This is a genomic window from Pseudomonas sp. BIGb0558, from assembly GCF_024807515.1.
Classification (GTDB): domain Bacteria; phylum Pseudomonadota; class Gammaproteobacteria; order Pseudomonadales; family Pseudomonadaceae; genus Aquipseudomonas; species Aquipseudomonas yamanorum_A.
On record NZ_JANUEW010000038.1, the window covers coordinates 1 to 51,965 of the forward strand.

49 protein-coding genes and 1 pseudogene are annotated in these 51,965 nt (G+C 60.5%); 18 read left to right on the forward strand and 32 right to left on the reverse strand.

Going from position 1 to position 51,965, the window contains the following annotated elements; all coding sequences use genetic code 11:
- Window positions 1-180: pseudogene (locus M2400_RS27895) on the forward strand (phage antirepressor protein); the annotation flags it as partial.
- Window positions 181-286: 106 nt separating this feature from the next.
- Here M2400_RS27895 and M2400_RS27900 read toward each other — a convergent pair.
- The 3 genes from M2400_RS27900 to M2400_RS27910 are packed head-to-tail and all read right to left on the reverse strand — an operon-like array spanning window position 287 to window position 2,793.
- Window positions 287-1,060: a MetQ/NlpA family ABC transporter substrate-binding protein gene (locus tag M2400_RS27900; protein ID WP_177043559.1), complete on the reverse strand. Its 774-nt coding sequence runs from the start codon at window positions 1,058-1,060 to the stop codon at window positions 287-289.
- Window positions 1,061-1,111: 51 nt separating this feature from the next.
- Complete coding sequence (locus M2400_RS27905; RefSeq protein ID WP_010168623.1) at window positions 1,112-1,786, reverse strand: methionine ABC transporter permease; 675 nt, start codon at window positions 1,784-1,786, stop codon at window positions 1,112-1,114.
- A complete protein-coding gene (locus tag M2400_RS27910; protein WP_177112290.1) occupies window positions 1,786-2,793 on the reverse strand; it encodes a methionine ABC transporter ATP-binding protein in 1,008 nt (335 codons plus the stop codon). Before M2400_RS27910 ends, M2400_RS27905 begins: the two co-directional genes overlap by 1 nt.
- A gap of 268 nt (window positions 2,794-3,061) precedes the next feature.
- Here M2400_RS27910 and katE point away from each other — a divergent pair, with 268 nt between their 5' ends.
- Window positions 3,062-5,203: a catalase HPII gene (gene katE, locus M2400_RS27915; RefSeq protein WP_177130041.1), complete on the forward strand. Its 2,142-nt coding sequence runs from the start codon at window positions 3,062-3,064 to the stop codon at window positions 5,201-5,203.
- A gap of 100 nt (window positions 5,204-5,303) precedes the next feature.
- On the opposite strand, the gene M2400_RS27920 is transcribed toward katE, so the two are convergent.
- The 4 genes from M2400_RS27920 to M2400_RS27935 are packed head-to-tail and all read right to left on the reverse strand — an operon-like array spanning window position 5,304 to window position 8,109.
- Window positions 5,304-6,023: a PA5502 family lipoprotein gene (locus M2400_RS27920; RefSeq protein WP_259199991.1), complete on the reverse strand. Its 720-nt coding sequence runs from the start codon at window positions 6,021-6,023 to the stop codon at window positions 5,304-5,306.
- Window positions 6,024-6,060: 37 nt separating this feature from the next.
- Complete coding sequence (gene znuB / locus M2400_RS27925) at window positions 6,061-6,849, reverse strand: zinc ABC transporter permease subunit ZnuB (protein ID WP_010168631.1); 789 nt, start codon at window positions 6,847-6,849, stop codon at window positions 6,061-6,063.
- A complete protein-coding gene (znuC, locus tag M2400_RS27930; protein WP_177043556.1) occupies window positions 6,842-7,627 on the reverse strand; it encodes a zinc ABC transporter ATP-binding protein ZnuC in 786 nt (261 codons plus the stop codon). Before znuC ends, znuB begins: the two co-directional genes overlap by 8 nt.
- Entirely contained in the window at window positions 7,627-8,109 is a 483-nt protein-coding gene (locus M2400_RS27935) for a Fur family transcriptional regulator (RefSeq protein ID WP_003214819.1), read from the reverse strand. The genes znuC and M2400_RS27935 overlap by 1 nt, the downstream gene beginning before the upstream one ends.
- A 58-nt stretch (window positions 8,110-8,167) precedes the next feature.
- Between M2400_RS27935 and M2400_RS27940 the strand changes: the two genes are divergently transcribed.
- On the forward strand, window positions 8,168-9,097 hold the full coding sequence (locus M2400_RS27940) for a zinc ABC transporter substrate-binding protein (protein WP_259199984.1): 930 nt from the start codon (window positions 8,168-8,170) through the stop codon (window positions 9,095-9,097).
- Between the two features lie 118 nt (window positions 9,098-9,215).
- Here M2400_RS27940 and M2400_RS27945 read toward each other — a convergent pair whose 3' ends face one another.
- The gene (locus M2400_RS27945) at window positions 9,216-10,169 is read right to left on the reverse strand and encodes a homoserine kinase (RefSeq protein WP_177079069.1); all 954 of its coding nucleotides are present in this window, start codon (window positions 10,167-10,169) and stop codon (window positions 9,216-9,218) included.
- A 56-nt stretch (window positions 10,170-10,225) separates the two neighbouring features.
- On the reverse strand, window positions 10,226-10,516 hold the full coding sequence (locus M2400_RS27950; protein ID WP_259199978.1) for a DUF2782 domain-containing protein: 291 nt from the start codon (window positions 10,514-10,516) through the stop codon (window positions 10,226-10,228).
- A gap of 74 nt (window positions 10,517-10,590) precedes the next feature.
- On the opposite strand from M2400_RS27950, the gene polA reads away from it, so the two are divergent.
- Window positions 10,591-13,383, forward strand: coding sequence for a DNA polymerase I (gene polA / locus M2400_RS27955; protein ID WP_259199977.1), 2,793 nt, complete (start codon window positions 10,591-10,593; stop codon window positions 13,381-13,383).
- Between the two features lie 266 nt (window positions 13,384-13,649).
- Here the strand turns inward: polA and yihA are convergent, their stop codons facing one another.
- Window positions 13,650-14,291 carry a ribosome biogenesis GTP-binding protein YihA/YsxC gene (gene yihA / locus M2400_RS27960; protein ID WP_259199959.1) on the reverse strand — a complete coding sequence of 214 codons (642 nt, stop codon included), beginning with the start codon at window positions 14,289-14,291 and terminating at the stop codon, window positions 13,650-13,652.
- A gap of 192 nt (window positions 14,292-14,483) precedes the next feature.
- On the opposite strand from yihA, the gene M2400_RS27965 reads away from it, so the two are divergent.
- The 6 genes from M2400_RS27965 to M2400_RS27990 all read left to right on the forward strand — a co-directional run bounded on the left by M2400_RS27965 (window position 14,484) and on the right by M2400_RS27990 (window position 20,105).
- On the forward strand, window positions 14,484-14,786 hold the full coding sequence (locus M2400_RS27965; RefSeq protein ID WP_177112282.1) for a cytochrome c5 family protein: 303 nt from the start codon (window positions 14,484-14,486) through the stop codon (window positions 14,784-14,786).
- A gap of 33 nt (window positions 14,787-14,819) precedes the next feature.
- A complete protein-coding gene (locus tag M2400_RS27970; protein ID WP_010168648.1) occupies window positions 14,820-15,425 on the forward strand; it encodes a cytochrome c4 in 606 nt (201 codons plus the stop codon).
- 169 nt (window positions 15,426-15,594) lie between these two features.
- Window positions 15,595-16,230, forward strand: a complete 636-nt coding sequence (locus tag M2400_RS27975; protein ID WP_177043549.1) for a thiol:disulfide interchange protein DsbA/DsbL — start codon at window positions 15,595-15,597, stop codon at window positions 16,228-16,230.
- Between the two features lie 10 nt (window positions 16,231-16,240).
- Window positions 16,241-17,119, forward strand: coding sequence for an endonuclease/exonuclease/phosphatase family protein (locus M2400_RS27980; RefSeq protein ID WP_177043548.1), 879 nt, complete (start codon window positions 16,241-16,243; stop codon window positions 17,117-17,119).
- A complete protein-coding gene (locus tag M2400_RS27985; protein ID WP_259199955.1) occupies window positions 17,116-19,230 on the forward strand; it encodes a GGDEF domain-containing protein in 2,115 nt (704 codons plus the stop codon). The genes M2400_RS27980 and M2400_RS27985 overlap by 4 nt, the downstream gene beginning before the upstream one ends.
- 98 nt (window positions 19,231-19,328) lie before the next feature.
- Complete coding sequence (locus M2400_RS27990; protein WP_177043546.1) at window positions 19,329-20,105, forward strand: N-acetylmuramoyl-L-alanine amidase; 777 nt, start codon at window positions 19,329-19,331, stop codon at window positions 20,103-20,105.
- Window positions 20,106-20,168: 63 nt separating this feature from the next.
- Here M2400_RS27990 and M2400_RS27995 read toward each other — a convergent pair whose 3' ends face one another.
- On the reverse strand, window positions 20,169-21,956 hold the full coding sequence (locus M2400_RS27995; protein WP_177043545.1) for a KinB sensor domain-containing domain: 1,788 nt from the start codon (window positions 21,954-21,956) through the stop codon (window positions 20,169-20,171).
- Between the two features lie 10 nt (window positions 21,957-21,966).
- On the reverse strand, window positions 21,967-23,313 hold the full coding sequence (gene algB, locus M2400_RS28000) for a sigma-54-dependent response regulator transcription factor AlgB (RefSeq protein WP_076013329.1): 1,347 nt from the start codon (window positions 23,311-23,313) through the stop codon (window positions 21,967-21,969).
- Window positions 23,314-23,703: 390 nt separating this feature from the next.
- Here algB and M2400_RS28005 point away from each other — a divergent pair, with 390 nt between their 5' ends.
- From M2400_RS28005 to M2400_RS28025, 5 genes are all read left to right on the forward strand, one after another.
- Window positions 23,704-23,988 carry a hypothetical protein gene (locus M2400_RS28005; RefSeq protein WP_259199896.1) on the forward strand — a complete coding sequence of 95 codons (285 nt, stop codon included), beginning with the start codon at window positions 23,704-23,706 and terminating at the stop codon, window positions 23,986-23,988.
- Window positions 23,989-24,065: 77 nt separating this feature from the next.
- Entirely contained in the window at window positions 24,066-24,230 is a 165-nt protein-coding gene (locus M2400_RS28010) for a DUF1328 domain-containing protein (protein WP_003170804.1), read from the forward strand.
- A gap of 2 nt (window positions 24,231-24,232) precedes the next feature.
- A complete protein-coding gene (locus tag M2400_RS28015; RefSeq protein WP_177043543.1) occupies window positions 24,233-24,700 on the forward strand; it encodes an inhibitor of vertebrate lysozyme family protein in 468 nt (155 codons plus the stop codon).
- A 729-nt stretch (window positions 24,701-25,429) separates the two neighbouring features.
- A complete protein-coding gene (gene gltP, locus M2400_RS28020) occupies window positions 25,430-26,761 on the forward strand; it encodes a glutamate/aspartate:proton symporter GltP (protein ID WP_259199891.1) in 1,332 nt (443 codons plus the stop codon).
- A 99-nt stretch (window positions 26,762-26,860) separates the two neighbouring features.
- On the forward strand, window positions 26,861-28,090 hold the full coding sequence (locus M2400_RS28025; protein WP_003214785.1) for a nucleoside recognition domain-containing protein: 1,230 nt from the start codon (window positions 26,861-26,863) through the stop codon (window positions 28,088-28,090).
- 87 nt (window positions 28,091-28,177) lie between these two features.
- On the opposite strand, the gene M2400_RS28030 is transcribed toward M2400_RS28025, so the two are convergent.
- From M2400_RS28030 to M2400_RS28075, 9 genes are all read right to left on the reverse strand, one after another.
- On the reverse strand, window positions 28,178-28,837 hold the full coding sequence (locus M2400_RS28030; RefSeq protein ID WP_177112274.1) for an ABC-type transport auxiliary lipoprotein family protein: 660 nt from the start codon (window positions 28,835-28,837) through the stop codon (window positions 28,178-28,180).
- The gene (locus tag M2400_RS28035; RefSeq protein WP_259199871.1) at window positions 28,834-29,772 is read right to left on the reverse strand and encodes an MlaD family protein; all 939 of its coding nucleotides are present in this window, start codon (window positions 29,770-29,772) and stop codon (window positions 28,834-28,836) included. The genes M2400_RS28030 and M2400_RS28035 overlap by 4 nt, the downstream gene beginning before the upstream one ends.
- A gap of 1 nt (window position 29,773) precedes the next feature.
- Entirely contained in the window at window positions 29,774-30,577 is an 804-nt protein-coding gene (locus tag M2400_RS28040; RefSeq protein ID WP_010168669.1) for an ABC transporter ATP-binding protein, read from the reverse strand.
- On the reverse strand, window positions 30,574-31,722 hold the full coding sequence (locus M2400_RS28045) for an ABC transporter permease (protein ID WP_259199858.1): 1,149 nt from the start codon (window positions 31,720-31,722) through the stop codon (window positions 30,574-30,576). Before M2400_RS28045 ends, M2400_RS28040 begins: the two co-directional genes overlap by 4 nt.
- A gap of 55 nt (window positions 31,723-31,777) precedes the next feature.
- Window positions 31,778-32,821 (reverse strand): DUF5924 family protein, encoded by a 1,044-nt coding sequence (locus M2400_RS28050; protein WP_177079062.1) that lies wholly within the window; start codon window positions 32,819-32,821, stop codon window positions 31,778-31,780.
- 72 nt (window positions 32,822-32,893) lie between these two features.
- Complete coding sequence (locus M2400_RS28055) at window positions 32,894-34,276, reverse strand: pitrilysin family protein (protein ID WP_259199847.1); 1,383 nt, start codon at window positions 34,274-34,276, stop codon at window positions 32,894-32,896.
- A gap of 57 nt (window positions 34,277-34,333) precedes the next feature.
- On the reverse strand, window positions 34,334-35,992 hold the full coding sequence (locus M2400_RS28060; RefSeq protein ID WP_003214770.1) for a Na/Pi cotransporter family protein: 1,659 nt from the start codon (window positions 35,990-35,992) through the stop codon (window positions 34,334-34,336).
- A 294-nt stretch (window positions 35,993-36,286) separates the two neighbouring features.
- Window positions 36,287-37,054 (reverse strand): TerC family protein, encoded by a 768-nt coding sequence (locus tag M2400_RS28070; protein WP_003214768.1) that lies wholly within the window; start codon window positions 37,052-37,054, stop codon window positions 36,287-36,289.
- 65 nt (window positions 37,055-37,119) lie between these two features.
- Complete coding sequence (locus tag M2400_RS28075) at window positions 37,120-38,427, reverse strand: CitMHS family transporter (protein ID WP_076013340.1); 1,308 nt, start codon at window positions 38,425-38,427, stop codon at window positions 37,120-37,122.
- A gap of 271 nt (window positions 38,428-38,698) precedes the next feature.
- Here M2400_RS28075 and M2400_RS28080 point away from each other — a divergent pair, with 271 nt between their 5' ends.
- Window positions 38,699-39,100: a GFA family protein gene (locus M2400_RS28080; protein WP_259199836.1), complete on the forward strand. Its 402-nt coding sequence runs from the start codon at window positions 38,699-38,701 to the stop codon at window positions 39,098-39,100.
- Here the strand turns inward: M2400_RS28080 and M2400_RS28085 are convergent.
- From M2400_RS28085 to M2400_RS28135, 11 genes are all read right to left on the reverse strand, one after another.
- Window positions 39,097-41,058: a DUF4105 domain-containing protein gene (locus tag M2400_RS28085; RefSeq protein ID WP_259199831.1), complete on the reverse strand. Its 1,962-nt coding sequence runs from the start codon at window positions 41,056-41,058 to the stop codon at window positions 39,097-39,099. The two genes, M2400_RS28080 and M2400_RS28085, sit on opposite strands and share 4 nt — an antisense overlap.
- Entirely contained in the window at window positions 41,055-41,375 is a 321-nt protein-coding gene (locus M2400_RS28090; protein ID WP_177043533.1) for a DUF2388 domain-containing protein, read from the reverse strand. The genes M2400_RS28085 and M2400_RS28090 overlap by 4 nt, the downstream gene beginning before the upstream one ends.
- Window positions 41,376-41,401: 26 nt before the next feature.
- A complete protein-coding gene (locus M2400_RS28095) occupies window positions 41,402-41,710 on the reverse strand; it encodes a DUF2388 domain-containing protein (protein WP_177043532.1) in 309 nt (102 codons plus the stop codon).
- Window positions 41,711-41,816: 106 nt separating this feature from the next.
- Window positions 41,817-42,137 carry a DUF2388 domain-containing protein gene (locus tag M2400_RS28100; protein ID WP_084042613.1) on the reverse strand — a complete coding sequence of 107 codons (321 nt, stop codon included), beginning with the start codon at window positions 42,135-42,137 and terminating at the stop codon, window positions 41,817-41,819.
- A 154-nt stretch (window positions 42,138-42,291) separates the two neighbouring features.
- Complete coding sequence (locus M2400_RS28105) at window positions 42,292-42,486, reverse strand: DUF1127 domain-containing protein (RefSeq protein ID WP_259199820.1); 195 nt, start codon at window positions 42,484-42,486, stop codon at window positions 42,292-42,294.
- Window positions 42,487-42,749: 263 nt separating this feature from the next.
- Complete coding sequence (locus M2400_RS28110) at window positions 42,750-42,965, reverse strand: DUF1127 domain-containing protein (RefSeq protein WP_003214752.1); 216 nt, start codon at window positions 42,963-42,965, stop codon at window positions 42,750-42,752.
- A 318-nt stretch (window positions 42,966-43,283) separates the two neighbouring features.
- Entirely contained in the window at window positions 43,284-44,777 is a 1,494-nt protein-coding gene (locus M2400_RS28115; protein ID WP_177043530.1) for an acetyl-CoA hydrolase/transferase family protein, read from the reverse strand.
- A gap of 179 nt (window positions 44,778-44,956) precedes the next feature.
- On the reverse strand, window positions 44,957-46,393 hold the full coding sequence (locus M2400_RS28120; protein WP_003214748.1) for an NAD(P)(+) transhydrogenase (Re/Si-specific) subunit beta: 1,437 nt from the start codon (window positions 46,391-46,393) through the stop codon (window positions 44,957-44,959).
- Window positions 46,393-46,713 (reverse strand): NAD(P) transhydrogenase subunit alpha, encoded by a 321-nt coding sequence (locus M2400_RS28125; RefSeq protein WP_003187417.1) that lies wholly within the window; start codon window positions 46,711-46,713, stop codon window positions 46,393-46,395. Before M2400_RS28125 ends, M2400_RS28120 begins: the two co-directional genes overlap by 1 nt.
- Window positions 46,714-46,728: 15 nt before the next feature.
- Entirely contained in the window at window positions 46,729-47,850 is a 1,122-nt protein-coding gene (locus M2400_RS28130) for a Re/Si-specific NAD(P)(+) transhydrogenase subunit alpha (RefSeq protein ID WP_177043529.1), read from the reverse strand.
- A 447-nt stretch (window positions 47,851-48,297) separates the two neighbouring features.
- Window positions 48,298-49,197 (reverse strand): LysR family transcriptional regulator, encoded by a 900-nt coding sequence (locus tag M2400_RS28135; RefSeq protein WP_177043528.1) that lies wholly within the window; start codon window positions 49,195-49,197, stop codon window positions 48,298-48,300.
- Window positions 49,198-49,354: 157 nt separating this feature from the next.
- Between M2400_RS28135 and M2400_RS28140 the strand changes: the two genes are divergently transcribed.
- Together M2400_RS28140 and M2400_RS28145 are read left to right on the forward strand one after the other, a co-directional pair.
- Window positions 49,355-50,536 (forward strand): acyl-CoA dehydrogenase, encoded by a 1,182-nt coding sequence (locus M2400_RS28140; RefSeq protein WP_177043527.1) that lies wholly within the window; start codon window positions 49,355-49,357, stop codon window positions 50,534-50,536.
- Window positions 50,537-50,549: 13 nt separating this feature from the next.
- Entirely contained in the window at window positions 50,550-51,770 is a 1,221-nt protein-coding gene (locus M2400_RS28145) for a CaiB/BaiF CoA-transferase family protein (protein WP_177043526.1), read from the forward strand.
- Window positions 51,771-51,965: the final 195 nt, after the last annotated feature.

Genomic DNA, 51,965 nt, shown 5'->3' on the forward strand with positions numbered 1-51,965 from the left:
GCCCTGCGCCAATGGTTGACCCACGAAGTAGTGCCCGCGCTGCGCGGTAAACAGCAGGCAAGCGAAGGCCCGGCCCTGAGTGGGTTGGCCTGGTCGACGGCAAGTTTGAGTGTGTTGCAGTGGCGCAATGAGCCGTGGATCCGGCTGCGGGATATGCCCAATGTGTTGCCGGGCGTGTAGCGCTTGAAACTGTGGGAGCTGGCTTGCCTGCGATACAGGCGGCGCGGTGTTACTGATACACCGCAGTGATGCCATCGCAGGCAAGCCAGCTCCCACATTCGATGGATCAGAACGCCGGCAGGATCGCGCCTTTGTACTTCTCGAGAATGAACGCTTTCACTTCCGGGGTGTGCAGGGCTGCTACCAGCTTCTTCACTGCGTCCGAATCCTTGTTGTCTTCGCGGGTCACCAGGATGTTCACGTAAGGCGAGTCATTGCCTTCGATCACCAGGGCGTCCTTGGATGGATCCAGCTTGGCTTCCAGCGCGTAGTTGGTGTTGATCAGCGCCAGGTCGACCTGGGTCAGCACGCGCGGGAGGGTGGCGGCTTCCAGTTCGCGGAATTTCAGGTTTTTCGGGTTGCCGGTGATGTCCTTGATGGTCGACAGGATGTTGGTCGGGTCCTTCAGGGTGATCAGGTTGTGCTTGGCCAGCAGCAACAGCGCACGGCCGCCGTTGGTGGCGTCGTTCGGGATCACGACGTTGGCGCCGCTTGGCAGCTCCTCCAGTTTTTTGTACTTGCTGGAGTAAGCGCCCAGAGGCTCAAGGTGCACAGCGCCGACGCTCACCAGGTGAGTGCCCTTGGCTTTGTTGAACTCGTCCAGGTACGGCTGGTGCTGGAAGAAGTTGGCGTCCAGGCGCTTTTCGGCCACCTGTACGTTGGGCTGGACGTAGTCGGTGAAGACTTTGACTTGCAGGTCCACGCCTTCTTTGGCCAGGGCCGGCTTCACGAATTCGAGGATTTCAGCGTGAGGCACCGGGGACGCGGCCACGGTCAGGGTTTCGGCGGCGTGGGCGGAAAACGCGGCAACGGCGGCGAAAGCAACCAGTAGTTTTTTCATTCAACAAGCTCCTTGTTCGGGTATTGGCCGGCTTCGCGCCGGCAATAGCCGTTATTTTCGAGAAAAGTGCACCACCAGCTTGTCGCCGACGGTTTGCAGAATTTGCACCAGGATCAACAGCAGCACCACGGTGACTACCATCACGTCGGTCTGGAAGCGTTGATAGCCAAACCGGATCGCCAAGTCACCCAGGCCACCGGCACCCACCACACCGGCCATGGCCGTGTAGGACACCAGTGTAATCGCCGTCACCGTAATCGCCGCGAAGATGCCGGGGCGAGCTTCGGGCAGCAAGGCGTTGGTGATGATCTGCCGGGTGGTTGCGCCCATGGCCTGGGTCGCTTCGATAATCCCGCGGTCCACTTCACGCAGCGCGGTTTCCACCAGGCGCGCAAAGAACGGCGTGGCCCCCACCACCAGTGGCGGAATCGCACCGGCAACCCCCAGGGACGTGCCGGTGATCAGCACCGTGAACGGAATCATCACGATCAGCAGAATAATGAACGGCAGCGAGCGCAGGATGTTCACGATCAGCGACAGCAGGGCGTACAGGTTTTTTTGTTCAAACAGCTGGCGCGGGCTGCACAGGAACAGCAGCACGCCCAACGGCAAGCCCAGCAGCACGGTGAACAGCAGCGAGCCGAACAGCATGGTCATGGTGTCGCCGGTGGCGAGCAGGATTTCCGACCAGTCGATATTCGAGAAAAAGCTCAACAGGATTTCCATTAGCGCAGCACCTCCATATGGACGTCTGCCGCGGTGAAGGCGGCGAACGCGGCCTCCATGTCACCACCGGTGACGGCCAGGGTCAGTTGCCCGTAGGGGATGTCTTTGATGCGGTCGATACGGCCGGCAAGGATGCTGTAGTCCACACCCGTGTCGCGGGCGACGGTACCCAGCAGTGGCGCGTAGGTCGCTTCACCCTGGAACGTCAGCCGCACGATGCGGCCCGGCACGTGGGCGAAGTCATCACGCTGCTCGCCTTCGTCGACTTGCTCGGACTCTTGCACGAAACGCTTGGTGGTCGGGTGCTTGGGGTGCAGGAACACGTCGGCGACGGTGCCTTGCTCCACGATCACACCGGCATCCATCACAGCCACGTGGTCGCAGACCCGGCGGATCACGTCCATTTCATGGGTGATCAGCACGATGGTCAGCTTCAGCTCGCGGTTGATCTCGGCCAGCAGTTGCAGGACCGAGGCCGTGGTCTGCGGGTCGAGGGCGCTGGTGGCTTCGTCGCACAGCAGGATCTTCGGCTTGGTGGCCAGGGCGCGGGCGATGCCGACGCGCTGCTTCTGGCCGCCCGACAGCTGCGCCGGGTACTTCTTGGCGTGGTCGGACAGGCCGACCCGGGCAAGCAGTTCGGCCACCCGCAGGTCGATTTCCTTGCGGGACAGTTCGCCCGCGAGGGTCAGCGGCAGCGCCACGTTGTCGGCAACGGTCTTGGACGCCAGCAGGTTAAAGTGCTGGAAGATCATCCCGACCTGTTGCCGGAAACGGCGCAGGCCGTTGGCGTCGAGGGCGGTGACTTCTTCGTCATCGACCATGATCTGACCGCCGCTGGGTTGCTCCAGGCGATTGATCAGACGCAGCAAAGTACTTTTTCCCGCACCGGAATGGCCGATCAGACCAAACACCTGGCCATTTTCGACGCGCAGGTTGGTGGGATGCAGCGCGGGGATATCCTTACCGGCGACCCGGTAGGTTTTATGGACGTTATGAAACTCGATCACGTAGCGAACCTTGTGGGGCGCATTAAAAAGGGATCAGCGGTTAGCCGGGCGCGCATTTTAGCCTGTCCGTATAGCGTTTCTTAGCATTTATTTCTCATCCGACCAGCGATTTGGCAATAACGCGATCAAAGGTCATAAAAAAGGAACGGTGCAAAACCGTGTCAGTCACTACTTAAGCAACTCGAAATTCCCGGGTGCCGTGCCTGGGGTTTTGCTCAAGAAGAGCCGGGGATCGCTCTGGCCTACGCAAACGAGGAGTTTTTGTCTGATGAGCACTAAAAAGCCAGTTACCCCGCCCAAGAGCGAACTTGCGGGTACCGACACTCTGGACCGTGGCAACACCAACGCCAAGCTGCAAAGCCTGGAAACTTTCCGCTCCGACGCGACCGGCCAGGCGCTGCGCACCAACCAGGGCGTGAAGGTTTCCGATAACCAGAACAGCTTGAAGGTCGGCTCCCGTGGCCCCTCGCTGCTGGAAGACTTCATCATGCGTGAGAAAATCACGCACTTTGACCATGAACGCATCCCGGAACGTATCGTCCATGCCCGCGGCACCGGCGCCCATGGTTATTTCCAGACCTATGCAAACCATTCGGCGCTGACCAAGGCCGGGTTCCTGCGTAACCCCGAACATAAAACCCCGGTATTTGCGCGTTTCTCCACGGTGCAGGGCCCGCGCGGCTCGGGCGATACCGTGCGTGACGTGCGTGGGTTTGCCGTGAAGTTCTTCACCGACGAAGGCAACTTCGACCTTGTGGGGAACAACATGCCGGTATTTTTCATTCAGGACGCGATCAAGTTTCCTGACTTCGTGCATGCGGTAAAACCTGAGCCTCACAACGAAATTCCTACCGGCGGCTCGGCCCACGATACGTTCTGGGATTTTGTCTCGCTGCAACCGGAGTCGGCGCACATGGTGATCTGGGCCATGTCCGACCGCGCAATTCCAAAGAGCCTGCGGACCATGCAGGGTTTTGGCGTGCATACCTTCCGCCTGGTGAATGCCGAGGGCAAATCCAACTTCGTCAAATTCCACTGGCGGCCTACCGTCGGCACCTGTTCCCTGGTGTGGGACGAGGCGCAGAAGCTGGCGGGCAAAGACACCGACTTCCACCGTCGCGACCTGTGGGAATCCATCGAAGGCGGCGATTACCCGGAATGGGAATTGGGCGTGCAGGTCATCGCCGAGGAAGACGAGCATAAGTTCGACTTCGACATTCTCGACCCGACCAAGCTGATCCCCGAAGAGCTGGTGCCGATCACGCCGCTGGGCAAGATGGTGCTCAACCGCAACCCGGACAACTACTTTGCCGAGACCGAGCAAGTGGCATTCTGCCCGGGGCATATCGTGCCGGGTATCGACTTCTCCAATGACCCGCTGCTGCAAGGTCGCCTTTTTTCCTACACCGACACGCAGATCAGCCGACTGGGCGGGCCGAACTTTCATGAGCTGCCGATCAACCGTCCGGTCGCGCCTTTTCATAATGGCCAGCGTGATGCCATGCACCGCACCACCATCGACAAGGGGCGTGCGTCCTACGAGCCGAACTCGATTGATGGTGGCTGGCCGAAAGAAACCCCGCCGGCTGCCGAAGACGGTGGCTTTGAGACGTATCCAGAGCGCATCGATGCCCACAAGATTCGTGAGCGCAGCGAGTCGTTCGGCGATCACTTCTCCCAGGCACGATTGTTTTTCCGCAGCATGAGCAAGCACGAGCAGGAGCACATCATCGCCGCCTACAGCTTTGAGCTGGGCAAGGTGGAGCGCGAGTTCATCCGGGCGCGTCAGGTGAACGAGATCCTCGCCAACATCGACCTGGAGCTGGCCAAGCGTGTGGCGCAGAACCTGGGGTTGCCAGCGCCGAAGAAAGGCACGGTGCCGGAGCGCAAGACGTCTCCGGAACGTTCGCCAGCATTGAGCCAGGCCAACTTGCTGTCGGGTGATATCAAGACCCGGAAAGTAGCGATTCTGGCGGCGAACGGTGTTGATGGTGCCGCGATTGCGGCGCTGAAGAAGGCGCTGGAAGCCGCCGGTGCACACGCCAAGCTGCTCGGGCCGACCTCGGCGCCGGTGACGACGGCCGATGGCAAGAGCCTGCCGGTGGATGCCTCCATGGAGGGCTTGCCGTCGGTGGCGTTCGATGCGGTGTTTGTGCCGGGCGGTGCCAAGTCAGTGCAGGCGTTGAGCGGCGATGGCGTGGCGTTGCATTACTTGCTGGAGGCGTACAAGCACTTGAAGGCGATTGCCTTGGCCGGTGAGGCGAAGCAGTTGCTGGATGTGCTCAAGCTTGAGGCGGATGCGGGGCTGATAGTGGGCGGTGATGCGAAGGCGTTGAAGGCGTTTTTTGCCGCGATTGCCCAGCATCGGGTCTGGGATCGGGAGCCGAAGGCTAAAGCTGTTCCGGCTTAAGTTATTGGTTGTTTGTAAGACCGCTGTCGCAGGCAAGCCAGCTCCCACATTTTGAATTGTGAATACATTCAAGTGTGGGCGCTGGCTTGCCTGCGATGCTTTATTCGGTCTTGCGCGGAATCAGCACAACCTGCGCCGGAACCTTCTTCAGGATCTGCCGGTGAATCTTCAGGTCATACCCCGAATCAATGCGTTTCACCCGTTTGGTCAGCAATGTGGCCAGCCATGGGTAATCTTCGGTGCGCGGCGCCTGGATGCTCACGTCACACTGGTAATTCACCACATCGGTGGCGATCTCATCCAGTTGATGGCGCAACGCCTCGATGTCGGTGAGGTTCAGCGCAACCGTGGTGCTTTCGGCCGCAGGGTCGATGACTCTGGCGGGTGGCTTGGCTTCGGCGGCTTTCAGCGCAGCTTCGGCTTTATCCAGCTCGACTTTGCGGGCGTGGGTGATCGCGCTGTTGACGCCACCGGTCAGCGCCGGTGCCTTGGGCATCAATGCCCGTGCGCGGCTCAGGGCTGTGGCGGCGGCGTTGACGTCACCTTTTTGCAGGACGATCTGGCTGCGCTGCAAGTAGGCTTCGGCCAGTTGGCGCTGATAAGACTCCAACGCCGGGTCGTTGGGCGATTGGGCCTGCAGCGCGGCCAGCTCGTCTTCGGCGGTGGCCAGTTCACTGCTGGCGAGGTTTTGCTCCAGCTGTGCGATGGCCGCAGCACGCGCGTCCGGCGCCTCTGGGGCGGCGGGCGAGGTGCTTTGGCAGGCGCCCAGCAGCAAGGAAAATGCGGCAAGGAGCAGATAACGGAAGTTGAACAGCTTCATTCCTGCGACTCTCTAATTGCGCAAAAAGCGAGCAAGTCTACACCCCGCGACGGGGCAGGACAAAACTCAGCAGAAACAGGGCGGCCGCCGTGACCACAATCGACGGCCCGGCCGGGGTGTCCTTGAACCAGGACAGCGCCAGGCCACCACACACCGCAAGCATCCCCAACAGGCTGGCGCCAACCGCCATTTGCTCCGGCGAGCGGGCGTGACGCTGGGCCGCAGCGGCCGGGATGATCAGCAGCGATGTGATCAACAATACGCCGACAATCTTCATCGCGACAGCAATCACCACGGCGATCAGCAGCATCAGGGTCATGCGCAGCGCCGCCACGGGCAAGCCTTCGACGGTGGCCAGTTCTTCGTGGACGGTAATTGCCAGCAGTGGGCGCCACAGGGTTACCAGCAACACCAGCACCGCCGCGCTGCCGCCGAGGATCCAGGCCAGGTCGGTGGGGCTGATCGCCAGCAAGTCGCCGAACAGATAGGCCATCAGGTCGATGCGCACTTCGTGCATGAAGCTCAGCACCACCAGGCCAAGGGACAAGGTGCTCGGCGCCAGGATGCCCAGCAACGTATCCGAGGCCAGCGGCTGGCGCTGTTGCAGGGTCACCAGCAGCACCGCCAGCAACAGGCAGCCGACGGTGACGGCGATGGTCGGGCTCACATCCAGCAGAAAACCCATGGCCACGCCCAGCAGCGCGGCGTGGGACAAGGTGTCGCCAAAATAGGCCATGCGCCGCCAGACCACGAACGAGCCCAGTGGGCCCGCTACAAGCGCCAGAGCCAAGCCTGCCAGCAGGGCGTAGAGCAGAAAATCAGCCATGCTTGCAGCTATCTCCATGAACGTGGGTGTGGGTGGCGGCGGGGTCATCGACGACGGCGCCATGCAGGTCATGGGCGTGGTCGTGATGGTGGTGATAAATAGCGAGGCTCTGGGCATTCTTGCCGAACAGCTCGACGAAGGCCGGGTCGCCGCTGACCTGTTCCGGGTGGCCGGAGCAGCACACATGGCGATTGAGGCACACCACCTGGTCGGTGGTGCTCATCACCAGGTGCAGGTCGTGGGAGACCATCAGCACGCCGCAACCGTGGCGGTCCCGCAGGCGGGTGATCAGGCTGTACAGCTCGGCCTGGCCGGCCACGTCGACGCCTTGCACGGGTTCATCCAGCACCAGCAGTTCCGGCTCGCGCAACAAGGCGCGGGCCAGCAGCACGCGCTGCATTTCGCCGCCGGAGATGCTTTGCACCGGGCTGTCGATCACCTGTTCGGCGCCGACTTCCTTGAGGGCCGACTGTGCGCGGGCACGGTCTACGCCGGGCACCAGGCGCAGGAAGCGCAGCACCGACAGGGGCAAGGTCGGGTCCACATGCAGCTTTTGCGGCATGTAGCCGACCCGCAGCTTCGGCTTGCGCCATACGCTGCCGCTGTCGGGCTTGAGCAGGCCGAGCACGGCGCGCACCAGGGTGGTCTTGCCGGCGCCGTTGGGGCCGATCAGCGTGACGATCTGCCCTGGTTCGACGCTGAGGGCGATGTTGTCCAGCACGTTTTGCCCGGCGAACGTGACCCCGACCTGCTCCAGGCGGATTAACGCAGTGCTCATCAAGCCCCCTGGCAGCCCGAGCACACACCGACGACTTCGACGGTTTGCCCTTCGACCTTGAAGCCGACGTCGCCGGCGCTCTTGATGATGCTGTCGCTGATGCTTTTTTGCTCAAGCTCGATGGCGGCGTGGCATTCGCGGCAAATCAGGAACTGGCCCTGGTGCGCGTGTTCCGGGTGGTTGCAGCCGACAAAGGCGTTGAGCGACGAGATGCGGTGCACCAGGCCGTTGTCCAGCAGGAAGTCCAGCGCGCGGTACACCGTGGGCGGCGCGGCGCGGCGGCCATCTTGCTCGCTGAGCACGCCGAGGATGTCGTAGGCACCCAGCGGCTTGTGGCTTTGCCACACCAGCTCCAGCACCCGGCGACGCAGGGCGGTCAGGCGCAGGCCTTGGCGCGCGCACAAGGCGTCGGCCTCTGACAGTGCGCTGTGCACGCAGTGAGAGTGGTCATGGGGACGGCTGGCAAGCGGTGTTTTAGGCATGAGCGGCGACAGATATTTGTGAGAGACGTTATTATGTTACCTGTTCCTGCCTCCTTGAGTGGTCATCGTGTCCAGACTTTTTCCCGTTTTTGTCGTATTTGTCACCAGTTTGTTGCTTGCAGGTGCCGCCCAGGCGGAGGTTCGGGTGCTGACCAGCATCAAACCGTTACAGCTGATTGCCGCCGCCGTGCAGGACGGCGTGGCGATTCCCGAGGTATTGCTGCCGCCGGGCGCTTCGCCCCATAACTATGCGCTGCGTCCTTCCGACGTACGGCGCGTGCAGTCGGTGGACCTGCTGTACTGGATTGGCCCGGACATGGAGAGCTTTCTGCCACGCGTCTTGAAAGGCCGCAGCTTGCCGACGGTAGCCGTGCAGGACCTTGCGGGGATGAAACTGCGCCGGTTCACCGAAGATAGCCACTCCCACGCTGAAGATGCCGACGAACACGATCACGATCATCGCCCGGGCAGCCTGGATGCGCATTTGTGGTTGTCGACGGTCAATGCCCGGGTGATCGCTAACCGCATGGCGGCAGACCTGAGCGCCGCCGATCCGGCGAATGCCGAGCGGTATCAGAGCAACGTGAAGGCGTTTGATGGCCGTATGGACGCGCTGGACGCGCGCTTGAAAGCACGTATGGCGGATGTCGCCGGCAAGCCGTACTTCGTGTTCCATGAGGCGTTCGATTACTTCGAGGATGCCTACGGCCTCAAGCACACCGGTGTATTCAGCGTGGCCGCGGAAGTGCAGCCGGGCGCCCAGCATGTGGCGGCGATGCGCACGCGGTTGCAGGAAGTGGGCAAGACCTGTGTGTTCAGCGAGCCGCCGCTGCGGCCGCGTCTGGCGGAAACGCTGGTGGCCGGTTTGCCGGTGAAGCTGGCGGAGCTGGATGCGTTGGGCGGCTACACGCCGGCCTCGGCCCAGGGGTATGAGCAGGTGCTGGAAAAGCTGGGGAATGACCTGGCTGGGTGCCTGGAGTCTTTATAAGCCACAACGAAGATCAAATGTGGGAGCTGGCTTGCCTGCGATAGCGGTGGGCCAGCTGACTCAAATGTAACTGACCCACCGCTATCGCAGGCAAGCCAGCTCCCACACTGACCGTGTGCTACAGCGCAAACGGCAGCGGGGTCTTGACCTGCTGGCGTTGCGCCAAACGCACTTGAAACTCTCGCGGGTCGTGAATCAGCACGTCCTGCCCGGCAAACGATTCCGCGGCAATCAGGCGTGACAGCCAGAACCGTACGCACGCCACACGCAACATGGTCGGCCACAGCTCCGCTTCCTTGGCGGTAAACGGCCGCAATCCCGCATACGCCCCCAACAGTGCCCGTGCCCGCTGGCCGTCGATCACGCCGTCGGCGTCCGAGCACCAGTCATTCAGGGCAATCGCCACGTCGTAGAGCATCGGCCCCGAGCAGGCGTTGTAGAAGTCGATCAGCCCGGTCAGGTGGGTGCCTTCGAACATCGCGTTATCGCGAAACAGGTCGGCGTGGATATTCGCCCGGGGCAGCGCGAGGATCTGCGCCTTGTGCGCCTCGATCTCATCCAGCGCAGCTTGCAGCAGGCCCTGTTGTTGCGCGTCGAGGTGCGAAATCAGTTGCGCGCCTTCACTGAGCATCCAGTCCAGCCCGCGATCAGTCTTGCGCTCCAGTACCTTCTCGCCTTGGGTGGCCAGGTGCAGGTGGCCGAGTAATTCACCCACTTGCACGCAATGCTGGGCGTTGGCGTCCTTGATGTGCTTGCCCGCCAGGCGCGGTTGCAGCAGCGCCGGTTTGCCGGCCAATTCGCGCAAGGCTACACCGTCGGTGGTGCGCAGTGCGTAAGGCACCGGCAGGTCGGCGTCGTGGAGCACGTCCAGCAGTTCGATGAAGAACGGCATTTCCTGCACGGGGCCGCGTTCAACCAGGGTCAGGACGAATTCGCCCTGTTCCAGGCTGATGAAGAAATTGGTGTTTTCACTACCAGCGGCAATCCCCTGGAAATCAAGCAGGCGGCCGAGCCCGTAAGGGGCAAGAAAGGTTTCCAGCTCGGGCCGAGCCAGGGGGGTGAACACAGACATGGTTAAAACTGCCGTTACGGGCGCTGCGGGGAGCAGCGCCGATTAAAGTTAAGAAATCATTTCCATTCGAAGATCTTCCATGACGGGATCAGCATATCCGGCTGGTCAGAGCGGATGAAGTTCGCATCGGTTCCGTCCGCGCGCACCAGGAAATACGGCGGAAAGCCTTTCTGGGTCACCTTGATCGCGTACAGGAAACCATTCTGGCGGTATTCCTGAATAGTCTTGTCGCCTTCCGTGCGAATGGTGACTTCCGGGTCGCCCGTGGGGGCAGTATCTGCCGCCACGGCCGCCATCGGAGTAAGTGCAATCAAGCCGGTCAACAACAGGCGATTTACTGTACGCATGATAACCTTGTCCCTTTGTCGTCATTGGTCCGGCTATTCTAGCGCCTGACCCGCCGAAAAGGTTGATCCTGCTCATGAGCCAAGCCCCCCTCGTCCTGGTGGACGGTTCTTCTTACCTGTACCGCGCCTTTCACGCGCTGCCACCGCTCACCACTTCCAAAGGCCTGCCCACCGGCGCGGTCAAGGGCGTGCTGAACATGCTCAAAAGTCTGCGCAAGCAGTACCCGAACAGCCCGTTCGCGGTGGTGTTCGACGCCAAGGGCGGGACATTTCGCGATGACCTGTACGCCGAATACAAGGCCAACCGCGCGAGCATGCCGGATGACATGCGCGTGCAGATCGAGCCGCTGCACCAGAGCGTGATCGCCCTGGGTTTCCCGCTGCTGTGCGTCGAAGGCGTTGAAGCGGACGACGTGATCGGCACCCTGGCCCGCAGCAGCGCGGCCGCTGACCGGCCGGTGGTGATTTCCACCGGTGACAAGGACATGGCGCAGCTGGTGGACGGGCACATTACCTTGGTCAACACCATGACCGGTAGCGCCATGGACGTTGAGGGCGTGAAGGAGAAATTCGGTGTCGCTCCCGAGCAGATCATCGATTATCTGGCGTTGATGGGCGACTCGTCCGACAACATCCCGGGCGTTCCGGGCATTGGTCCAAAGACCGCTTCCGGCTTGCTGGTGGGCGTCAACGGCGGTTTGAAAGAGCTCTACGAGCAACTCGATATCGTGCCGACCCTGCCGATTCGTGGCGCCAAGACCCTGGTCGCCAAGCTCGAAGAGCACAAGGAAAGCGCGTTCCTGTCGTACCAGTTGGCGACGATCAAGATCGACGTGCCGCTGGATGTGGGCCTGGACGACTTGCACCTGATCGAGCCGGATCGCGAGAAACTGCTGGAGCTGTACACGCTGCTGGAGTTCAAGAGCTGGATTGACGAGATTCAGCGTGATGCCAAGCGGGTCGAGTTGAGTGCGGCGCCCTCGGCGGCTGTCACTGAAGAAGCGGTTGAGACGGTCGCCCCGGTTTCTGTGGAACCGGTGTACGAAACCATCCTTACCCAGGCTCAATTCGATGTCTGGCTGAAGAAACTCAACGATGCCAAGCTGTTCGCCTTCGATACCGAAACCACCGGTATCGATGCCCAGCAAGCCCAACTGGTTGGCGTGTCCTTTGCTGTACAGGCCCACGAAGCGGCCTACATTCCACTGACCCACTCCTACATTGGTGCGCCGGAACAGCTGGACCGGGACACCGTCCTGCTGGCCCTGAAACCGTTGCTCGAAGACCCGGAAAAACTCAAGGTCGGCCAGCACGCCAAATTCGACATGAATATCCTGGCCAACTGCGCCATCGGCGGCGACCCGGCACATGGCATCACCGTGCGCGGCATCGCCTTCGACACCATGCTTGAGTCCTACGTGCTGAACTCCGTCGCGACTCGCCACGACATGGACAGCCTGGCGAAGAAATACCTGGACTACGACACCGTCAGCTTCCAGGACATCGCCGGCAAGGGCGCCAAGCAACTGACCTTTGACCAGATTGCCCTGGAGCAGGCCGGGCCTTATGCGGCGGAAGACGCCGATGTGACCCTGCGCCTACATCAGGAACTGCACAAGCAGCTCGCCGCTATTCCTACCCTGGCCAGCGTATTGTCCGACATCGAGATGCCGCTGGTGCCGGTGCTGGCGCGCATTGAGCGTCAGGGTGCCCTGGTGGATGCGGCGTTGCTGGGTATCCAGAGTATCGAGCTGGGTAACAAGATGGTGGACCTGGAGCGCCAGGCGTATGAAATCGCCGGCGAGGAGTTCAACCTCGGTTCGCCCAAGCAGTTGGGAGCGATTCTCTACGAGAAGCTCGGGCTGCCTGTGCTGAAGAAGACTGGCAAGGGCCAGGCGTCGACGGCCGAGGAAGTCTTGGCCAAATTGGCTGAAGATGACTATCCGTTGCCGAAAGTGCTGATGCAGTACCGCAGCATGAGCAAGCTGAAAAGCACCTACACCGACCGCCTGCCGGAACAGATCAACCCGCGTACCGGGCGCGTTCACACGTCCTATCACCAGGCCGTCGCGGCGACCGGGCGCCTGTCCTCCAGCGATCCGAACCTGCAGAACATTCCGGTGCGTACCGCCGAAGGCCGGCGCATCCGCCAGGCATTTGTCGCGCCCAAGGGCTACAAGCTGCTGGCGGCGGACTATTCGCAGATTGAGCTGCGCATCATGGCGCACTTGTCCAAGGACGAAGGCTTGCTCAATGCGTTCCGCGACGACCTGGACGTGCACACCGCCACGGCGGCCGAGGTGTTCAAGGTTGAGTTGACCGAGGTCACGTCCAATCAGCGCCGCAGTGCCAAGGCGATCAACTTTGGCCTGATCTACGGCATGGGCGCCCAGAAGCTGGGTAAGGACATCGGCGTCGACACCAAGACCGCCAAGGCTTACATCGATGTGTACTTCGCCCGCTACCCGGGGGTTCGCGAGTACATGGAGCGTACCCGCGCCCAGGCGGCTGACCAGGGCTACGTGGAAACCCTGTTCGGGCGCCGCCTGTACCTGCCGGATATCAACTCCAACAAGCCCCAGGAGCGCGCTGGCGCCGAGCGTACGGCGATCAACGCGCCGATGCAGGGCACTGCAGCCGATATCATCAAGAAGGCCATGGTCAAGGTCGACAACTGGCTGACGGCCTCGGGCCTGGACGCCAAGGTCATCCTTCAGGTGCACGATGAATTGGTGCTGGAGGTGCGTGAGGACCTGGTGGCTGAAGTCAGCGCGAAGATTCGTGAGCACATGAGCGAGGCGGTGAAGCTGGATGTGCCGCTGGTAGTAGACGTCGGCGTGGGCGACAACTGGGACGAGGCGCACTAAGCGCTGGGCTTGGGCCGCGGCGTCATGCCGCGGTGGCGCTATAGATCGGAAAACGCCGCGGGTTATTTCCAATAGTTTTTTGAACGTGCCGGAACTTAACCCGTGAATTGCTACTCAGAGTTACTGAATGGGTGGTGAAGCCCTTCAATGCTCCTATGTTGTGTTAAGTGTTGGCAGATATCTGGACCCCGCCCTAGCGGTCCGGAACTTGGACCCCGAACTTCCCCTCCCCATACGAAGTCCGGGGTTTTTTTTGCCCCGAGTTTTTACTCGGCGACCTCCGAACCCTTGTCAGCCAGTTCCATCCAGCCTGCCAGCACGGTGTAGGCATCTTCCAGGCCCATGCGTTTTGGCGCCGAGAACAGCTGGATAGTGACCGCATCACCCCAATCCTTACGGATTTCTGCCTGCACTTTGAGCAGGGTGTTTTTCGCTGCGCCGTAGGTCAGCTTGTCGGCCTTGGTCAGCAGGACATGCATCGGCATGCCGCTGGCGACGGCCCAATCGAGCATCAACAGGTCGAAGTCGGTCATTGGATGACGGATGTCCATCATCAGAATCAGACCCTTCAAACTCTCCCGGCCACCCAGATAGGCTTCCAGGTGACGCTGCCAGTGCAGCTTCAGCGGGATAGGTACTTTTGCGTAACCGTAGCCCGGAAGGTCGACCAGACGCCGATCATCGTCTAGCTTGAAGAAGTTGAGGAGCTGTGTGCGCCCCGGGGTTTTCGAGGTGCGGGCCAGGCTGGCGTGGGTCAGGGTGTTCAGCGCGCTGGATTTACCGGCGTTGGAACGGCCGGCGAATGCGACTTCGAAGCCTTCGTCATCGGGGCATTGGTCGACTTTGGCGGCGCTGAGCATGAAGGTGGACTGTTGGCACAGGCCGAGGATGGGATTCTTGAGTTGCATGAGTTTTCCGATGTGGGCGGTGCCGGGAATGGGTGCGGCAAGCGGTGTCGTTTCCGTTTCAGTAGCGCCAGTATATAATGCCGCAGATTTTGTGTGTGCTTTGTCCCAGCGAAGGATGAAGTTCACGGGAGCGATAGACCTTTATTGCGCATTAGAACGCAAAACGCTCTCAAACCCTGAAAAGGTCGATGTATGACCAAGTGGCTGCTGGCCCTCGGTGTCTTGATGCCACTTTACAGTGCGCAGGCTACACAGGATCCGGAGGCTGTGTACAACCGCGTTTGCGGGGCCTGCCATGCCGGACAGTTGCCCAACGCCCCGAAACGGGGTGACCAGGCAGCCTGGAAGCCAAGATTGGCTCAAGGTATGGACACGCTGGTGCAACACGTGACCCAGGGTTTCAAGGCGATGCCGCCGCGTGGTTTGTGCATGGACTGCAGTACCGAGGATTACCAGGCCATCATTCAGTTGATGGTGAGTAAACCCGGTCCATAACTCTTTAACCCTTAGCCGTAGTTGGATTAGCTGATGAACAAACTGATCGTGAGTCTGCTGTTGACCTTGGGCATCACCGGTGTTGCCCATGCCGCAGGCGACGCCACTGCCGGCCAGGCGAAAGCCGCCGTATGTGGTGCTTGCCATGGACCGGACGGTAATAGCCCGGCGCCAAACTTTCCAAAACTGGCCGGCCAGGGTGAGCGTTACCTGACCAAGCAGATGCACGACATCAAGGACGGCAAGCGTACGGTCCTGGAAATGACCGGCTTGCTGACCAACCTCAGCGATCAGGACCTGGCAGATATCGCGGCGTATTTTGCCAGCCAAAAGGGCAGCGTGGGAGCTGCTGATCCGAAACTGGTGGCCCACGGTGAAGAATTGTTCCGTGGCGGCAACCTGGAAAAAGGCATGCCTTCCTGCATCGGCTGCCACTCGCCTAACGGCGCAGGCCTCGCGGCTGCTGGCTTCCCGCACTTGAGCGGCCAGCATGCCCAGTACATCGGCAAGCAGTTGACGGACTTCCGCGAAGGTAATCGCACCAACGACGGCGACACCAAGATCATGCAGAGCATCGCCGGGAAACTCAGCAACAAGGACATCGAAGCCGTGTCCCAATACATCCAGGGCCTGCACTAAGTGTCCCGGCTACGTTAACGCTCGATTAATCCGTCGATGCAAGCATAAAAAGGGTGGCTTAGGCCGCCCTTTTTTGTGGCCGGTGCCGTTACACTAACGAACTCATGCCCGCGTAGACCTGTCACAACAAAGGTCGCGTGAGGCGACTTTATTTGTCCAGGAGTAAAGCATGCGTAATCTGATCCTCAGCGCCGCTCTCGTCACTGCCAGCCTTTTCGGCATGACCGCACAAGCTGCCGACGTGCCGCTTGAAGCCGGTAAAACCTATGTTGAATTGGCCAATCCTGTCCCGGTTTCCGTACCGGGCAAGATCGAAGTGGTGGAGCTGTTCTGGTATGGCTGCCCGCATTGCTACGCGTTTGAGCCGGTCATCAATCCGTGGGTCGAGAAGCTGCCTGAGGACGTGAACTTCAAACGTATTCCTGCCCTGTTCGGCGGCCCATGGGATGCCCACGGCCAGCTGTTTATTACCCTGGACACCATGGGTGTAGAGCACAAGGTGCACGCCGCCGTGTTCAACGCCATCCAGAAAGAAGGCAAGCGTCTGCTCAAGCCTGATGACATGGCCGATTTCGTTGCCACCCAAGGCGTCGACAAAACCAAGTTCCTTGAGACATTCAACTCGTTCGCTGTGAAGGGCAAGATGGCCCAATACAAGGAACTGGCCCAGAAATACGGCGTGCAAGGCGTACCGACTCTGATCGTCGACGGCAAATACCGTTTCGACATCGGCAGTGCCGGTGGCGAAAAGGAAGCCCTGAACGTGGCCGACCAGTTGATCGCCAAAGAGCGCGCAGCCAAGTAAGGGGCCCGTCATGCGTCGCTGGGGTACTGAACGTGTCGTTGGCCTGCATGACCCGAAGGTCAATGAACACCACCTGGAATCCACGGGCCTGCCGGCAGACAGCCGGTTGCGCCTGCTCAGTTTCAATATCCAGGTAGGTATCAGTACCGAGAAATACCGGCATTACCTGACCCGTGGCTGGCAGCACCTGCTGCCCCACAACGGGCGTGCCGGCAATCTGCAAAAGATCGGCGACCTGCTGGGCGATTTCGACCTGGTAGCCCTGCAGGAGGCCGACGGTGGCAGCCTGCGTTCCGGCTACATCAACCAGGTCGAGCACCTGGCCCAGCTCGGTGCCTTTCCCTACTGGTATCAACAACTCAATCGCAACCTCGGCAAACTCGGCCAGCACAGCAACGGTGTGCTCAGCCGCCTGAAGCCGTGGGCGATCGAGGATCACCCGTTACCCGGTCCTAAAGGCCGCGGGGCGATTCTGGTGCGGTTCGGCGAAGGGCCGGAAGCGTTGGTGGTGGTGATGATGCACCTCGCGTTGGGGGCTCGAACCCGCACCATGCAGTTGGCCTATATCCGTGAGTTGATTGGCAACTACAAACACCAGGTGCTGATGGGTGACATGAACACCCATGCCACAGACCTGCTGCAAAATTCCCCGTTGCGTGACCTTGGGTTACTGGCGCCGCAAGTCGAAGCCACCTTTCCCAGCTGGCGCCCGCAACGTTGTCTTGATCACATTCTGCTCAGCCCGACCCTGACACTCGAAAGCGTGCAGGTGCTGGCGCAGCCCATCTCCGATCACCTGCCCGTCGCGGTAGAGATTCGTCTGCCGGGTTCGCTCACGGCTGATGCATTGCCCGCGTTGAGCCCCGGCCCTCGCGGACCCCTTGCATGAGCGACGACGCCCAGCGTTGGAAAGAAAAATACCTGTTAAGCATCGAGCAACAAGAAAAGCTCGAGCGTCGCTGGGCCGCCCGCCTCGACCTGCTGCGCCGGGGGCTGGTGCGCAGCACGCTGGCGGCTGAAGGGACCGACCGCGCAGTTGACCAATGCATGAAGGAAATGCGCGACGTTGTGCGTACGGACGACATGGACGCCGCCCTCGCTGCATTGTTGCCGCGCCTGGAAAAGGCCGTGCTGGATTCGGAACAGCGCCGTGAAACCCGGGTCGACCAGATAGGCACGGCGTTGACGGCCCTGGTCACTCAGTTGCAAAAACTGCCGTTGCCGCGAGAAGTGAGCCGCCCGCTTAAGGCGTTCGCCAAACAGCTGGACGGCCGGGTCGGCCAGGCGCGAGAGATTCCGCTGTTGCTGAGTGAACTGAGCGGCCTCCAAGGGCAGGCGCTGAGTAACCTGGAGCCGGAGGGTGAGACCAGCCGTTCGGGTCCGGGGCTGTTGCAGCGCCTGTTTGGCGCCAAGGACGCTGCGGTCGAAACCCCGGAGGTTGAGCCACGCGCGCCATCCCGCCCTGCTGTTCAGGCGCCTGCTGCGCCAAAGCTCAAGGCGGTGGATGAAGTTGAAGCGCCGGCGCAATCTGAGGAGCTGACCCAGGCATTGCGGGCTTTTGCACCGCAATCGAAGGTTCAGGTCCCTGTCGAGTTGCCCCCTGAGCCCGAACCGCAAGTAAAGGCTGCTGAGGTTGTCAGCGAAGTGACGCCCGCTGCCCCGCCCGTCGTTACCATCGCGCCCGTCATCGAGGCACCCGCTGCGATTATCGAATCGCTGGAGCCCGAACAACCGATCGAAACGGAGGTTGAGCCCGCTCTCGAGAGTGCCCTCGCCGCCATGGTCGAGGCGCCGCAGGTGCAGGCCTGCGAACCGGAGCGAACCGAGATCGGCAGTCTCTCCCTGCCGCCGGTCCTGGCCGACGAGCCGGAAGAGGCGGCCGAGTTGGAAGAGTTGAACCCCGACGAGCTGCAAGCGGATCAGGTCTACGCCCTGCCCGACACCCCCGAGCCGTCTTACAGCTCGGTGGCCAAACACATCGAAGACACCCTGCTCGGCCTGCTGGAAGACTTGTCGCTGCCCGAGCGTCACCGGCCCCAGGCCGAAGCCATGCGTGAACGCCTGACCCACGGCTTGAACTGGTACGAACTGCTGCCGATTCTCGATGACCTGGCGGTGTTGATGCTGGCGATTACCGACAGTGGCCAACATGAGTTTGAGGCCTACCTCAAGCAGCTCAATGAGCGCCTCGAAGCGTTCCAGGGTCACCTGCAGGTGGCCAGTGACGGCCACGCCGACAGTCGCTCGGCTGCCAGGGAACTGGATACGCAGATCCGTGAACAAGTGGATGGTTTGCAAAGCAGCGTGCAGGACGCGGCGGACCTGGATAGCCTCAAGCATGTGCTGGAAAGCCACCTCGAAGGGCTGCTCGGCACCATGGACCAACACCAGCACCAGCGTGACCAGCGCGAACAGGAAGTGGCTGCCCGTCTAAAAGGCCTGGCCGAGCGGGTCGCCAATATGGAGCAAGAAGCCCAAGGCTACCGTGAGCATCTGGAGGTTCAGCGCCAGAAAGCGTTGATCGACCCACTCACCGGCTTGCCCAACCGCGCGGCCTGGAGCGAGCGCCTGGAGCAAGAGGTCAACGCCTGGCATCAGCGTGGCAATAGCCTGTCGCTGGCGATGCTGGACCTCGATCACTTCAAGCGTATCAACGACGGCTACGGTCATCTGGCCGGCGACAAGGTGCTGAAGATCATCGCCACGGTGCTTCGCAAACGCCTGCGTCCCAACGACTTCATCGCGCGCTTTGGCGGTGAAGAGTTTGTGCTGCTGATGCCCAACTCATCCTTGTCAGAAGCATTGGCAGTGGGTGAAACCCTGCGGGCTGCCATCGAAGCCTGCCCGTTTCACTTCAAGGGCGAGCCGGTGACGATTACGGTGTCCATGGGCATGGCGCAGTTTCAGCCGGGAGAGCGCAGTGACCTGGCCCTCAAGCGCGCCGACGAGGCGCTTTACCGCGCCAAGGCCGCTGGGCGCAATCAGGTGCAGGCGGCCTGAAAATGTTCCATTTTGTTTAAAACGTCGCATTTGGCCGCTGGGCAGCAAACGGTACGTTACACTGTTGCATTATCGTCTTAAGCGTATTGTCTGCTGCCATGAAACTTCTGTGTTCCGCCTTTCTGCTTCTCCTGCTCGCCGGCTGTGCGAGTGGACCCCGTCTGGACACCAGTCATCCGTCGGTGAACCACGACAACCGGGTGCAGTTCGTCATCGTGCACTACACCTCGGCGTCCCTTGAGCGCTCCCTGGCGCTATTGACCCACGGCCAGGTCAGCAGCCATTACCTGATCGGCGACGATGCTTCAGGCACCATCTACAAACTGGTGGATGAAAGCCAGCGCGCCTGGCATGCCGGTGAAAGTGAATGGATGGGCCGCACCTGGCTCAACTCCAGCTCCATCGGGATCGAGATCGTGAACCCGGGGTATCGCGACTTGCCGACAGGCCGCGTCTGGTACCCGTACTCCGAGGCGCAGGTGCAGTCGCTGGTGGTGCTGCTCAAGGACATCAGCAAGCGCAACGGTATCGATCCGCGGAACATCATCGGTCATAGCGACATTGCCCCACTGCGCAAGCTGGACCCGGGGCCGTTGTTCCCCTGGAAGCGCCTGGCGGATGAAGGGTTGGGGATGTGGCCGGACGCCAAGGCGGTTGCCCGTTACCAGGTGCAATACGCAGCTGAACTGCCGAGCATTACCTGGTTCCAGGAAGAGTTGGCGAAGTTGGGCTATCCGACGCCTCAGACCGGCGAGCTGGATGTGGCGACGCGCCACGTGATGGCTGCGTTCCAGATGCACTTCCGGGCATCGCTGTTTGACGGCACGCCGGATGCCGAGAGTGCCGCTATCCTGCGGGCACTGAATCACCAATAACCGTAGGAGCCCGGCTTGCCGGCGATAACGTCCTCAGGGTCGTCATCGCCGGCAAGCCGGCTCCTACAGGGGCAGCGCCATATAAAACTGCGTCCCTTGCCCCGGCCGCGAATAGACCCCCATGCGGCCACCGTGCAATTGCACGATCTCCTTGCACAGCGCCAGGCCCAGCCCGGCACCGCCCTTCTTGCGACCTACCTGTACAAACGGTTCGAAGATCCGTCCTTGCTGGCCGTAGGCAATGCCTTCGCCGTTGTCCTCGACGCTGACAATCACCCGTTCGCCATGGCGACGTGCCTGCAGGCGGATCTGCCCGCCGTCGGCCGTGTGCCGCAGGGCATTGCCCAACAAGTTGTCGAGCACCCGCTCCAACTGCGCTCGATCGGCATGCAGCCTCGGTAGCGGGGACTGTTCCTCCACCAGCAGTTCGATGTTCTGCGCATTCGCCTGCTCGGCGAAGCGGGCGCGGGCATGTTCGAGCAGGTCGCTTATGTCGCACGGGCCCAGGGTGAGCTTCTGCAAGCCATTCTGGTAACGCGAGAAGTTGAGCAAATCGTTGATCAACTGCATCAGGCGCTGCATTTCTTCGTTGACTGTATCCAGCAGGTCCGCTTCGCGGGATTCCGCAGGAAACTTCGCCCGTTCCCGGAACAACCCGAATGCCATGTGCATGCCCGTCACTGGCGTGCGCAACTCATGGGAGGCGCGCAACACAAACTCGCTGCGCACCCGTTCAAAAGCGCGCTGTTCGGTGACGTCATGCAGCACCATCACGGCGCCCAGAATGTGCCCCTGGGTATGGCTGACCGGCGTCAGGCTGTACGTCAGCAGGCGCAGCTCGCCTTCGACTTCCACTTCCAGGTCTTCGGGGGCGCGCTCCAGGTTGCCGCCGCGCAGCACCAGGTGCAGTTGTTCATCCAGTTCCGGGCGGCCCAGGGCGTCACCAAGGCCTTGGCCCAGGCGATTCTCGTCCCAGCCCAGTTGGCGTTGTGCTACCGGGTTAAGGTGCTCCAGGCGGCCTTGGCGGTCGATCATCAGCAGGCCGTCGTCGATGCTGTCGAGCACTGCCTGCAGACGTTGCTGCCCGGCGAGCAGCTCATCGACATTGGTTGCCTGATGCTGGCGCAGGGCCTCGGCCATGATGCCGAAGCGTCGGGTCAGCAGGTTCATCTCGGCAGCCGAGGAGATGGGCAGCGTGACTTCGAAGTTACCCTGGCCGATCTTGTCGGCGGCCTTGGCCAGCGCCTCGATCGGCCCGCCAAAGCGTCGGGCAATGCCATGGGCGGTGACGAAACCGATGATTAGTACCGCCAACCCCACCAGGCCCAGCAGGCCGGCAATCAATAGTGCTCGCTCACGGGACTTGTGTTCGGTGTCGTTGATGTTTTCCAGCGCTTGCTTGTGCTCGGCGATCAGGCCGTTGCGCAAGATGTTGAAGCGCTTGGTCAGTTCGTCGTTGTTACGCAGGGCCGGTGGGGCATTCTCATTTTTATCGAAGGCCTCCAGAAAGCTCAGGTAGTCGGTTTTTGCCTTGGTAAAGCCGCTGGTGGTCGTGTCTTTCTGTTCGTGTTCGATGCCTTGCTGCAACAGGGCGAAATAACGTTGCTTGGAGGCTTCCAGGGCGGCGGGATTGGGCTGCTCGTTGAGCATGATCATCAACTGATCGCCGAGGGTCTGCCGCAGCTTGAGCCCCAGGTCCAGGGTGATGAAGTTGCTGCGAATCAACGACTCCTGGGTCTTGGCCATTTGCATGACGCTCACCAGGCCCAGCAACAACCCCAGCAGGGCAACGGTGATCAGCGCGGAAATACTCAGGAACAGCCGAGTGCGCAGCTTCATCGCAAGCTTCATAGGCTACAGCTCACAGGTTGTATTGTTTGCGTTTGCGGTACAGCGTCGACGCGTCAATACCAAGGGTCCGGGCTGCCTGGTCCAGTGTGTCACTGGTGGCCAGTACCGCGCCGATATGTGCCTTTTCCAATTCATCCAGGCTCAATGCCGCGCCGATACGCGGGGCATTGTTGGTCGGCTGCTCGGCCATGCCGAGGTGGCTGATCTCGACCTTTTCCTGTGGGCAAATAATGCTGGCGCGCTCCACCACGTTGCGCAGTTCGCGGATGTTCCCCGGCCAACGGTAGTTGAGCAGCGCCTCACGGGCTTCATCGCTGAATCCGCGTGCGGGCCGCGCATATTCCTTCACGAAGCGCGCCAGGAAGCGGTCCGCCAGGGTCAGGATGTCTTCGCTGCGTTCGCGCAGGGGTGGCAGGTGCAAAGTGATGACATTCAGGCGGTACAACAGGTCTTCGCGGAAACGACCGTCGCGCACCATGTCTTCCAGGTTCAGGTTGGTGGCGGCGAGGATTCGCACATCGGCGCGGCGAGTCACCGGGTCGCCGACGCGCTCGTATTCCTTGTCCTGAATAAAACGCAGCAACTTGGGCTGCAAGGTCAGGGGAAAATCGCCGATCTCGTCGAGAAACAGCGTACCGCCGTCTGCCTGGTTGACGCGCCCGAGGGTGCTTTCGCTGGCGCCGGTAAACGCGCCGCGACTGTGGCCGAACAGTTCGCTTTCCATCAGCTCTGCGGTCAGCGACGGGCAGTTGATGGTGACGCAGGATTTCTTCGCACGCTTGCTCCAGCCGTGAATGGCCCGGGCCAGCTCACCCTTACCGGTGCCGGACTCGCCGAGAATCAGGATGTTGGCGTCAGTGCCTGCTACCTGGCGGGCGGTTTCCAGCACCACCATCATGGCCGGGCTGTGGGAGTCGAGTCCGTCCTTGGGCTTGCGCACTTCGCCTTCTAGGGCTTCCAGGCGCGCAGAGAGCTGACGCACTTCCAGCTGCTTGGCCGTGGCCAGGCGCAATTGGTCGGGGCTGCAGGGTTTGACCAGGTAATCGGCGGCGCCCGCCTGGATTGCATCCACGGCGGTGTCGACGGCCGAATGGGCGGTGACGATCACCACGCGCATCCACGGTGCCTGGACGCGCATTTGCGCCAGTACGTCGAGGCCGTTGTCTTCGCCCAGTCGCAGGTCCAGGAAGCACAGGTCAAACACCTGGCGTTGCAACAAGGCATCGGCCTGGGCGGCGCTGTTGGCAGTGGCTACGGTGTAGCCCTCATCTTCCAGGCAATAACGGAAGGTGCGAAGGATCGCGGATTCGTCATCCACTAAAAGAATGCGGCCTTGAAGTTCCTTGGCTGATTCCATCTGTCCCGCGCTCCTTAAGAATGAATGATGTTGTTTAGTCCCGGAATAATCGGGCAAGTTGCATGGTTTATTCTGATTGATTAAAGCCGTCATCGCGCAGCTATCTGCGATTCTTCTTACAGAGGCGCCCATTCGTGGCGTTTTTTCTCCCACCTGCCACTTCGGCAGTCGAAGGCTGCCTTCCGATCCCCTGATCCGACCAGTGACCATCGTGCATTTCGCACGGCGTGGATAGGGGCATCGTGCAGGATGCTCGTGGTGTCAAAGCGCTTTTGTTTTTAACTTATTGATTTTATTGAGTTTTATTTTGTTAAAAAACTGGCACGCAGGCTGCAATACACCTCATACGAGCTTCATCACCGAATAATCAGAATGCGGGAGAGATACAGCATGACTCGCCAAAGCCTCACCCAACTGCGTGTATCGCCACTGCGTCTGCAACAGGGGCTGTTTGCCAGCCTGGCCCTGATGGTGACCTTGATCGGCGGTCAGCAATTGGCGCATTGGCAGCAGAGTCAGCAGCACACCGCGCATTTTGAACGTCCGATGATGACCCAGACCCATTTCCGTTCGGTCGGTAGCACTACCGCCGACGTGACAACCCCGCAACTGGCGGCGGTTGAGCAAGATTCCACCCTCGGCGACCTGCCATCTCAGGAGCGCTGGGTGTTCTAGGCAAGACACGGTCCTTTAATCGAGCGACCGCATGCACTACCGCTGTTACCCCTAAAAGAAGCGTAAGGAGAATCACCATGTTGAGTTGGGCAATCACATTTCTGATCATTGCCATTGTGGCTGCAGTCCTGGGCTTCGGTGGTATCGCGGGCACCGCCACGGGTATCGCAAAAATTCTGTTTGTGGTCTTCCTGGTGATGTTCATCGCTTCCTTCTTCTTTGGCCGTCGTGGCCGAGGCTAAGCATGTTCAATTCGTCCCTTAAAGCCCTGGCTGCCGCCCTGTTGTTGGGCGGCAGCGGCCTGGCGCTGGCTGCAAATGATGGCCAGTCCCGGGTCAACGAACTGCTGAGTGCGGACCCGCAATACCGCGAAACCTGGCAGAGCGTGGTCAAGAAGGAAGAGCGTCTGCCGGAATGGGTGATGAACCTTTCGGGCAGCGCTGAACAAATGAACGCCGTTGAAGAGGATGGTGACAAGTACTTGGTAGGGCCGCTCTGTGAAACCGCAGACACGTGTCTGAACAAGCGCCTGATCGTCGCCTTCAGCTTCGACAAGGAAGATGCCTACGCCATGTTGGTGGAAGTGCCAGCGGGCCTGCCGTCGGACAAGTCGCCGACACGGCACGCCGACTACCGCTTTCTCGGCAAGCCGGACGAAGGCATGCAAAAGCTGCTGATGGAACAGCTCAAGAAAGACCCGAATTGGTACTAGGTTCGGTCTGACGACCCTGTCGTCTACCGACCTATCGTCCATAGAAAGGAGCGCCACGCTTCTTTCTGTTTGCACGGCCCGACAAGGGCGGTGCATGACCAGGGGGCCGGGTTGCTCTGATCGATCGGATCGGCGTGACCTACGGGTACAGGGAGTGCCTGCGCAAGGGCCGGGTCAGGTGAAAAGCTGCGACGCAAGTTCGCAAGCCGATGGCTTGTGGAACTTGCGACGGGCTTACGGCTCTTATGCCCGCTTCTGTCATACCGCTCATAGCGGCAATTTCCCTTTTTGCGTCGCCTCAACCATTTCCTAGTGTTTCCACGTGACCATCTATCGAGAAAGTTTGTCTCCTGCCAGATGAGTTTTTCGATGGTATGCGTAGGAAATTTCAGGGGTTTTCGACCGCGGCCGTAGATTTTCAAAAAACCCTGCGCGAGCCTGAAATGGCCGGTTCGCGGCATTTATGCCTGCCGAAATGTCGTATTCGAACTGACCGTTCAGACAGAAAAACTCAAAAAAACTCATGCCGATTCGGCATAGGGTAGGCGTTTACGGCATTAGACGTCGCCTCCTTGCATCGGAATAGTTGCGCCTTTTTTCGCCTGCCAGTGAGCCATATCGGCCAACTGCGGTGACCTTCTACGGAGGCAGATGCACCCACTTTTTCGCTCTCGAGCGTTCCAGCTGCTGGCGCATCTGCCTGAGTCCACTTGAAGTAAGGGTAATGACATGAAGAAGGCAAAGCTAAGCCTCGCCTGGCAGATCCTCATCGGTCTGGTGCTGGGGATTGCAATCGGTGCGGTGCTTAACCATTTCAGTGCCGAAAAGGCCTGGTGGATCAGCAACGTGTTGCAGCCCGCTGGCGATATCTTTATCCGCCTGATCAAGATGATCGTTATCCCGATCGTGATTTCGTCGCTGATTGTCGGAATCGCCGGTGTTGGGGATGCGAAAAAGCTCGGTCGGATCGGCGTAAAAACCATCCTTTACTTCGAAGTGGTCACCACCATCGCCATTGTGGTCGGCCTGCTGCTGGCGAACCTGTTCCATCCGGGTGCCGGTATCGACATGAGTACCCTGGGTACCGTCGACATCTCCAAATACACCGCCACCGCCGCAGAGGTTCAGCACGAGCATGCGTTCATCGAGACGATCCTCAACCTGATCCCGTCGAACATCTTCGCCGCCGTGGCCCGTGGCGACATGCTGCCGATCATCTTCTTCTCGGTGTTGTTCGGCCTCGGCTTGTCGAGCCTCAAGCCTGAACTGCGCGAACCCCTGGTGACCATGTTCCAGGGCGTGTCCGAGAGCATGTTCAAAGTCACCCACATGATCATGAAGTACGCCCCAATCGGCGTGTTTGCGCTGATCGCGGTGACGGTCGCCAATTTCGGTTTCGCCTCGCTGCTGCCGCTGGCCAAGCTGGTGATCCTGGTTTACGTGGCGATTCTGTTCTTCGCCTTTGCGGTACTGGGTTTGATCGCTCGCCTGTTTGGCTTCTCGATTCTCAAGCTGATGCGCATCTTCAAGGATGAGCTGGTACTGGCCTACTCCACCGCCAGTTCCGAAACCGTGCTGCCGCGTGTGATCGAGAAGATGGAAGCCTACGGCGCGCCGAAAGCGATCTGCAGCTTCGTGGTACCCACCGGTTATTCGTTCAACCTCGACGGCTCGACCCTGTACCAGAGCATCGCCGCGATCTTTATCGCCCAGCTGTATGGCATCGACCTGTCGATTGGCCAGCAACTGATGCTGGTATTGACCCTGATGGTCACCTCCAAAGGCATCGCCGGTGTGCCGGGCGTGTCCTTCGTGGTGCTGCTGGCGACCTTGGGCAGCGTGGGCATTCCGCTGGAAGGCCTGGCGTTCATCGCCGGTGTCGACCGCATCATGGACATGGCCCGTACCGCACTGAACGTGATCGGCAACGCCCTGGCCGTACTGGTCATCTCCCGCTGGGAAGGCATGTACGACGACTCCAAGGGCGAGCGCTACTGGAACTCGCTGCCGCACTGGCGCACCAAGCAAGTGCTGCCGGCCGGCGAGACCAGTCGCGGCTGATCGCCAGGACTGCCTCCTACACAAACCCCGGAAAATCCGGGGTTTGTCGTTTCTGTCAGCCCCGCTATCATTCGCCCCATCTTTCGGGGGATTCAACTGATGCTCAATGGCCTGTGGCTTGGCTTTTTTATCGTGGCGATGGTGTCTGCACTGGCGCAATGGCTGATCGGCGGCAACGCCGGCATCTTTGCGGCGATGGTGGAAAGCATCTTCGCCATGGCCAAGTTGTCGGTCGAGGTGATGGTGCTGCTGTTCGGCACGCTGACCTTGTGGCTGGGCTTCCTGCGCATCGCCGAGAAAGCCGGGATCGTCGACTGGCTGGCCAAGGCGCTGGGCCCACTGTTTCGCCGCCTGATGCCGGAAGTGCCCGCCGGCCACCCGGCCATCGGCTTGATCACCCTCAACTTCGCCGCCAACGGCCTGGGTCTCGACAACGCCGCTACGCCCATCGGCCTCAAGGCCATGAAGGCGCTGCAAGAGCTCAACCCGATCCCCAACACCGCCAGTAATGCGCAGATCCTGTTCCTGGTGCTCAACGCCTCTTCCCTGACCCTGCTGCCGGTGACGATCTTCATGTACCGCGCCCAGCAAGGGGCGGCCGACCCGACGCTGGTGTTCCTGCCGATCCTGTTGGCCACCAGCGCCTCGACCCTGGTGGGCCTGCTGTCGGTGGCGGTGATGCAACGCCTGCGGCTGTGGGACCCGGTGGTGCTGGCGTACCTGATTCCGGGGGCGCTGGTACTGGGTGGCTTCATGGCCTTGCTTGCGACGCTCTCAGCCACTGCGCTGGCGGGGTTGTCATCGATCCTCGGCAACCTGACGCTGTTCGGGCTGATCATGTTGTTCCTGGTGATTGGCGCGCTGCGCAAGGTCAAGGTCTACGAGGCGTTTGTCGAAGGCGCCAAGGAAGGCTTCGACGTGGCCAAGAACCTGCTGCCGTACCTGGTGGCGATGCTGTGTGCGGTGGGTGTGTTGCGGGCGTCGGGCGCGCTGGATTTCGGCCTGGAAGGGATTCGCCATGTGGTGGCCTGGACCGGCATGGATACGCGCTTTGTCGATGCGTTGCCGACGGCGATGGTCAAGCCGTTCTCCGGCAGTGCGGCGCGGGCGATGTTGATTGAGACGATGCAGACCCAGGGCGTGGACAGCTTCCCGGCGTTGGTGGCGGCGACGATCCAGGGCAGTACCGAGACCACGTTCTATGTGCTGGCGGTGTACTTTGGCTCGGTGGGCATCCAGCGGGCGCGGCACGCAGTCGGGTGTGCGTTGTTGGCGGAGTTTGCCGGCGTGGTGGCAGCGATTGCGGTGTGCTACTGGTTCTTCGGCTAAAACCTAGGTCAACTGTGGCGAGGGAGCTTGCTCCCGTTGGGCCGCGAAGCGGCCCCAGCAAGGTTTCGCAGGCGTGTCAGTCGAAGCTTATTGGCTGGTTTTGGGGCTGCTACGCAGCCCAATGGGAGCAAGCTCCCTCGCCACAAAAGCGCGGCTTCCCAGGCCCACCACCCAATCCACCACTTGCTTGTTCAACGCATCCCCAGCCTGACCAAACCCGGCGACTACGGCCGGCACCTTGGTATCCCCCACCGGTTGCCGCACCTCAAACCGCTTGCTGGCAATAATCCGCTGATCACTCCCGCGCACCAGCCGCGCATCCAGACGTATCACTACCTCAACCGCGCTGCCGCGATACTCGCTCTGAAAAGCCTGCAACTGCCCGCCCAGCTCAAAGTCCGCTTGCAGGTTGGTCTCATCGGTACTCAGCAATGTCACCCTTCCATCCCGCTGGAAGCCGTCCAGCAACCGGTTACGCAACAGCACCGGGGCCGGATCGCTCCAGCGTGAATTCGCGTAGCTGCTGATCAAGTCGCCGTTGGGCACCACGGCAATTCGTGGGCTGTCGAGGAATTCGCTGGTCTGCGGCTTGGCCACGCGCAGCGACCAGGCCACAGGGCTGGCTTGCGTGGCCGTCTGCGCCGAAGGCAACCGGTACACGTCCGAAGGATCCGCCTTGGGCAGGATCGAGCACGCACTGACCAATGCCAGCGCAACGGGGGCGATCATTTGGTAAGCACGCTTCATGGCGTGAACTCCTTGTTCTTGTCGCTGCCCAGCAGGTAACCGCTGGGGTTGGCTTCCAGGCGGCGGGAAATCGCGCGTAACGAACCCAGGGTTTCCCGCAGCTCGCGCACCGCTGGCGCCAGTTCGTTGAGACCCTGCATGCCGCTGTTCAGGGAGTCCTTGTTGTTGGTCAACAAGGTGTCGATGGTGGCCGTGCTTTGTTGAAGGGACTGCATGGCCTCCTCGGCGCTGCCGAACATCTGCTTACCCTGGTCGTTGAGCAAACCGTTGGCGTTGCGCATCAGCGCGGTGGTTTGCTCCAGGGTGGCGCTGGCCTGTTTGCTCACCTGTATCAATTGCTGCATCACCACCTTGATGTCGCCGCGTTGGTCGGCGATGGCGCCGGTGGTCTGTTGCAGGTTGTCCAGGGTATTGCTGAGGCGTTCGACGTTCTCCCGGGAGAACATGTGGTTGGCGTTGTGCAGCAGCAGGTTGATGCTGGTCATCAGGTCATTGCTGTTGTTCAGCAGGCGCGCGATCGGCGATGGCGACGCAATGATCTCCGGCAAGTTGCCGTCCTTGCCCTTGAGTTCCGGGCTTTGGGGCGTGCCGCCGCTGAGCTGGATGATCGAGGTGCCAGTGATGCCGGTCAGGGCCAGCTTGGCCTGGGTGTCTTCCTTGATCGGCGTTTGCCCGGCCAGGCGGATGCGCGCCAGCACCCGGCGCGGGTCTTTCGGGTCGAGGCGCAGGCTGGTGACATCGCCCACCTTGATCCCGCTGTATTGCACCGCGCTGCCCTGGGACAGACCGCTGACGGCCTCGTTGAACACCACTTCGTAATCCTGGAATGCGCTGTCGACGCTGGACTTGGCCAGCCACAGGCCGAACAGCATGGCACCGACCACGACGATCACGCTGAACAGACCGATCATCACATGATGGGCTCGGGTTTCCATGTCATACCTCGTTGAGCAGTTGAGCGGCATCCAATGCCGCGCGGCCCCGTGGGCCATGGAAGTATTCGTGAATCCAGGCGTCGTCGGTTTCCGAGACGACATCGATGGCATCCGCCACCAGTACCTTTTTCTGCGCCAGCACCGCTACACGGTCGGTGATGGTGTACAGCGTGTCGAGGTCGTGGGTGACCAGGAACACGCTCAGGCCCAACGCGTCGCGCAGGGTCAGGATCAGTTGATCGAAGGCGGCGGCGCCGATCGGGTCGAGGCCGGCGGTGGGTTCGTCGAGAAACAGGATGTCCGGGTCCAACGCCAGGGCACGGGCCAGGGCTGCGCGCTTGATCATGCCGCCGGAGAGTGATGATGGGTATTTATCGGCAGCCGACAGCGGCAACCCGGCCAACGCCAGTTTTACCGCCGCCAGGTGTTCGGCGTCGGGACGGCTGAGGCCGGCATGTTCGATCAGCGGCAAGGCGACGTTTTCCGTGACCGTCAGCGAGGAGAACAGCGCGCCCTTCTGGAACAGCACGCCGAAGCGCCGTTCCACCATCGAACGTTCGTGTTCCGACAAGCTCGGCAGGTTCTGCCCGAACACCCGCACCTGCCCTTCGCTCGGCTGGCGCAAGCCAATGATGCTGCGCAGCAGCACCGACTTGCCGCTGCCGGACCCGCCGACCACCGCGAGGATCTCGCCCTTGTACAAGTCCAGGTCGAGGTTCTCGTGCACGCTTTGCGGGCCAAAGCGGTTGCACAGGCCACGGACTTCAATCACCGCCTCGGTGGGCGCACGACGTAAGCGACTCACCAGCCCATCTCCATGAAGAACAGTGCGGCCACCGCATCCAGCACGATCACCACGAAAATCGATTGCACCACGCTGGAGGTGGTGTGGGCGCCGACGGACTCGGCGCTGCCGCTGACCTTGAAGCCTTCCAGGCAGCCGATGGCGGCGATCAGGAATGCGAAGATCGGCGCCTTGATCATGCCGACGATGAAGTGCTGCACGCCAATGTCCGATTGCAGCAGCGAGAGGAACATCGCCGGCGAAATATCCAGGGCCACCGCACACACCACGCCACCGCCGATAATCCCCGAGATCATTGCCAGGAATGTCAGCATCGGCAGCGCCACCAGCAACGCCAGTACCCGGGGCAGCACGAGCAACTCCATCGGGTCCAGGCCCAGGGTGCGGATCGCGTCGATTTCTTCGTTGGCCTTCATCGAGCCGATTTGCGCGGTGAAGGCGCTGGCGGTACGGCCGGCCATCAGGATCGCGGTGAGCAACACGCCAAATTCCCGCAGGAAGGAGAACGCCACCAGGTCCACGGTAAAGATGCTCGCGCCAAAGCTGGCCAGCACCGTGGCACCGAGAAACGCCACCACCGCGCCCACCAGGAAGGTCAGCAGGGCGACGATGGGCGCCGCGTCGAGGCCGGTTTGTTCGATATGCGCAACCATCGGCGTCACGCGCCAGCGCTTGGGCCGGAATACGCCACGGGCGAAGGTCTCGAGGATCAGGCCGATGAAGCCCAGGAGTTTCATGCCGTCTTGCCAGACGGTGTAGACCGCGCCGCCGATGCGCGCCAGCAACATGATGCCGGCGGCTTCTTCCGGTTCCTTGACCGGCACACAGAAGTCGTTCAGAGAGCGGTAGACGGTTTTCAGTAACGCGCGGTCGGCGGTCGAGAGGCTGCAGTCGGTCTGTTCGGCGGACTGTTCGATGCGCTCGGGGCCGAGCAATTCCACCAGCAGCGAGGCGCCGGCCGTGTCCAGGGCGCCGAGGCCGTTAAGGTCGATGCGTGCGCCAGCGTCGTACTGGCCGTCGAGCTTTTCCGACAGCTTCTTCAGGTTGGCATAGTGGGCAAGCGTCCAATCCCCCGTAATCCTCAGCAGTGGAGGCTGGGTGGACGTGTCCAGATGGGCGGCACCGGCCGTTGTGCTACTGGTCATAAGCTCCGAGCTTGTTTGGCTATTCCAGAATTCCTACGTAATAGCACGATCCTGACTACTTTGGCGCGTCCGGCGTTGTGGTGTCCTGACCGGGATCAGTCACCTTGAAGCGCAACACGCCGATCACTTGGCCATCTTCGGTCAGCACCCGTACCTGCCAGCGTCCCACCGAGTCGGCGGGGAAGTTCTGCTTGTGGGTCCAGGCCCGATAGCCTTCCTTGCGCCCGCCATGAATGTCCAGGGCGATACGGTCGACTTCCTTGCCGTTGAATTTCCACACATGGTAGATCCGTTCATCCAGCCCGCGGGGCGCGTTGATCGCGGTGTAGGCATACAAACCGCTGCTGCGCAGTTGCGCGGCGCTGACTTCTTTGAGGTCATCGCCGGGCGTGCGGTCCTGCAGTTGGGTGCTGATGGCCACTTCGGTCATCCACAGCGTCGCGGGCGGCACCCAACTGCGCAGGAACCAGCCGGCGCAACCAATCGCTGCGGTAACCCCCAACAGCATCGCCCAACCCTTGATGCTGCGCAGCGGCAGGCTGACGGCCAGGCTTGGGATCGACAGCAGCATTGCCACACCGAGGGCCAGCTTGTAACTCTCGGCGGTGGTCAGGTGCAGGATGATCGGCAGCGCGGTCAGCAGGGCGGCAAACAGGGTCAGGGTGTGCAGCGCGAGAAACAGCGAACGCTTGGGCGCCAGCCACTTGTAGTACAGCGGGTCGGTGATCGAGACCAGCGCCGCCGCACCCAGCAGGCCGGTAAAGATCGACTGGCCGCTGTTCCAGGTAGTGGTGACAAAAAAGAACGGCAGCACAAAAAACAGGCTTTCCTGGTGGATCATCTGCGTGGCGTAGCGCAGCAGCGGCTCGGGGATTTCCCGTTTGAAGACCTTGCTGAACAGCTGGGTGAAGCTGTTTTCCAGCATCAGCCATAACCAGCTCACCAGCATGATGATCGCGATCCAGCTGGCCATGCCTTGCTGGCGGTCCACCAGGATGAAGCTGCCCACACCCGAGATGAAACCTCCGAGTGCAATCACCCCTGGGTAGCGCTTCATCAGTTCGAGGACGCGCTGGATGGTCTGGGTCAGGATAGGCATTCGGCAGTTCACAGTCTTTGTAGGAAAAAATCCCAGACAGAATAACGTTTTAGCCGTTTTCTCGGGGCCTGATTACGCAATCCCTTTGCGATAACGCCACACGCCGAGCAACACAATCGTGATCAGCCCTAGCGCTCCGGCGGCGATCCAGTTGAGCGTGTCGTAGCTGAACAGCGGTTTCTCGATGCGCCAGTAGCCGTTCTGCTTGAACAGCTCGCGCATGGCCTGGTTGGTTTGCTCCAGGCTGACGGCCTTGATGCGCTTGGCCGGGTCGCTGAAACGCCCCTTGGCGTAGTCGCCCGAGGCGCTCCAGTAATAGTCGGCCAGCGCGCTGTTGCCCTGAACCGCCCACGCCTGGCGGGCGATTGCGGCTTGTTGCAGGCGGGCGAAGGTGGCGGGGTCGAGGCCGTCCTGGAGTAGTTGGGCCTTGAGGGCTTCCAGCACATGCTCGGCTTCGGGCAAGTCTTCGCGCTCGAGGTCGGCGTTGAGGCTCATGAAGCCTACGCCGCCCAGCACTTCGCGTTCGCTCCACGGGCCGTAGGACAAACCATGCTGCAGCCGCAGTTGGCGATACAGCGCCCAGTCCAGGTAATCCTTTAGCAGGTCGAAGGTTTCATCGTACTGGTCGTCCAGCACCGGCTCGGGGAATAACCAGTGCAGCTTGGCGTTGTCGCCGACCCAGCCGTGGATCAGGTCGCGGCGAATGGCGGCAGCGTGTTGAATGTCCGGCAGTGCGCGATGTTCGGTGGGGTCAACCGGATCAAGGGCGCCGTAGGTGCGCTCGAGGTAGGCCGGCAACAGCTTGTCGAGGTCGCCGACGATGATCAGGGTCATGTTGTTGGGGGCGTACCAGGCCTTGCGCAGTTTTTCCAGCTGGTCGCGGGTCAGGTGGTCGACATCGGCCCGCTCGGCGCATTTGAGGCCCAGCTCCACCGCCAACTGACTGCTGGCCTTGTGGCCGAGGTCCTGACGATCCAACAGGCGTTGCAGGTGCGAGTAGTGGCCGCCGTCTTCGCGCTCCACCACTTGTTTGGCCGCGTTGATATTGGCGTCGGTCAGTTCGGTGCGGGTGACGATGGCCAGCAGCAGGTCGAGTACCTTGCGCTGGTTTTGCGCCGGGGCCTCGATGACGAAGGTGGTGTCGGCGTTGCTGGTGTAGGCGTTCCAGTCCCCGCCGAGGGCTTGCATGCGCTCTTCCAGCTCACCTTCGCCGCCACCGTCGATCCCGCTGAACAACAGGTGTTCCAGCAGGTGCGGCAGCTCCTTGTCTTCGCAACTGAAGTCGTCGAGGCCTACACCCACCACCAGGCGAATGGCCACGTGGCCGCGCTCGGTGCCCGGTTTGAGCAGCAATTGCAGGCCGTTGGGCAGTGTGTAGCCCTCGACTTGCAGGCGGTCAAAGGCAAAGGTGTGTGCCGAGCCCATGAGCAGGCAGGCGAATAGCAGGCGACGCATAACAAGCTTCCTGGCGAGTGAGGTCCTTGTTAACTGACTTCGCTCGCCACCTTACGTTCAGGGCGAATGGGTGATGTCGGCAATATCGTCCGCCGAGAGCGCACCGGTATCGGTGGTTTCCAGCACCACATACGCGCTGCTGCAGAACAGCGAGTTGAGGCGCTTCATGTCGGCAATCAGCTCGAGGTGCAGGGAACTGGTCTCCAGGCTCTGTACGATTTTACGTTGCAAGCGACTGACATGGGCGTGGGCCAGGCGACGCTCCTGGGCGCGAAAGCGACGTTTTTCCCGCAGCAACTGCCGGGCGCTTTCCGGGTCGGCGCTGAGGAATACCGACAGGCCCAGTCGCAGGTTGGCGATCAACTGGGTTTGCAGGCCCGCGAGCTCTTCCAGGCCGACTTCGGAGAACGAGCGGCGCTGGGAGGTTTTTTGCTGTTGGACCTTGCGCAGCATGCGCTCGATCAGGTCGCCGGCCAGTTTCAGGTTGATCGACAGCTCGATGATTTCGGCCCAGCGTCGGCTGTCCTGCTCGCTGAGGTCTTCCCGGGGCATTTGTGCGAGGTAGAGTTTGATCGCGCTGTAGAGCGCTTCAACGTCGTCGCTCAGGCTGCGCATTTCCTGGGTGATGGCGGTTTGCTTGCCTCGCAGCACTTCCAGCATCGAGGTCAGCATATTGTCGATCAGGTCGCCCAGGCGCAGGGTTTCACGGGCGGCGTTGGCCAGTGCCAGGCTTGGCGTGGCGAGCGCCGCCAGGTCCAGGTGGCGTGGCTTGGCCAGGCCGTTGACCTCTTCGCGCTCCGGCAGCAGCCAGGCGCACAAGCGCGACATTGGGCCGATGGTGGGCAGCAGGATCAGGCAACGGATGACGTTATAGAGCAGGTGGAAGGTGATCACCATGCCTTGGGCGCTGTAGTCCAGATTGTCCATCCACCCGACCAAGGGGTCCAGGACCGGAATGATCAGCAGCAAGCCGATCAATTTGTACAACAGGCTGCCCAGGGCCACCTGGCGGCCGGCGGCGTTTTGCATGCTGGTGCTGAGGAAGGCCAGCACGCCGCTGCCGATGTTGGCGCCGATCACCAGGCCGATGGCCACGTGCAGGCCGATCACGCCGGCACCGGCCAGGGTCGCGGTCAGCAGGACGGCGGCCAGGCTGGAGTAGGAAATCATCGCGAACAGTGCGCCGACCAGGGCGTCGAGCAGGATATCGCCGGTCAGCGAGGCAAACAGGACTTTGACGCCCTGCGCATGGGTAATGGGGCCTGCGGCTTCGACGATCAATTGCAGCGCCAGGATGATCAGCCCGAGGCCGATCCCGACACGGCCCATCTGCCCGGCACGCGTCTGTTTACGCGACAGGAAGAAAATCACCCCGAGAAAAATCAGCAGCGGCGACAGCCACGACAGGTCAAAGGTCAGCACCCGTGCCATCAACGCAGTACCGACGTCGGCACCGAGCATGGTCGCCAGGGCGGGCATCAGGCCCATCAGGCCCTGACCGACAAACGAGGTCACCAGCATCGCCGTGGCGTTGCTGCTTTGCACCATGGCCGTTACCAGGATGCCGGCGATAAACGCCAGCCAGCGCTTGGACATGTTCTGCCCGATGACCTGGCGCAAGTTGGAACCGTAGACCCGCAGGATGCCGGTACGGACGATGTGCGTGCCCCAGATAAGCAGGGTCACGGCGGAAAGCAGATTGAGCAAGGTCAGCATGCTCGGCCCCCCGTGTGGGTTAGCTCAAAAAGAGCAAATAAGAATTGCCGCGTGCCGTTCTACGTCTTGTACTTAAGCTGTAGTTGGCGAATGGGCTCTGCGCCAGCATCGCATAGCTAAAGTCGGGATTGAAACAAAACTGTCATGAAATCAGTTTTTTGCAGATGACAAAAACGACTGTAGGAGCGAGCTTGCTCGCGAAAAACCCCAGGACACCGCGTTTAACCAGACAGCACGCGTGATCGTTGACGTTTTTCGCGAGCAAGCTCGCTCCTACATGTGTTCAGCGCAGATTTATTGACCCGGAATGTCCTTGCGCAGTTTCACAGGGTCCTGCTGTTTCTTCTTTTTCGCGATGGCGGTGCGCATCTTGATGTTCACCGCTTCCACCGCCAGGGAGAACGCCATGGCGAAGTAAACGTAGCCTTTTGGCACGTGAACGTCGAAGGCTTCGGCGATCAGCACGGTACCCACCACCAGCAGGAACGACAGCGCCAGCATTTTCAGCGACGGGTGTTTGTCGATGAAGTCGCTGATGGTGCCAGCGGCCAGCATCATCACCAGCACGGCGACGATGATTGCGGCCACCATTACCGGTACGTGGGAAACCATACCGACGGCGGTAATCACCGAGTCCAGGGAGAAGACGATATCGATGATTGCGATCTGGATGATGGTGTAGATGAACTTGCCACCGGCGCCTTTTGGCTCGTCGTGGGTTTCGTCTTCACCTTCCAGCGCGTGGTACATCTCCTGGGAGCTTTTCCACAGCAGGAACAGGCCACCGAAGAACAGGATCAGGTCGCGGCCCGAAATGCCTTGGCCGAACACCACGAACAGATCGTCGGTGAGGCGCATCACCCAGGTAATCGACAGCAGCAACAGGATCCGCGTGACCATGGCCAGGGCCAGGCCGAAGATCCGGGTACGCGCCTGCATGTGCTTGGGCATGCGGCTGACCAGGATCGAAATCATGATGATGTTATCGATGCCCAGGACGATCTCGAGGGCCGTCAGGGTGAAGAAAGCAATCCAGATTTCCGGATTGGTCAGCCATTCCATGTGTATTCCTTTGAACGAGTGTTAGACCGCGCGAGCCTTAAGAGCCAGCGCGGTGGGTTGTACGATTATAGAGTGCTGAACAGCGGAAAAATCCCCATCAGCAATGCGGCGACCATTATGCACAGGCACACCAGTACCGCCCACTTGAGGGTGAAGCGCTGGTGATCGCCAAATTCGATACCCGCCAATGCCACCAGCAAGTAGGTCGATGGAACCAATGGGCTCAACAAGTGCACGGGCTGGCCAACGATTGAGGCGCGGGCCATTTCCACGGCGGTGATGCCATAGTGGCTGGCGGCCTCGGCCAGTACGGGAAGTACGCCGTAGTAGAACGCATCGTTGGACATGAAGAACGTGAACGGCATGCTCACCAGTGCGGTGATCACGGCCAGGTAAGGGCCGAGGGCGTCGGGGATGACCGCCAGCAGGCTCTTGGACATGGCATCGACCATGCCGGTGCCGGACAGGATGCCGGTGAAGATACCGGCGGCGAAGATCAACCCGACCACCGCCAATACGCTGCCGGCGTGGGCGGCGACGCGGTCTTTCTGCATTTGCAGGCACGGGTAGTTGACGATCATCGCGATACTGAAGGCCACCATGAACAGCACGGGCAGCGGCAGCAGGCCGGCGATCAGGGTGCACATCAGGGCCAGCGTCAGGGCGCCGTTGAACCAGATCAGCTTCGGACGGCGGGCGTCCGGGTACTGCGAAACGCTGATTTCGCTGTGGTCAATTTCGTCACCGTGCAGGTGTAGTTCACCGAGGCGCGCACGTTCGCGCTTGCCGTACATGTAGGCAATCACCAGGATGGCAACCACGCCGGCCAGCATCGCCGGGATCATCGGTACGAAAATGTCCGAGGGGTCTACATGCAGCGCACTGGCGGCACGGGCGGTCGGGCCGCCCCATGGCGTCATGTTCATCACGCCGCCGGCCAGGATGATCAGGCCGGCCATGATCCGTGGGCTCATGCCGATGCGTTTGTACAACGGCAGCATGGCGGCCACGCAGATCATGTAGGTGGTGGCACCGTCACCGTCCAGCGAGACCACCAGGGCCAGTACGGCGGTGCCGACCGAGACCTTCAGCGGGTCGCCCTTGACCAGCTTGAGGATCTTGCGCACCGCCGGGTCGAACAGCCCGGAGTCGATCATCAAGGCGAAATAGAGGATGGCGAACATCAGCATCACGCCGGTGGGCGCGAGCTTGGTGATGCCTTCGAGCATCATCGGGCCGATCTTCGGCGCAAAGCCGCCGAACAGCGCGAACAGGATTGGCACGATGATCAGGGCGATCAGCGCAGACAGGCGTTTGGTCATGATCAGGAACATGAACGTGATGACCATGGCAAAGCCAAGGAAAGTCAGCATAGGAATACTCCAGGCGTAGCGCGGCTAGGGAATGGCGAACCGGTTGGGTCAGCGCAGAACGAAAGGCACGAGGCGTACGGGTGGAGTCGGGGCAAACAGGCGGGTACGAGCAGACATCGGGAATCACCATTGTTGTTGTTAACAACCGGTCTGTTGCCGGTAGTGGTGGGCGATCCTAGTCCCGGAAGCTTTCAGCCAGCTTTCGGTTAAGAAACAGGCTACGTTGAGTGACGATCGGTCTTATATGAAATAGAGGCGCAGGAGGTTGCGTATGCATGAGCAACACCAGGGAGGCTGCCATTGCGGCCGGGTGCGTTATCAGTTCAGCGGGGCATTGGTGGATGTTGCCCACTGCCACTGTTCGATTTGTCGTCGGGTCAGCGGTGGGCTGGTGACCACCTGGATCACCCTGCCCCGGCCCGCGTTTGCGTGGATGGCGGGAACACCGGCGCAGTACGAATCGTCATCGACGTGCGTGCGGTATTTCTGTTCGAACTGTGGGGCGCACCTGGCGTTGGAGACTCGTCTGAGTCCCGAGAGTATCGATGTGACCATCGCGACCCTGGATCACCCGGAGCTGGCCCCGGCAGATCGGCATATCTGGGTAGAGAGCCGATTGCCGTGGCTGCACCTGGATGAACAGTTGCCGCAAGAGGATGGGGAAACGCTCTAGGGCAACTCGAACCCGCCGGAGGCCTTGTGCAGCGCCCGCAAGTGCTCGCCCAGCTGCTTGAGGTTGGCTTCACACGCGGCAATCTCCGCTGCGCGGGACGGCTCCAGCAGCGCCCTCACCTCTTTGTCCAGGTCGCCGGTCAGCGACTGCAACTGCTTCTGGCGCGCGGCGCTTTCCGATTCCAGGCGCTGTGATTCCGCTGGCTGTGGCAGGCCGTAACCGCTGGTGCCCAACAGCTCTGCCGGGCGGCTGAGGAAGCCGCTATTGGCGAGGATCTGCTGCAAGGTCGCGTTGGCCTTTTCCATGCCGCCGTTCTTCAGCTCGCGGGCACCGAGGTAGCGTTGTTTGACTTCATCCTGGGCCAGCATCAGTTGCTTGCGAAAGCTTGCCTGTTCCAGCAGCAGCAAGGCTGCGCTGGTGCGCAGGTCTGCTTCGGCAAACCATGGGCGACGTTCTTCGGCACTCAATGACAGCCAATCCTCGACCTCGGCCTGTTTGATCGGCAGGCGCTTTTTCAGCACATCGAACATCGCCTGATAACGCTCGCGGAAGGAGTCGAAGTGATAGCCCAGTCGCAGTGCGCGTTTTTTGTCATCCAGCACGCTGGTGTCGGCCAGGCCCCTACCCTTGAGAACTTCCAGCAGGCCATTGGGCGTAATGTTGTCCAGGCCGGTCAGCTGCGGGTTGGCGCTGCCGCTGCGTAACAGTTTCAGGCTCTCCACCGCGCAGTTGTTGGAGATGAAGAAGTAATTGCCGTCGTAGCTCCAGTGGATTTCGGCGGCGTGTTCGACGGTGTCGTTGATCTCCTGGCGTGTCAGTTTCAGCGGCACCGACGCCAGGCCACGCAGTTCGGTCTTGGTGTACTCGTCGATGACCTGTGACAGCGGCAGCACGAACAGCCGTGACGGGTACTTGCCGATCAAGCCGTCCCAGCTCGACAGTTGTACGTCACCGACGAATGCGCGGTAGGACAGAACCAGGTGCTGGTCCAGGTCCAGCCGGCAGTCCGGGCCCCGCGGCCGGCCTGGGGCGCAGATCACCAGGCGCAACATGCTATGGCCCCAGCGGCTTACCAGGTTCTGGTTGGCCTCGGCCAGCAAGTAGTCGATTTCGTAGACACGCTCGGGGTCGACCTGGCCCAGTGGGGTCTTGGCGAAGTCGTTGCCGGCATTGAGGAAGGCGTAGGTTTTGGCGCAGGTGTCCTTGGCCGGTGGTGCCCAGCCAAAGTGTTCCTTGTAATAGCGGTACAGCGAAGGCCGGCGGCAGGCGTAGCTCGGGTCGAGGAGGAAGTACTCCATGTTGACCGCGACGAATTCCAGCGGGCTGGTGGTTTCGTAGATGTCCGGGCTGCGGGCGACCTGGTGGTTGTTCTGTTCGCGTTCGCCGCGACGCCCCACGTATTGCGGCCAGCCGGCAAGGTCCAGCAGGCGTGGGTCATCGCTGAGGGTAAAGCGGCGATCGTTCTGGCCACGGCATTGATCGGGCAGGCCGATCAGGCCGGTGATGTTGTTCTGGCGGCTGCAACGCTGGATCAGCGTGCGGTCGGCGCTGGACCACAAGCGGGCGCGGTCGTAGATGTGGGTCAGTTCATGCAGCACGGTGGCGAGCATTTCCCGGCGCACGGTGCCATGGGGGCGGTTGGTCTTTTGTGTCGCGGCACTGCCGTCGGTGAGGCTTTCCAGCAGGTTGCTGTTGAGGTCCAGTTCCGACACCAGTGAAGCCTGGCCGTAGGCGTTTTCGGGCATCTTGTCGGTCCAGCCGACGTCGATGGTCCGGTCCAGTTGCTCGATGAAGCGCGGCGGCAACGCCTGCATCGCCTCATCCAGCAATGCCTGGCTGGACTGCTGCTGGGCCGGGCTCAAGCCATCAGTCTTGAGCCGTAGTTGCAGGGCGGCCTGAGCCGCGCTGGCGCCGAGCAGCAGAGTGCCGGCCAGTAGCCAGGCGGCAATTCGCCTCACAGTGCGAGGATAGCTTCGGCGAGGACCTGGTCGCTGGCGTCGCGGGCTTCTGGCACGCGGGTTCGCAGGGTGTCGAAGGCGGCTTCCAGTTGGGCGCCGCGAATCTCGCCATTGCTGGCGACGAAACTGGCGGCATCGTCATGGGCTTCGCGCACGACTTTGGAGTCGCGGATGGACGTGGTGGTGTCCGACGTGAAATCAATGGTACGGGCCGAGGCACGGACAATGATGTTACTGGTGGCCTTCAGGGTTTGTGCCTGGGCAACACCGCCCAACAACAGCAGGCCGAGAGCAGCGGCGATCAGCGGGCTACGCATGGAATGACTCCGAAATACAAAGATGATTATTGGACGAGAATTGCTTGAGCCAGTTCAAGGTCACTGGCGTTAAGTTTTGGCTGGTGGTGCCGCAGGTAATCCAGCGCTGATTCCAGCCGGGCTCCCCGCCATTGGCCGTCAGTGGCAATGAAAGCGGCAGCGTCATCCTGGGCGGCCAGTATCAGTTTATGGTCGAACGGCGCGGAGGTCACTTTGCTGGTGGCATACGCACTGACAACGAGGCTCTGGGTGGACAGGTCAAAGGCCGGAGCTTGCGTGGACCAGCAGGTGCAAAACACGACGGGAGCGATCAACAGGCGGTAAGAAAAAGCCATGGGACTCGACAACTGGAAGCGAGCGCCAAGGCTAGCGCAATGCCCGGGCGAGAGCCAGCGCTGGGGATCCATCAAGCGCTGGCATTCCCGTCTTCCCTGTCTGCGGTCAGATGGCCAGGATCGCCTGGGCCAGTTGAGCGTCAGTCGCGGTATTCAGTTGTGGAGCTTGTTGGCGGATTTGGGCCAAGGCGCTTTCCAGCTTCACGCCGCGGATCGCGCCTTCGCTGGCGACAAAGCTGGCAGCATCATCACGGGCGGCACGTACAACTTTGTTGTCGCGCAGGGAGGACGTGGCATCGGAGGTCGCATCGGAGGTGGCTTTCAGGGCGCCGACGATCGAATCCGTGGTCACGATCAGGCTTGAGGCGTTGGCATTGGCAGCCAGGGTCAGCAGGGCTGCGGTGCTCAGCAGGCGAAGACGGGACATGGGTGACTCCTGTAAATGAACGAATAAAGGCGGCACAAAGCCGCTACTTGATCAGCGGGACCATGGGCATCAGACGCCCGTTCTACAGGGTTCGCCACGTGGTAGTCGGATATTAAGCTGCCGTTTATCCGTTCGGATAGTCACTCCCTGGTGATTACTCGCTCCAGAACGATTTGGATAGCTCGGCTGCTCGGTCGCCGTGGCTGATGCCAGCGTCAGATAATTCCCGCGGGTCCAGTTGAGCCAGCAACCTGCGTGTACGGGCACGTTGCTCCCAGCGGGCGAGTGCCAAGGCCGTGCGCCGCAGCAGTCGTATCAATAGAGGGCGGTGCTGGGCTTGGGTCTTCATGGCGAGCGCCTTTCATGAGGTTCTGGAACACCATGTTGGGCGGGAAGATTTTACCGGTACAGATACATCAGGGTTAAATTGTACTGCTTAATTGTTATGTTTTTTAAACTGTACCTATCGATATGAAAGCCTATTGTTTTTGCTCTTGAAAATCCAAACCCCAGAAACAACAAAACCCGCCTCCGGTTACCCGGGGCGGGTTTTGCTTGATCAATTCTGAGTGCTGGCGGTGGACCCGGTGGGTCAGGGCCAGCGGACGCTAATTAGCGCCAGAACGGCTTGCTCAGCTCTTCGTAGCGTTGTGCTTCGCTGATACCGGCGTCAGCCAGCAGACGCGAATCCAGACGAGCCAGTTGATGGCGGCTGGAGATGCGGCGCTGCCACAACATCAGGTTGGCGAGAACGCGCAGAGGCAGGGAAGCCTGGGTGTTTACAGCTTTTTCTTCGAAGAACAGATCGGAACTGAGTGTACGTTCCATGATGACATCCTTCCGCTTGTGGCGGGATTAGGTAGTGGTTTAACTGATGCCAATGATCCTCCTCCGGCGCAATACTCTCTAGATACAGTTCGCCTGTATTGTGAGGGGCCAGTTAACTGTTTATAGGGGCTGTACTGTACGAAATTGGGGCAACTGTACCTGTCGGCACTTTTATGGTGCGTTTTAGGTGTATTTGGCGGTATGAGTAGGATTTTTCGGTAGGAAATGACCGGTACAGCAGTACAGTTTTTTTAAAAATATGGGTTGGGAAGCTCGGACTGATGAAACTGTGTTTGCATCAGTCCGAATCTGTATCAATCACGCCTTCAGCATATGCCCGGTTTCTTCCAGGTTGATGTGCCAACTCAGTGCCTCCCGCAGGATATGCGGGGTGTGACCGCCCAGTGCGCAGGCTTGGGTGAAGTAAGTGTTCAGGGCGTCGCGGTACGCCGGGTGCACGCAGTTGTCGATGATCACCCGGGCCCGTTCCCGCGGCGCCAGGCCGCGAAGGTCTGCCAGGCCGACCTCGGTCACGAGGATGTCGACGTCATGTTCGGTATGGTCCACATGGCTGACCATCGGCACTACGCTGGAAATCGCCCCGGCCTTGGCAATCGACTTGGTGACAAAGATTGCCAGGTGCGCGTTGCGCGCAAAGTCACCCGAGCCGCCAATCCCGTTCATCATCCGCGTGCCGCAGATGTGGGTGGAGTTGACGTTGCCGTAGATGTCGAACTCCAGCGCGGTGTTAATGCCGATAATGCCCAGCCGCCGCACGACTTCCGGGTGGTTGGAAATTTCCTGTGGCCGCAGCACCAGTTTGTCTTTGTAGCGTTCCAGGTTGCCGAACACGTCAGCGTTGCGCCGTTCCGACAAGGTAATCGAGCTGCCCGAGGCGAAGCTCAGCTTGCCGGCGTCGATCAGGTCGAACGTGGAGTCCTGCAGTACTTCCGAGTACATCGTCAGGTCTTCGAACGGCGACTCGATCAGGCCGCACATCACCGCGTTGGCAATGTTGCCGATACCCGCCTGCAATGGGCCAAGCTTGTTGGTCATGCGGCCGGCGTCGACTTCTTCTTTAAGGAAGTTGATCAGGTGATTGGCGATCGACTGGGTGTCGCTGTCGGGCGGCGTCACGGTGGAGGCCGAATCTGCCTGGTTGGTGATGACGATGGCGACGATCTTCTCCGGCGGGATCGGGATCGCGGTGCTACCGATACGGTCGTCCACGGCCACCAACGGAATCGGCGTGCGGGTCGGGCGATAGCTCGGGATATAGATGTCGTGCAGACCTTCCAGGTTCGGGTTATGCGCCATGTTGATCTCGACGATCACCTGCTTGGCGAAAATAGCGAAACTGGCGGAGTTGCCCACGGAAGTGGTCGGCACGATATGGCCTTGCTCGGTGATCGCCACGGCTTCGATGACCGCAATGTCTGGCAGCTTGAGCTGATTGTTGCGCAGCTGCTCGACCGTCTCCGACAGGTGTTGGTCGATAAACATCACTTCGCCGGCGTTGATCGCCTTGCGCAGGGTGCTGTCCACCTGGAACGGCATGCGTCGCGACAGTACGCCGGCTTCGGTCAGTTGCTTGTCCAGGTCGTTGCCCAGGCTGGCGCCCGTCATCAGGGTGATTTTCAGCGGCGAGGTCTTGGCGCGTTCGGCCAAGGCGTGGGGCACGGCCTTGGCTTCACCGGCGCGGGTGAAGCCGCTCATGCCGACGGTCATGCCGTCCTGGATCAGTGCGGCAGCGTCAGCCGCGCTCATGACCTTGTTCAACAACGAAGGCAAGCGGATACGATCACGGTACATGGATTGTTATCTCGGGCTACGGAAGCAAGATGCGCAGTCTAGTGATTTCAAAAAATTTCGTCCCGCTACCATGGTCGAATGCCAGGCAGCGATTTAGAGCCTTTTGTCGGTTTTCATCGGCAATAAAAAACCCCAGCCTACTAAAGGCCAGGGTTTTGGGTATTGCGCTGGCGCAGTGTTTATTCGACGGCCTTGACCATGTCTTCGATGACCTTCTTGGCATCGCCGAAGACCATCATGGTCTTGTCCAGGTAGAACAGTTCGTTGTCCAGGCCGGCGTAGCCGCTGGCCATCGAGCGTTTGTTGACGATGATGGTCTTGGCCTTGAACGCTTCGAGGATCGGCATGCCCGCAATTGGCGACTTGGGATCGTTCTTGGCGGCCGGGTTGACCACGTCATTGGCGCCGAGCACCAGCACCACGTCGGCCTGGCCGAACTCGGAGTTGATATCTTCCATCTCGAACACTTGGTCGTAAGGTACTTCTGCCTCCGCCAGCAGCACGTTCATGTGTCCAGGCATGCGACCGGCGACCGGGTGGATCGCGTACTTTACGGTCACGCCGCGGTGGGTCAGCTTCTCGGTCAGCTCTTTCAGTGCGTGCTGCGCCCGCGCCACTGCCAGGCCGTAGCCCGGGACGATGATCACGGTATCGGCGTTGGTCAGCAGGAAGGTCGCATCGTCAGCCGAGCCGGATTTCACCGGGCGCGCTTCTTTCGAACCGGCCGGGCCTGCTGCGTCAGCCGTGTTGCCGAAACCGCCGAGCAGTACATTAAAGAAGGAACGGTTCATCGCCTTGCACATGATGTACGACAGGATCGCGCCGCTTGAACCCACCAGCGAGCCCGCGATGATCAACATAGAGTTGTTCAGCGAGAAGCCGATGCCCGCCGCAGCCCAACCGGAGTAGCTGTTGAGCATCGAGACGACTACCGGCATGTCTGCGCCGCCGATCGGGATGATGATCAGCACACCCAGCACGAACGCCAGGGCCAGCATCAGGGCGAAGGCGCTGAGGTTGCCGGTGAACATGAAGGCCAGGCCCAGGCCCAGGGTCAACAGGCCCAGCACCAGGTTCAGCTTGTGCTGACCGCCGAACTGTACCGGTGCGCCCTGGAAGAGACGGAACTTGTACTTGCCCGAGAGCTTGCCGAAGGCGATGACGGAACCGGAGAAGGTAATCGCACCGATGGCGGCGCCGAGGAACAGCTCCAGGCGGTTACCGGCGGGAATCGAATCGCCCAGGTGCTTCACGATACCCAGGGATTGTGGTTCCACGACCGCAGCGATGGCGATGAATACGGCAGCCAAGCCGATCATGCTGTGCATGAATGCCACCAGCTCCGGCATCTTGGTCATTTCCACGCGCTTGGCCATGATCGAGCCAGCAGTGCCGCCAACCAGCAGGCCTACGATGACGTAGCCAATGCCGGCGGTCGCCAGCTCAGCGCCGAGCTTATAGATGAGGCCCACGGTGGTGAGTACCGCCAGCGCCATGCCAAGCATGCCGAACAGGTTGCCCCGCCGAGAGGTGGTTGGGTGTGACAAGCCCTTGAGGGCCTGGATAAAGCAGATCGACGCGATCAGGTAGAGCGTCGTGACGAGATTCATGCTCATTACTTCGGCGCCTCTTCTTTTACTTTCGGGGCTTTCTTCTTGAACATCTCAAGCATTCTGCGGGTAACCAGGAAACCACCGAACACGTTGACCGCCGCGAGTGCCACGGCGAGGGTGCCCATGGTCTTGCCCAGCGGCGTCACGGTGAGCGCGGCGGCCAGCATGGCGCCGACGATCACGATCGCTGAAATCGCGTTGGTCACGGCCATCAGCGGGGTGTGCAAGGCCGGGGTGACGTTCCAGACCACGTGATAACCGACATAAATCGCCAGCACGAAGATGATCAGGTTGTAGATACCGGGGGAGATAAGCTCTTCCATCGTCTGAATCCCTGCTTAGGCGTTTTTGCGGATGACTTGGCCGTCGCGGCACATCAGGCACGCGGCGACGATGTCGTCTTCGAGGTTGATTTCAAACTGCCCTTCCTTGGTGAAGACCAGCTTCAGGAAGTCCAGCAGGTTGCGTGCATACAGCGCCGAGGCATCGGCGGCGACGGCGCCAGCCAGGTTGGTCGGGCCGCAGATGGTCACGCCGTTTTCCACGACCACCTGGTCGGCCACGGTCAGCGGGCAGTTGCCGCCTTGGGCGGCTGCGAGATCGATGACCACCGAGCCCGGCTTCATCTGTGCGACGGTCTCGGCGCTGAGCAGGGTTGGCGCCTTGCGGCCCGGGATCAATGCAGTGGTGATGACGATGTCGGCCTGTTTGGCGCGTTCGTGCACGGCCAGGGCCTGACGCTGCATCCAGCTGGTAGGCATCGGGCGCGCGTAGCCGCCAACGCCGACGGCGCATTCGCGCTCTTCATCGGTTTCGTAGGGCACGTCGACGAACTTGGCGCCCAGGGATTCGATCTGTTCCTTTACGGCCGGGCGCACGTCGGAAGCTTCGATAACCGCTCCCAGGCGTTTTGCGGTGGCGATCGCCTGTAGCCCTGCTACGCCGGCACCGAGAATCAGCACGCGCGCGGCTTTCACCGTACCCGCGGCTGTCATCAGCATTGGCATGAAGCGCGGGTAGTGATGGGCGGCGAGCAATACAGCCTTGTAGCCGGCAATGTTTGCCTGGGAAGACAGCACATCCAGGCTCTGCGCGCGGGAGGTGCGCGGTGCGGCCTCAAGGGCAAAGGCGGTGACGCCATGCTCGGCCAGTCGGGTGATGGTTTCGTTGCTGAACGGATTGAGCATGCCCACCAACACGGTGCCGCTTTTGATCAGCGTGAGTTCGCTGTCATTCGGGGCGACCACTTTGAGAATCAGCTCGGCACCGAACGCATCGCTGGCGCTGCCAATGGTGGCGCCCGCCGCTTCATAGGCACTGTCGACGACACTGGCATTGATGCCTGCCCCGCTTTGCACAGTGACCTTGTGGCCCTGGCCGATCAGCTTCTTGATGGTTTCCGGGGTGGCAGCCACCCGCGTTTCACCGGTCTGGGTTTCGAGAGGAACACCAATGTGCACGTCAAATCTCCTGCATGATCTTTTTGCTTTGATTTTTGTAAAAAGGCCAGTGCACCGCGAGAGGTACATCTGGGCGGCCGATCAGCACGATCCCGCTGAAATACAGCGGGGCGCGGCATTTTGCAGGCGAACTTTACGGCCTTCAAGAGATTATGACGGGTGACGAAAAATTAACTACAAGTCACCCTGTGACTGATTGTCGCAATGCTTGGATATAACTCCTTTAAATACAGGTAATTAAAGGGGTTTGGCTAAAATATTGGCTTTTCGCCATCGCCAACGTGAATGGCTGTGTATCGCTGTGACTTTATGCCTACAGACCAATACAGGCGTGGCTTTAAGGCTGATTCAGAGTCAAAAGATACGGTCTTCTAAATTGCGACATATATATACATATGTAGGTATTTTTATTTGCTGACTACAGAGTCAATAAGTTTGACTTTCCCTTTAGATATTGGGGTTGTAGCGTAGTGACTGGTCGATCAGCCAGTCTCTGAACGCGTGGAGAGAAGCAGATTCGACTTTTCTCTCTGGAATCATCAAATAGTAAGCCTTCGAGCTCGCCAGTACCTGAGGGCTTGCGACCACCAGGTGCCCTTCGTTCAATTCCCTTTGAATGAGGAACGGCGGGATCAGTGCAATGCCCATGTCGTGCATGGCTGCCTGGGACAACATGGAGAATAGCTCGTAACGCGGGCCTGTCATGTCGCGGGGTATGTCCAGCTGTTGCGCGTTGAACCATTGGCGCCAGGCATAGGGTCGAGTGGTTTGCTGCAGCAGGGGCAGTTCGGCGATTTCCTGCGCGCTGAAGTGCGCGCGCTCACCCAGCAAGCGTGGGCTGCACACTGGGAGCGGGTTTTCTCCCATCAGTTTGTGGGATTCGGTACCGGACCAGTCGGCATCCCCAAAGTAGATCGCCGCGTCGAATTCAGTATCGGCGAACAGGAAAGGTCGTGTGCGGTTAGTCAGGTTGACGGTGACCTCCGGGTGCCGGTGCTGGAAGTCCTTGAGGCGCGGGATCAGCCACTGGGTACCAAAGGTCGGGACCACTGCCAGTTCGATGACGTTGGTGCCCTGCTGGCCCATTACCGACAGAGTGTCGCGTTCGACCGCGTCCAGCTGTGTGGCTACTCGGCGGCTGTAGGAAAGCCCGGCTTCTGTCAGTTTCACGCCTCGGCGCGAGCGCCGAAATAGCTCGACACTCAAAAACTCCTCAAGGCTGGCGATCTGTCGGCAGATTGCGCCTTGGGTGATCGAAAGCTCCTGCGCAGCCTTGGTAAAGCTCTCGTGGCGGGCTGCCGCCTCAAAACTGACAAGCGCCGTGGTGCTGGGAATCTTTCTGCGCATGTACCGTAGCCTCACAAGTGAAATGCATCTATGCCGGTTATGGATGTTTCGGAGTGAGAAATTAGCACAACGCTATGCAAAAACCTCGTTTGCCCTCCTCGTCTGCCCGGCCTAGGCTCCATGCACGACTTTTGATTTACTTCGCGAGGAATCACTCATGGGCGGTAAGGCAAGCTTCAACTGGATCGATCCACTGCTGCTGGATTCACAGCTCACTGAAGAAGAGCGCATGGTGCGCGACAGCGCCGAGCAGTTCGCCCAGGACAAGCTGGCGCCGCGTGTGCTCGAAGCCTTTCGACATGAAAAGACCGACCCAGCGATCTTCCGTGAAATGGGCGAGACCGGTTTGCTGGGTGCCATGATTCCCGAGCAGTACGGTGGTAGCGGTTTGAACTACGTCAGCTATGGCCTGATCGCTCGTGAAGTGGAGCGTGTGGACTCCGGCTACCGTTCAATGATGAGTGTGCAGTCTTCGCTGGTGATGGTGCCTATCAATGAGTTCGGCACCGAAGCTCAAAAGCAGAAATATCTGCCCAAGCTGGCTTCTGGCGAATGGATTGGCTGCTTTGGTCTGACGGAGCCCAACCATGGTTCCGACCCAGGCGCGATGATTACTCGTGCACGCAAGGTGGATGGCGGCTACAGCCTCACCGGCAACAAGATGTGGATCACTAACAGTCCGATTGCCGATGTGTTTGTGGTGTGGGGCAAGGACGATGCGGGCGACATTCGTGGCTTCGTATTGGAAAAAGGTTGGAAGGGCCTGAGTGCCCCGGCGATTCACGGCAAGGTCGGGCTGCGCGCCTCGATCACCGGTGAGATCGTCATGGATAACGTTTTTGTTCCTGAAGAAAACATCTTCCCGGATGTGCGTGGTTTGAAAGGCCCCTTCACATGCCTGAATTCGGCGCGTTACGGGATTTCTTGGGGCGCGCTGGGTGCTGCGGAATTCTGCTGGCACACCGCGCGCCAGTACACCCTTGATCGTCAGCAGTTCGGGCGGCCATTGGCGGCAACCCAATTGATCCAGAAGAAACTTGCAGACATGCAGACGGAGATCACCCTCGCCCTGCAAGGTTGCCTGCGGTTGGGCCGCATGAAGGATGAAGGTACTGCGGCGGTGGAGATCACGTCGATCATGAAGCGCAATTCCTGCGGCAAGTCCCTGGACATTGCCCGGATGGCGCGTGACATGCTCGGTGGCAACGGTATCTCCGATGAGTTCGGCATTGCCCGCCACCTGGTCAATCTTGAGGTGGTGAATACCTATGAGGGTACCCACGACGTGCATGCGCTGATCCTGGGTCGCGCGCAAACCGGTATTCAGGCGTTCTATTAATAGGAGGACGACCATGGGCGCGCTATCGCACCTGCGGGTACTGGATTTGTCTAGAGTGCTGGCGGGCCCTTGGGCTGGGCAGATACTTGCGGACCTTGGTGCTGAAGTGATCAAGGTCGAGCGGCCCGGTAACGGCGACGACACTCGCGCCTGGGGCCCTCCCTTTCTCAAGGATGCGTATGGGGAGAACACCACTGAGGCGGCCTATTATCTGTCGGCCAATCGCAATAAGGAGTCGGTGACCATCGACTTCACGCGGCCGGAAGGCCAGAAGCTGGTGCGTGACCTGGCGGCGAAGTCCGACATTCTGATCGAGAACTTCAAGGTGGGTGGCTTGGCGGCCTATGGGCTGGATTATGAGTCGCTCAAGGAGATCAATCCGGAGTTGATCTACTGCTCGATTACCGGTTTTGGCCAGACAGGTCCTTATGCGACGCGGGCGGGGTACGACTTCATGATCCAGGGGCTTGGTGGGCTGATGAGCCTGACTGGCCGTCCCGAGGGTGAAGACGGTGCTGGGCCGGTCAAGGTGGGGGTGGCGCTGACGGATATCCTCACGGGGCTTTATTCTACGGTGGCGATCCTGGCTGCGATGGCTCATCGGGATCATGATGGCGGCGGTCAGCATATCGATATGGCGCTGCTGGATGTGCAGGTGGCCTGTCTGGCCAACCAGGCGATGAACTATCTGACGACGGGTGTCTCTCCCAAGCGTCTGGGTAATGCTCATCCGAATATTGTGCCTTATCAGGATTTCCCCACAGCGGATGGCGACTTCATTCTTACCGTGGGTAACGATGGGCAGTTCCGCAAGTTCGCTGAGGTGGCGGGTCAGTCGCAGTGGGCGGATGACCCGCGGTTTGCCACTAATAAGCTGCGAGTGGCCAATAGGGCGACGCTGATTCCATTGATCCGCCAGGCGACTGTATTCAAGACCACCGCTGAATGGGTGGCTCAGTTGGAGCGTGTGGGTGTGCCTTGCGGGCCAATCAATGACTTGGCGCAGGTGTTTGCGGACCCGCAAGTAAAGGCCCGCGGGTTGGCGATGGAGTTGCCTCATGCGTTGGCAGGGATGGTGCCCCAAGTGGCCAGCCCTATGCGGCTGTCCAAGACCCCTGTTGAATATCGCAGTGCGCCTCCGTTGTTGGGTGAGCATACCCACCAGGTGCTGCAGCAAGTGCTGGGTTTGACGCAGGCGAATGTGTCGGCGTTGAGGGAGGCTGGGGTCATCTAAGGCTTCCCTTCTATATAGAGGGCTGTTGAGGTGCTCTATCTCTATATAGAAGAGGAATATTGGTCGATTTTTAGCCAAAAGTGCCTATTTGATAGAAAACCTGAATTAAGGGTTGACGGCAGATTCTGGAAGTCTATAATTCGCCCCACTTCCGGCGCAGTCGAAACGGAAAACTCCTTGGTAAACAAAGAGTTA

What these genes read in the sequence shown, in the direction of transcription:
- M2400_RS27985 (WP_259199955.1), top strand. Translation starts at nt 17,116, where the DNA reads ATGAGCGACGACGCCCAGCGTTGGAAAGAAAAATACCTGTTAAGCATC.
- M2400_RS28115 (WP_177043530.1), bottom strand. Translation starts at nt 44,777, where the DNA reads ATGTACCGTGATCGTATCCGCTTGCCTTCGTTGTTGAACAAGGTCATG.
- M2400_RS28070 (WP_003214768.1), bottom strand. Translation starts at nt 37,054, where the DNA reads ATGGAATGGCTGACCAATCCGGAAATCTGGATTGCTTTCTTCACCCTG.
- M2400_RS28045 (WP_259199858.1), bottom strand. Translation starts at nt 31,722, where the DNA reads ATGACCAGTAGCACAACGGCCGGTGCCGCCCATCTGGACACGTCCACC.
- M2400_RS28100 (WP_084042613.1), bottom strand. Translation starts at nt 42,137, where the DNA reads ATGTCCCGTCTTCGCCTGCTGAGCACCGCAGCCCTGCTGACCCTGGCT.
- M2400_RS28140 (WP_177043527.1), top strand. Translation starts at nt 49,355, where the DNA reads ATGGGCGGTAAGGCAAGCTTCAACTGGATCGATCCACTGCTGCTGGAT.
- M2400_RS28080 (WP_259199836.1), top strand. Translation starts at nt 38,699, where the DNA reads ATGCATGAGCAACACCAGGGAGGCTGCCATTGCGGCCGGGTGCGTTAT.
- M2400_RS27900 (WP_177043559.1), bottom strand. Translation starts at nt 1,060, where the DNA reads ATGAAAAAACTACTGGTTGCTTTCGCCGCCGTTGCCGCGTTTTCCGCC.
- M2400_RS27995 (WP_177043545.1), bottom strand. Translation starts at nt 21,956, where the DNA reads ATGAAGCTTGCGATGAAGCTGCGCACTCGGCTGTTCCTGAGTATTTCC.
- M2400_RS28005 (WP_259199896.1), top strand. Translation starts at nt 23,704, where the DNA reads ATGACTCGCCAAAGCCTCACCCAACTGCGTGTATCGCCACTGCGTCTG.
- M2400_RS28120 (WP_003214748.1), bottom strand. Translation starts at nt 46,393, where the DNA reads ATGAGCATGAATCTCGTCACGACGCTCTACCTGATCGCGTCGATCTGC.
- M2400_RS28010 (WP_003170804.1), top strand. Translation starts at nt 24,066, where the DNA reads ATGTTGAGTTGGGCAATCACATTTCTGATCATTGCCATTGTGGCTGCA.
- M2400_RS28060 (WP_003214770.1), bottom strand. Translation starts at nt 35,992, where the DNA reads ATGCTGACCTTGCTCAATCTGCTTTCCGCCGTGACCCTGCTTATCTGG.
- M2400_RS27905 (WP_010168623.1), bottom strand. Translation starts at nt 1,786, where the DNA reads ATGGAAATCCTGTTGAGCTTTTTCTCGAATATCGACTGGTCGGAAATC.
- M2400_RS27975 (WP_177043549.1), top strand. Translation starts at nt 15,595, where the DNA reads ATGCGTAATCTGATCCTCAGCGCCGCTCTCGTCACTGCCAGCCTTTTC.
- polA (WP_259199977.1), top strand. Translation starts at nt 10,591, where the DNA reads ATGAGCCAAGCCCCCCTCGTCCTGGTGGACGGTTCTTCTTACCTGTAC.
- M2400_RS28015 (WP_177043543.1), top strand. Translation starts at nt 24,233, where the DNA reads ATGTTCAATTCGTCCCTTAAAGCCCTGGCTGCCGCCCTGTTGTTGGGC.
- M2400_RS27935 (WP_003214819.1), bottom strand. Translation starts at nt 8,109, where the DNA reads ATGCCTAAAACACCGCTTGCCAGCCGTCCCCATGACCACTCTCACTGC.
- M2400_RS28055 (WP_259199847.1), bottom strand. Translation starts at nt 34,276, where the DNA reads ATGCGTCGCCTGCTATTCGCCTGCCTGCTCATGGGCTCGGCACACACC.
- M2400_RS28090 (WP_177043533.1), bottom strand. Translation starts at nt 41,375, where the DNA reads ATGCGTAGCCCGCTGATCGCCGCTGCTCTCGGCCTGCTGTTGTTGGGC.
- M2400_RS27950 (WP_259199978.1), bottom strand. Translation starts at nt 10,516, where the DNA reads ATGCGTACAGTAAATCGCCTGTTGTTGACCGGCTTGATTGCACTTACT.
- M2400_RS28035 (WP_259199871.1), bottom strand. Translation starts at nt 29,772, where the DNA reads ATGGAAACCCGAGCCCATCATGTGATGATCGGTCTGTTCAGCGTGATC.
- M2400_RS28125 (WP_003187417.1), bottom strand. Translation starts at nt 46,713, where the DNA reads ATGGAAGAGCTTATCTCCCCCGGTATCTACAACCTGATCATCTTCGTG.
- znuB (WP_010168631.1), bottom strand. Translation starts at nt 6,849, where the DNA reads ATGGCTGATTTTCTGCTCTACGCCCTGCTGGCAGGCTTGGCTCTGGCG.
- znuC (WP_177043556.1), bottom strand. Translation starts at nt 7,627, where the DNA reads ATGAGCACTGCGTTAATCCGCCTGGAGCAGGTCGGGGTCACGTTCGCC.
- M2400_RS28095 (WP_177043532.1), bottom strand. Translation starts at nt 41,710, where the DNA reads ATGGCTTTTTCTTACCGCCTGTTGATCGCTCCCGTCGTGTTTTGCACC.
- M2400_RS28050 (WP_177079062.1), bottom strand. Translation starts at nt 32,821, where the DNA reads ATGCCTATCCTGACCCAGACCATCCAGCGCGTCCTCGAACTGATGAAG.
- M2400_RS27920 (WP_259199991.1), bottom strand. Translation starts at nt 6,023, where the DNA reads ATGAAGCTGTTCAACTTCCGTTATCTGCTCCTTGCCGCATTTTCCTTG.
- M2400_RS27980 (WP_177043548.1), top strand. Translation starts at nt 16,241, where the DNA reads ATGCGTCGCTGGGGTACTGAACGTGTCGTTGGCCTGCATGACCCGAAG.
- M2400_RS28075 (WP_076013340.1), bottom strand. Translation starts at nt 38,427, where the DNA reads ATGCTGACTTTCCTTGGCTTTGCCATGGTCATCACGTTCATGTTCCTG.
- M2400_RS27970 (WP_010168648.1), top strand. Translation starts at nt 14,820, where the DNA reads ATGAACAAACTGATCGTGAGTCTGCTGTTGACCTTGGGCATCACCGGT.
- M2400_RS28030 (WP_177112274.1), bottom strand. Translation starts at nt 28,837, where the DNA reads ATGAAGCGTGCTTACCAAATGATCGCCCCCGTTGCGCTGGCATTGGTC.
- M2400_RS27965 (WP_177112282.1), top strand. Translation starts at nt 14,484, where the DNA reads ATGACCAAGTGGCTGCTGGCCCTCGGTGTCTTGATGCCACTTTACAGT.
- M2400_RS27945 (WP_177079069.1), bottom strand. Translation starts at nt 10,169, where the DNA reads ATGTCTGTGTTCACCCCCCTGGCTCGGCCCGAGCTGGAAACCTTTCTT.
- M2400_RS28105 (WP_259199820.1), bottom strand. Translation starts at nt 42,486, where the DNA reads ATGAAGACCCAAGCCCAGCACCGCCCTCTATTGATACGACTGCTGCGG.
- M2400_RS28145 (WP_177043526.1), top strand. Translation starts at nt 50,550, where the DNA reads ATGGGCGCGCTATCGCACCTGCGGGTACTGGATTTGTCTAGAGTGCTG.
- M2400_RS28135 (WP_177043528.1), bottom strand. Translation starts at nt 49,197, where the DNA reads ATGCGCAGAAAGATTCCCAGCACCACGGCGCTTGTCAGTTTTGAGGCG.
- M2400_RS27990 (WP_177043546.1), top strand. Translation starts at nt 19,329, where the DNA reads ATGAAACTTCTGTGTTCCGCCTTTCTGCTTCTCCTGCTCGCCGGCTGT.
- katE (WP_177130041.1), top strand. Translation starts at nt 3,062, where the DNA reads ATGAGCACTAAAAAGCCAGTTACCCCGCCCAAGAGCGAACTTGCGGGT.
- gltP (WP_259199891.1), top strand. Translation starts at nt 25,430, where the DNA reads ATGAAGAAGGCAAAGCTAAGCCTCGCCTGGCAGATCCTCATCGGTCTG.
- M2400_RS28025 (WP_003214785.1), top strand. Translation starts at nt 26,861, where the DNA reads ATGCTCAATGGCCTGTGGCTTGGCTTTTTTATCGTGGCGATGGTGTCT.
- M2400_RS28110 (WP_003214752.1), bottom strand. Translation starts at nt 42,965, where the DNA reads ATGGAACGTACACTCAGTTCCGATCTGTTCTTCGAAGAAAAAGCTGTA.
- algB (WP_076013329.1), bottom strand. Translation starts at nt 23,313, where the DNA reads ATGGAATCAGCCAAGGAACTTCAAGGCCGCATTCTTTTAGTGGATGAC.
- yihA (WP_259199959.1), bottom strand. Translation starts at nt 14,291, where the DNA reads ATGCAACTCAAGAATCCCATCCTCGGCCTGTGCCAACAGTCCACCTTC.